The sequence below is a fragment of the Trichocoleus sp. DQ-U1 genome, from assembly GCF_039961925.1.
In the GTDB taxonomy this organism is placed as follows: Bacteria; Cyanobacteriota; Cyanobacteriia; order Cyanobacteriales; family FACHB-T130; genus FACHB-T130.
Genome location: NZ_JAMPKB010000043.1, coordinates 1 through 51,453, shown reverse-complemented (window position 1 = coordinate 51,453; position 51,453 = coordinate 1). Strand labels below are relative to the sequence as shown.

Annotated in this window: 41 protein-coding genes, 2 tRNA genes and 1 pseudogene; 24 read left to right on the top strand and 20 right to left on the bottom strand. The window is 46.8% G+C overall.

What is annotated here, in order from left to right; all coding sequences use genetic code 11:
- Positions 1–126: 126 nt before the first annotated feature.
- Entirely contained in the window at positions 127–1,044 is a 918-nt protein-coding gene (locus NDI34_RS18010; RefSeq protein WP_348233370.1) for a phytanoyl-CoA dioxygenase family protein, read from the bottom strand.
- 212 nt (positions 1,045–1,256) lie between these two features.
- Here NDI34_RS18010 and NDI34_RS18005 point away from each other — a divergent pair, with 212 nt between their 5' ends.
- The 3 genes from NDI34_RS18005 (at position 1,257) to NDI34_RS17995 (ending at position 4,068) form a co-directional block, all read left to right on the top strand.
- Positions 1,257–2,450, top strand: coding sequence for an NAD(P)/FAD-dependent oxidoreductase (locus tag NDI34_RS18005; RefSeq protein ID WP_348233369.1), 1,194 nt, complete (start codon positions 1,257–1,259; stop codon positions 2,448–2,450).
- Positions 2,451–2,715: 265 nt separating this feature from the next.
- Positions 2,716–3,363 carry an HAD family hydrolase gene (locus NDI34_RS18000; RefSeq protein WP_190667499.1) on the top strand — a complete coding sequence of 216 codons (648 nt, stop codon included), beginning with the start codon at positions 2,716–2,718 and terminating at the stop codon, positions 3,361–3,363.
- A gap of 204 nt (positions 3,364–3,567) precedes the next feature.
- Positions 3,568–4,068 carry a hypothetical protein gene (locus tag NDI34_RS17995; protein WP_348233368.1) on the top strand — a complete coding sequence of 167 codons (501 nt, stop codon included), beginning with the start codon at positions 3,568–3,570 and terminating at the stop codon, positions 4,066–4,068.
- 134 nt (positions 4,069–4,202) lie between these two features.
- Here NDI34_RS17995 and NDI34_RS17990 read toward each other — a convergent pair whose 3' ends face one another.
- Both NDI34_RS17990 and NDI34_RS17985 read right to left on the bottom strand, forming a co-directional pair.
- The gene (locus tag NDI34_RS17990) at positions 4,203–4,928 is read right to left on the bottom strand and encodes a DUF4079 domain-containing protein (RefSeq protein ID WP_348233367.1); all 726 of its coding nucleotides are present in this window, start codon (positions 4,926–4,928) and stop codon (positions 4,203–4,205) included.
- 25 nt (positions 4,929–4,953) lie between these two features.
- Complete coding sequence (locus NDI34_RS17985) at positions 4,954–5,385, bottom strand: DM13 domain-containing protein (protein ID WP_190533242.1); 432 nt, start codon at positions 5,383–5,385, stop codon at positions 4,954–4,956.
- A 226-nt stretch (positions 5,386–5,611) separates the two neighbouring features.
- Between NDI34_RS17985 and NDI34_RS17980 the strand changes: the two genes are divergently transcribed.
- The 4 genes from NDI34_RS17980 to uvrA all read left to right on the top strand — a co-directional run bounded on the left by NDI34_RS17980 (position 5,612) and on the right by uvrA (position 12,618).
- On the top strand, positions 5,612–7,885 hold the full coding sequence (locus NDI34_RS17980; RefSeq protein WP_348233366.1) for a glycosyltransferase: 2,274 nt from the start codon (positions 5,612–5,614) through the stop codon (positions 7,883–7,885).
- 392 nt (positions 7,886–8,277) lie between these two features.
- A complete protein-coding gene (locus NDI34_RS17975; protein ID WP_348233365.1) occupies positions 8,278–8,814 on the top strand; it encodes a hypothetical protein in 537 nt (178 codons plus the stop codon).
- A gap of 123 nt (positions 8,815–8,937) precedes the next feature.
- Positions 8,938–9,507 carry a Uma2 family endonuclease gene (locus tag NDI34_RS17970; RefSeq protein WP_348233371.1) on the top strand — a complete coding sequence of 190 codons (570 nt, stop codon included), beginning with the start codon at positions 8,938–8,940 and terminating at the stop codon, positions 9,505–9,507.
- A gap of 108 nt (positions 9,508–9,615) precedes the next feature.
- The gene (gene uvrA, locus NDI34_RS17965; RefSeq protein WP_348233364.1) at positions 9,616–12,618 is read left to right on the top strand and encodes an excinuclease ABC subunit UvrA; all 3,003 of its coding nucleotides are present in this window, start codon (positions 9,616–9,618) and stop codon (positions 12,616–12,618) included.
- A 350-nt stretch (positions 12,619–12,968) separates the two neighbouring features.
- On the opposite strand, the gene NDI34_RS17960 is transcribed toward uvrA, so the two are convergent.
- Positions 12,969–16,976, bottom strand: coding sequence for a PAS domain S-box protein (locus tag NDI34_RS17960; protein WP_348233363.1), 4,008 nt, complete (start codon positions 16,974–16,976; stop codon positions 12,969–12,971).
- 486 nt (positions 16,977–17,462) lie between these two features.
- On the opposite strand from NDI34_RS17960, the gene alr reads away from it, so the two are divergent.
- Positions 17,463–18,701: an alanine racemase gene (alr, locus tag NDI34_RS17955; protein ID WP_348233362.1), complete on the top strand. Its 1,239-nt coding sequence runs from the start codon at positions 17,463–17,465 to the stop codon at positions 18,699–18,701.
- A 111-nt stretch (positions 18,702–18,812) separates the two neighbouring features.
- Here the strand turns inward: alr and NDI34_RS17950 are convergent, their stop codons facing one another.
- Positions 18,813–19,382 carry a GNAT family N-acetyltransferase gene (locus tag NDI34_RS17950; RefSeq protein WP_348233361.1) on the bottom strand — a complete coding sequence of 190 codons (570 nt, stop codon included), beginning with the start codon at positions 19,380–19,382 and terminating at the stop codon, positions 18,813–18,815.
- A gap of 54 nt (positions 19,383–19,436) precedes the next feature.
- Here NDI34_RS17950 and NDI34_RS17945 point away from each other — a divergent pair, with 54 nt between their 5' ends.
- Positions 19,437–20,225 carry a mechanosensitive ion channel family protein gene (locus NDI34_RS17945; protein ID WP_190413201.1) on the top strand — a complete coding sequence of 263 codons (789 nt, stop codon included), beginning with the start codon at positions 19,437–19,439 and terminating at the stop codon, positions 20,223–20,225.
- Positions 20,226–20,254: 29 nt separating this feature from the next.
- On the opposite strand, the gene NDI34_RS17940 is transcribed toward NDI34_RS17945, so the two are convergent.
- Both NDI34_RS17940 and NDI34_RS17935 read right to left on the bottom strand, forming a co-directional pair.
- Entirely contained in the window at positions 20,255–21,904 is a 1,650-nt protein-coding gene (locus tag NDI34_RS17940) for an ATP-binding protein (RefSeq protein ID WP_348233360.1), read from the bottom strand.
- Between the two features lie 589 nt (positions 21,905–22,493).
- Complete coding sequence (locus NDI34_RS17935; RefSeq protein WP_190434593.1) at positions 22,494–23,774, bottom strand: glycosyltransferase family 1 protein; 1,281 nt, start codon at positions 23,772–23,774, stop codon at positions 22,494–22,496.
- Positions 23,775–24,387: 613 nt separating this feature from the next.
- Here NDI34_RS17935 and NDI34_RS17930 point away from each other — a divergent pair.
- Positions 24,388–24,479: transfer RNA gene (locus NDI34_RS17930), tRNA-Ser, on the top strand.
- Between the two features lie 189 nt (positions 24,480–24,668).
- Complete coding sequence (locus NDI34_RS17925; RefSeq protein WP_348233359.1) at positions 24,669–26,042, top strand: ABC transporter substrate-binding protein; 1,374 nt, start codon at positions 24,669–24,671, stop codon at positions 26,040–26,042.
- A 73-nt stretch (positions 26,043–26,115) separates the two neighbouring features.
- Here the strand turns inward: NDI34_RS17925 and NDI34_RS17920 are convergent, their stop codons facing one another.
- Both NDI34_RS17920 and NDI34_RS17915 read right to left on the bottom strand, forming a co-directional pair.
- Positions 26,116–27,084 (bottom strand): hypothetical protein, encoded by a 969-nt coding sequence (locus NDI34_RS17920; RefSeq protein WP_348233358.1) that lies wholly within the window; start codon positions 27,082–27,084, stop codon positions 26,116–26,118.
- A 390-nt stretch (positions 27,085–27,474) separates the two neighbouring features.
- Complete coding sequence (locus tag NDI34_RS17915) at positions 27,475–28,416, bottom strand: serine hydrolase (RefSeq protein ID WP_190434601.1); 942 nt, start codon at positions 28,414–28,416, stop codon at positions 27,475–27,477.
- Between the two features lie 81 nt (positions 28,417–28,497).
- Here NDI34_RS17915 and NDI34_RS17910 point away from each other — a divergent pair, with 81 nt between their 5' ends.
- The 3 genes from NDI34_RS17910 to NDI34_RS17900 are packed head-to-tail and all read left to right on the top strand — an operon-like array spanning position 28,498 to position 31,516.
- Positions 28,498–29,181, top strand: coding sequence for a C40 family peptidase (locus tag NDI34_RS17910; RefSeq protein WP_190533268.1), 684 nt, complete (start codon positions 28,498–28,500; stop codon positions 29,179–29,181).
- A 60-nt stretch (positions 29,182–29,241) separates the two neighbouring features.
- Positions 29,242–30,231: a glycosyltransferase family 2 protein gene (locus tag NDI34_RS17905; protein WP_190426314.1), complete on the top strand. Its 990-nt coding sequence runs from the start codon at positions 29,242–29,244 to the stop codon at positions 30,229–30,231.
- 22 nt (positions 30,232–30,253) lie between these two features.
- The gene (locus NDI34_RS17900; RefSeq protein ID WP_348233357.1) at positions 30,254–31,516 is read left to right on the top strand and encodes an MFS transporter; all 1,263 of its coding nucleotides are present in this window, start codon (positions 30,254–30,256) and stop codon (positions 31,514–31,516) included.
- A 54-nt stretch (positions 31,517–31,570) separates the two neighbouring features.
- Here the strand turns inward: NDI34_RS17900 and NDI34_RS17895 are convergent.
- A tRNA-Arg gene (locus NDI34_RS17895) sits at positions 31,571–31,644 on the bottom strand.
- Positions 31,645–31,678: 34 nt separating this feature from the next.
- On the opposite strand from NDI34_RS17895, the gene moaC reads away from it, so the two are divergent.
- The 3 genes from moaC to NDI34_RS17880 all read left to right on the top strand — a co-directional run bounded on the left by moaC (position 31,679) and on the right by NDI34_RS17880 (position 32,985).
- Positions 31,679–32,188 (top strand): cyclic pyranopterin monophosphate synthase MoaC, encoded by a 510-nt coding sequence (gene moaC, locus NDI34_RS17890; protein WP_348233356.1) that lies wholly within the window; start codon positions 31,679–31,681, stop codon positions 32,186–32,188.
- 68 nt (positions 32,189–32,256) lie between these two features.
- Entirely contained in the window at positions 32,257–32,574 is a 318-nt protein-coding gene (locus NDI34_RS17885; RefSeq protein WP_190525817.1) for a 2TM domain-containing protein, read from the top strand.
- 102 nt (positions 32,575–32,676) lie between these two features.
- Positions 32,677–32,985: a DUF3181 family protein gene (locus NDI34_RS17880; protein ID WP_348233355.1), complete on the top strand. Its 309-nt coding sequence runs from the start codon at positions 32,677–32,679 to the stop codon at positions 32,983–32,985.
- Positions 32,986–33,084: 99 nt separating this feature from the next.
- On the opposite strand, the gene nrtS is transcribed toward NDI34_RS17880, so the two are convergent.
- Together nrtS and murJ are read right to left on the bottom strand one after the other, a co-directional pair.
- Complete coding sequence (nrtS, locus tag NDI34_RS17875; protein ID WP_348233354.1) at positions 33,085–33,345, bottom strand: nitrate/nitrite transporter NrtS; 261 nt, start codon at positions 33,343–33,345, stop codon at positions 33,085–33,087.
- A gap of 132 nt (positions 33,346–33,477) precedes the next feature.
- Positions 33,478–35,094: a murein biosynthesis integral membrane protein MurJ gene (murJ, locus tag NDI34_RS17870; RefSeq protein WP_348233353.1), complete on the bottom strand. Its 1,617-nt coding sequence runs from the start codon at positions 35,092–35,094 to the stop codon at positions 33,478–33,480.
- Between the two features lie 129 nt (positions 35,095–35,223).
- Here murJ and sfsA point away from each other — a divergent pair, with 129 nt between their 5' ends.
- Positions 35,224–35,985 (top strand): DNA/RNA nuclease SfsA, encoded by a 762-nt coding sequence (sfsA, locus tag NDI34_RS17865; protein ID WP_348233352.1) that lies wholly within the window; start codon positions 35,224–35,226, stop codon positions 35,983–35,985.
- A 178-nt stretch (positions 35,986–36,163) separates the two neighbouring features.
- Positions 36,164–37,084, top strand: coding sequence for an NAD(+) kinase (locus tag NDI34_RS17860; RefSeq protein WP_190525918.1), 921 nt, complete (start codon positions 36,164–36,166; stop codon positions 37,082–37,084).
- Between the two features lie 144 nt (positions 37,085–37,228).
- On the opposite strand, the gene NDI34_RS17855 is transcribed toward NDI34_RS17860, so the two are convergent.
- A complete protein-coding gene (locus NDI34_RS17855) occupies positions 37,229–39,397 on the bottom strand; it encodes a tetratricopeptide repeat protein (protein ID WP_348233351.1) in 2,169 nt (722 codons plus the stop codon).
- A 69-nt stretch (positions 39,398–39,466) separates the two neighbouring features.
- Here NDI34_RS17855 and NDI34_RS17850 point away from each other — a divergent pair, with 69 nt between their 5' ends.
- Positions 39,467–39,613: a hypothetical protein gene (locus NDI34_RS17850; RefSeq protein WP_190673422.1), complete on the top strand. Its 147-nt coding sequence runs from the start codon at positions 39,467–39,469 to the stop codon at positions 39,611–39,613.
- A gap of 91 nt (positions 39,614–39,704) precedes the next feature.
- Here the strand turns inward: NDI34_RS17850 and NDI34_RS17845 are convergent, their stop codons facing one another.
- The gene (locus NDI34_RS17845; protein WP_348233350.1) at positions 39,705–40,268 is read right to left on the bottom strand and encodes a hypothetical protein; all 564 of its coding nucleotides are present in this window, start codon (positions 40,266–40,268) and stop codon (positions 39,705–39,707) included.
- Positions 40,269–40,697: 429 nt separating this feature from the next.
- Here NDI34_RS17845 and NDI34_RS17840 point away from each other — a divergent pair, with 429 nt between their 5' ends.
- Together NDI34_RS17840 and smpB are read left to right on the top strand one after the other, a co-directional pair.
- Positions 40,698–42,578, top strand: a complete 1,881-nt coding sequence (locus NDI34_RS17840; protein ID WP_348233349.1) for a serine/threonine-protein kinase — start codon at positions 40,698–40,700, stop codon at positions 42,576–42,578.
- 107 nt (positions 42,579–42,685) lie between these two features.
- Positions 42,686–43,153, top strand: coding sequence for an SsrA-binding protein SmpB (gene smpB / locus NDI34_RS17835; protein ID WP_190413167.1), 468 nt, complete (start codon positions 42,686–42,688; stop codon positions 43,151–43,153).
- A 245-nt stretch (positions 43,154–43,398) separates the two neighbouring features.
- On the opposite strand, the gene NDI34_RS17830 is transcribed toward smpB, so the two are convergent.
- Positions 43,399–44,370 (bottom strand): cation transporter, encoded by a 972-nt coding sequence (locus NDI34_RS17830; protein ID WP_190430534.1) that lies wholly within the window; start codon positions 44,368–44,370, stop codon positions 43,399–43,401.
- A gap of 86 nt (positions 44,371–44,456) precedes the next feature.
- Between NDI34_RS17830 and NDI34_RS17825 the strand changes: the two genes are divergently transcribed.
- Positions 44,457–45,335, top strand: a complete 879-nt coding sequence (locus NDI34_RS17825) for a Cof-type HAD-IIB family hydrolase (RefSeq protein WP_348233348.1) — start codon at positions 44,457–44,459, stop codon at positions 45,333–45,335.
- Between the two features lie 157 nt (positions 45,336–45,492).
- On the opposite strand, the gene NDI34_RS17820 is transcribed toward NDI34_RS17825, so the two are convergent.
- Positions 45,493–46,386, bottom strand: coding sequence for a hypothetical protein (locus NDI34_RS17820; protein ID WP_348233347.1), 894 nt, complete (start codon positions 46,384–46,386; stop codon positions 45,493–45,495).
- 218 nt (positions 46,387–46,604) lie between these two features.
- Between NDI34_RS17820 and NDI34_RS17815 the strand changes: the two genes are divergently transcribed.
- Positions 46,605–47,303 (top strand): Crp/Fnr family transcriptional regulator, encoded by a 699-nt coding sequence (locus tag NDI34_RS17815; RefSeq protein ID WP_190413159.1) that lies wholly within the window; start codon positions 46,605–46,607, stop codon positions 47,301–47,303.
- A gap of 64 nt (positions 47,304–47,367) precedes the next feature.
- Here NDI34_RS17815 and NDI34_RS17810 read toward each other — a convergent pair whose 3' ends face one another.
- The 4 genes and pseudogenes from NDI34_RS17810 to NDI34_RS17795 all read right to left on the bottom strand — a co-directional run.
- Complete coding sequence (locus tag NDI34_RS17810; RefSeq protein ID WP_348233346.1) at positions 47,368–48,783, bottom strand: ABC transporter substrate-binding protein; 1,416 nt, start codon at positions 48,781–48,783, stop codon at positions 47,368–47,370.
- A 100-nt stretch (positions 48,784–48,883) separates the two neighbouring features.
- Positions 48,884–49,957 carry a PstS family phosphate ABC transporter substrate-binding protein gene (locus tag NDI34_RS17805; RefSeq protein WP_348233345.1) on the bottom strand — a complete coding sequence of 358 codons (1,074 nt, stop codon included), beginning with the start codon at positions 49,955–49,957 and terminating at the stop codon, positions 48,884–48,886.
- A 29-nt stretch (positions 49,958–49,986) separates the two neighbouring features.
- Positions 49,987–51,354 carry a serine/threonine-protein kinase gene (locus NDI34_RS17800; protein ID WP_348233344.1) on the bottom strand — a complete coding sequence of 456 codons (1,368 nt, stop codon included), beginning with the start codon at positions 51,352–51,354 and terminating at the stop codon, positions 49,987–49,989.
- Between the two features lie 3 nt (positions 51,355–51,357).
- Positions 51,358–51,453, bottom strand: a pseudogene (locus NDI34_RS17795) (IS5/IS1182 family transposase); the annotation flags it as partial.

Genomic DNA, 51,453 nt, shown 5'->3' with positions numbered 1-51,453 from the left:
TTTCTTGTTCGTATGCTTTGACTACTTTTTCTCGAAAGTCGATGGAGTAAGGTTTCATTCTACCTGTTCATGCACTGACCTCAATGTACTCTATATACCTGCAATCTGCTGTAAAATGTTTTTGTCTTAGCAGATACGACCTCGCTTCCCTGCGGCTGAGTGACCCACAGGGTTGCTCCCCACCCATCTTTCATCCACAGGTTCCGAAGCTAGCTGATAACGGCTATCTGAAGAAAGCCGAATTTGCTGGGAGTGGTTATCTAAGCTGGCATGAATTGTAAACATACCGAAAATCAAAACATCTCCAGCTTTGAAATCGGCGGTTAGCCAACGTCCTCCGTATTTTTTTCGCAGAGAAACTGGGTTTTTTGATAACGCCCCATTCCACCACTTTTCACCCGATGCATACAATTGGGCAGTCTTTCGGTTGGAACAATAATTATCTACATCCTTGCGCCCATAATCGTTTTTAATCCTTTCCAGACGATGCGAGTTTTCTAAAATTATCAACCCTCCCATCTCCAGAGATACGTCGCCCAACGGTGTCCAAGTTGTGTAAAGGTCATGAGTTCCCCGTCCCATGTACACGATATCGCAGTGAGCATAAGTACCATGACCGGGGGCAACTGCCCTTAACCAGGTGTAATCGAAAGGTCGGACATCTCCGCCTAAAAAAACTTGATAAAATTCCATCATTCGACCCGAATAAAGCAGTTTTTTAATCGCCTGACTTTGGGCTGCTAAATCGGGTCTAAAATGCATTTTCAATCCCGGCTTTGCCACGCATTCTAGAATCGGGTGTCCGGGTTTGAGACAATCTTCTGCGGCTAAGAGTTCGGCAATTTCCTGACGGCTTTGCCAAACTTCTTGGGAATTTAGAAGTGCCCGAAGGTATAAATACCCGTCCTGTTGCATCTGCTGGCGCAGTTTCTGGGGCTGATTGAGTAAATTTGAAGAATCGCTTAAATAACCAAAAGCTTCGCTGCTGCAATCGAGTTCGTAACCTAAAGAAGTGAGGACGGTTTTCTCAGGTAAGACGATCATCACTCAGTATTTAAAGTTGCTATTCTCACATCTTATTCTCGTTATCAGGCAGCAGCCCAGAAACGAGAGATGCGAGGCTACTGCCGCCCCAGCGCCAGCGCTCAGACGAACGTTATCAAATCACATAATTGGACAACCCACTTGCTTGAAGGATTGTATTGCTATCCTGTAAGTTAGTTGCCCTGCGCTTGAATCGCCCACTCACTAGAACCATGACCCAGCAACCTAAACGCATATGTATCCTCGGTGGCGGCTTTGGCGGTCTCTACACTGCCCTGCGCTTGAGCCAGTTGCCTTGGGAAAAATCGGAACGTCCGGAAATTGTCCTGGTGGATCGAGATGACCGCTTTTTGTTCACGCCGCTGCTGTATGAACTACTCACCGGGGAACTGCAAACTTGGGAAATTGCTCCACCGTTTCAAGAGATTTTAGCGAACACGGGTGTGCGCTTCTGTCAGGGTGTTGTGGCTGGAATAGATATCCAAGAAAAACTGGTACATTTGCATGATGGCCCTGCCTTCTCCTACGATCGCTTGGTGTTAGCCCTGGGTGGAGAGACGCCGCTAGATATGGTGCCGGGGGCTGCCGAATATGCGTTTCCTTTCCGGACGATTGCTCACGCCTACCGCTTAGAAGAACGGCTGAGAATTTTGGAAGAGTCGGAAACAGATAAAATTCGCATCGCCATTGTGGGGGCGGGTTATTGTGGGGTTGAATTGGCTTGCAAGTTGGCGGATCGCCTTGGCGAACGAGGTCGCATCCGGTTAATTGAACAAGCTGATATGATTCTCCGGACATCGCCAGATTTTAACCGGGAAGCGGCGCGAAAAGCTTTGGAAGAAAGGGGCGTGTGGATCGATTTGGACACGGCAGTGGAGTCGATGTCACCGACTACGATCTCGCTAGTGTACAAAGCACAGCTAGACCCAATCCCAGTGGATTTGGTGCTGTGGACGGTGGGAACCCAAATGGCAGAGGCGGTGCGATCGCTCGAACTCAAACACAATCAACGCGGTCAAATTACCACTACGCCGACTCTACAAGTGGTTGACCATCCAGAAATCTTTGCCCTTGGCGACCTTTCGGACGCTCGCGACGCTGACGGTCAGCAAATACCGGCAACTGCCCAGTCTGCCTTCCAGCAATCAGATTATACTGCCTGGAATATCTGGGCGTCGCTAACCGGGCGTCCTTTGCTTCCCTTCCGCTATCAGAGTTTCGGCGAAATCATGACCTTGGGGACGGATAACGCCACTTTCACCGGCATGGGAGTAAAGCTGGATGGTTCCCTTGCCTATCTCTTCCGGCGTCTGGCGTATCTGTATCGGATGCCAACGCTCAACCATCAGTTGAAAGTCGGATTCAATTGGATTGCCCAACCTTTGTTGGAAATGTTCTCGAAGTAATCCGGAATGCAGGGTTATCAGCTTGGAGTCAAAGGTGGGCAATGCCCACTTATACAGTTTCACTATATTTATCTCTTAGATTCTCATGTAGGGGCGCGAGGCTTTGTCTCGTGCCCTTACGTTTAGGAAGGAATTGACGCTCCCACGGCTTTAAGGAAGTAGAGCTGTGGGAGCATCAATACTGAGATAGGATTTATGACATGATGATGAATCTAATCGCTGGTTTTGTTGGGTTTGCGATCTTGAGATGGAACGCTAAGGTAGCATGAAGCGCCCCAAAGTTATTTTTCTCGATGCCGTGGGCACCATGTTTGGTGTAAGAGGTAGTGTAGGAGAGGCGTATAGCGCGATCGCCAGTCGGTTTGGCGTTCAAGTCTCTGCTGAGGTGGTGAATCCAGCCTTTTACCAAAGCTTTAAAGCCGCACCGCCGCCAGTTTTTCCAAGCGCAGAACCCCAAGAAATCCCGGATCGGGAATTTGAGTGGTGGAAAGCGATCGCGCTTTCTACATTTGGACAAGTTGGCGTCTTGCCCAAATTTTCTAACTTTCCGAGTTTTTTTAACGAACTCTACGCCTACTTTTCCACTGCTGAACCTTGGTTTGTTTATCCCGATGTTCTTACAGCTTTGGAAAAATGGCGGGAAATGGAGATTGAGCTGGGTGTACTGTCAAATTTCGATTCCCGCATCTACTCGGTTTTGCAATCACTGAATTTAATTGAATTTTTTACCTCTGTCACCATTTCCTCGGAAATCGGTGCTGCCAAACCCAATCCCAAAATTTTTGCCGCTGCGTTGGAGAAACATAACTGTTCGCCTGAGGAAGCATGGCACATTGGCGACAGTCATAAAGAGGACTATCAAGGAGCAAAAGCAGCGGGACTCAAGGGCATTTTTTTAAAGCGCACTGAGTAGAGGGTTGGGACATGATGTAACAGTGTAGTTGTGGCAGCGAAAAGCCACGTATAGCGCGATACGGCCAGCGATCGTTTTTCTCAAGTGCTACTGCCTGTAGTTTCACCATCGTGACTCAAGAGCAACTGTGCTAATCGAGCCATGCTACTGCATCATTTCTACTTGCTTGGAGCGATCGCGTAACTCGTCAACAAGGAGTCATAGATGTCTTTTCTACCTTATGAAAATTTCACTATTACAACTAATCTAGATTCAGAAGAAGTCAAGAGAATATTGGCTGATGTCATTGAACCGCCTAAGACGTTTAGAAATTCTTGGTCTTCGGCATCAAGATCGCATAAACCCTATGAAGGTAAACTTTATGATGATAGTTTCCAAATATCTAGAATTATCCATACCCGAAATTCATTTTTACCAATTATTAAAGGCAAAATTTCCCCTCAAGTTATTGGTTGCTCAATCAATATAACGATGAAATTGCATATTTTTGTATTAATATTTATGGGCTACTGGTTGAGTATGACTGGCAGCATCGGAGTAGGATTTCTATTGGCATTGCTATCAGATAGTCGAATGGGCATAGCTGGTTTGATGCCCCTTGGGATGTTTGTATTTGGTTGTCTTTTATGCATAATTCCTTTTAAAATTGAAGCCAAAAAATCTAAGGAGTTTTTATACAAGCTGTTCAGCGCTTATTTTTCATAAAAATCACACGACAAAAGCATCTAAGAAAAATCCTTCGTTCCATTTGACTAGGAAGAAAGAGCATCGACCAACATTAAAGCAGTTTGATGGGAGCGATCGCGCTAATTTTGTAGCAAGATTAAAACTTGAGTCACTTAATTTTTTGCAGGTGTTACTTGGATGATGCAAGGCTGACTGTTGCACTGCTGGATGTAAAGCCGATCCACATAAGGTTTCTGCCACCTTAAAGGAATCTCTAGTAAATCTCGCGTACCAGTCATGCTTTGTCCTACAAACATTAAGAGTGCAATGCAGCTCAAAATGATGTGAATGGTGCGCCAGCGATTTAACCGATCTTTGTAGATATCTTCAATAATTGCTAACGAAAAAATCATCAGCATTGCCGCTGCGATGCCGATGTAGTAGTGAGACACCAACCACTCGTTGTCCCGACGATAGACGCCTTCTTGGAAGCCGAGAATAATTAAACCTGCGCCGGTTAAGGTTGCAAAAACGCCGCGCCAGAGCCGTTGTTTGGCTTTGTAGAGCAATACTAAGGAAGCAATTGTCGCCGCAAACATTAGAACAATAAAAATAACTTGAAAAGGTTTTTGGCTCCAGATTTGCTTGCTCAAAATATGCTCAGAAATTGGGTAAGCAAGCCCGATCAGGCTAACTCCAAGAATGACACCAGAGAGCCATTTGCCTAATTGAACGTGTTCTTGCCCAACTACTGGCGGAATTTTACTTTTGCCTTCTAAATTTTGCAAGCGGCGTTGGCGAGTCTGCCAAGCGCGGTTGACGACGATGCCAATCAGAGGGAAGACGACTGCAATTGCGATCGCAGGATGAATTAAAGCCGCCAAATCTGCAATTTCCATAACAACCTCAGTATGCGTTGATTTTTTAGCTACTGAAAGGGGCAAAGCCAAAGGTAGGGTTGAATAAGCGACACCAAATCACCACCGATCCAAACTCTGCTGGATTGACACTAGCAGGAATAGCATAGCGTTGAGCACCACTTATTTTTTGCAAGCGACCGATACTTACATAATCTTTCTCTTTAATGCCATTTGTTGGAGGTTTTTCAGAACGATACAGAATGACGAATAAATCCAGGCCATTGTCAGTTTTGAAAGCTCGATCTAACTCCAGATAGCGTTTTCCATTTTCTGTCACCAAGCGCACAGTTCCTTGGGTATGATGTTCTGATCCCTGAAAAGTCCCAGATTTTGTAGGCGTCTGTGCTACCGATGTAGCAGATGAGCCAGTTAATGGTGCAGGCTGAACATTTGGCTGATTAAAATTGGCTTCTATTGTATTACCTTTTAGCTTCAATGATTACTAAGATTATTTGGTGTTTAAACAGTCTTATTAACCCCTATTAATTAAGTAAAACTTTAGAGTATAGATAAAAGTTATAATTACTATAAAAAACGATATTACGTATTATCTAATATTTTTTTAATTTGTGTTTAATTGAAAATTAGTATATTACTATTAATTTCAATGAAACCTAAAATTAACTGATTATCAAACAACTTTGAATTAGGAAAGTACAGCGATGACGACTTCATACATTAAAAATAAAATCTCAAAGCGTCAAGTCCTAAAACGAATTTTCCGCCTTCGGATGGCAACGCTGCTCATGGTAGGAATTGTTGTCTTCGCAGCTGCGATCGCTACTGCGTGGTTTGCGGGTGAAGGGAAAATTAGTCAGCTGTTTGCCGAACTCAATACTTTACAAGAGAATCCACCCCTGTGGCTGCAAGCGCCCATGAAAAGTGAATACCTACTAGTTCCTACGGTTGCTTTGCTAGTAATTGTTTTGATAATAAGGAAAATCTCTCCAAAAACCGATGCTTGGTCTCGGTTTTTTGTAGTGGGGATTTTGCTGGGGTTAACGGGTCGATATATTGTATGGCGATCGCTCTCAACCCTGAATGTTGCTGACCCTCTGAATGGTGTCTTCAGCTTAGGGTTATTTTTCATGGAAATGTTGATGTTGAGTAGTAGTACAATTCAGCTTTTTTTGATGCTGAACGTAAAGGAGCGACATCGTGAAGCTGACCAAATGGCTAGAAGAGTGATTGATGGCAGCTTTATGCCAACTGTTGATATTTTTATTCCTACTTACAACGAGCCTATATTTATTCTTGAACGCACAATTATTGGTTGCCAAGCTTTAGATTATCCTAATAAGACAATTTATTTACTGGATGATACAAGACGTCCAGAAATGCAAAACTTGGCTGAAGAATTGGGTTGCGATTATAAAAGCAGACTCGATAATAGCCATGCAAAAGCTGGAAATTTAAATCATGCCTTTCCTCAAACAAGCGGTGAGCTAATTGTTGTATTTGATGCAGATTTTATTCCAACTAAAAACTTTCTCACCCGCACCGTAGGCTTTTTTCAAGATGAAACCGTTGCTTTGGTACAGACGCCCCAAAGCTTTTATAATTCTGACCCAATTGCCCACAATTTAGGATTAGAAAATGTCCTAACACCGGAAGAAGAAGTGTTTTACCGGCAAATTCAACCCATTCGGGATGCAGCAGGCAGCGTTATTTGTTCTGGAACTTCTTTCATTGTCAGGCGCAGTGCTTTAGAAGCAGCAGGTGGATTTGCCACCGATTCCTTGAGTGAAGATTACTTCACTGGAATTTGTTTATCTGCCCAAGGCTATCGATTAATTTACTTAGATGAAAAGTTAAGTGCTGGCTTAGCCGCAGAAAATATTGCCGCTCATGCTACTCAGCGACTACGGTGGGCACAAGGCACCTTACAAGCTTTCTTTATTAAGGCGAATCCATTAACAATTCCGGGGCTTAGTCCTCTGCAAAGACTGGCTCATTTAGAAGGATTATTGCATTGGTTTACCAGTTTGGCGCGGGTTTATTTTCTACTGATACCGTTAACTTATTCGTTTCTCGGCGTCATTCCCATTCGGGCAATGACTGGTGAATTGTTGTATTATTTTTTACCTTACTATGTCGTGCAACTCTCAGTTTTTTCTTGGTTAAATTATCGTTCGCGCTCAGCTTTGCTCTCAGATATTTACACGTTGGTGCTTTGCATTCCTCTAGCGGTGACTGTACTTCAAGTAATGCTGAATCCTTTTTGTAAGGGATTTAACGTAACGCCTAAGGGAATATCGCGCGATCGCTTTGCTTTCAACTGGAATTTAGCATGGCCTTTGATTATTTTATTTATAGCAAGCGCTGTCAGTTTGTGGCGAAATTTAGGAATGTGCATAATGGCGGGTGGCTGGCAAGGGGCGGAAGCTTACGAATCAACTGAAGTGTATAAAGGTATCGGCTTGGGTTGGATTTGGAGCGGCTACAATCTGTTAATGATTGGCATTGCGTTGTTAATTTTATTAGATGTCCCTAAACCAGATATTTATGAATGGTTTGATTTACGAAGGGTAATCCGCCTGAATGTTGCTGGGCAGAAGTTTTGGGGCATTACTACAATAATTTCGGAAGCAGGTGCCCAAATTGCCTTAACCCACGGAGGCCTAGCGAATGATACCAGTGAAATGTTGCCAGTGACATTAGAAATTATGGAAGAAAAATTAGAATTGCAAGGCAAAATTATCCACACAGGATTTAGAGATGAGTATCCAACGGTGCAAGTGGCTTTTGAGAAATTAAACCTCAAACAATATCGGTGTCTGGTAGAAATGCTATTTTGCCGCCCAGGTCAATGGAAACGCCGGGAGGCTCCTGGAGAGTTTGGTTCTTTGTTGCTGATTTTAAAAATTTTACTTCGCCCACGAATTTTGTTTGATAGGGAGCCACAAGTGAGAGCGATCGCGGTTTCCAAAATTTAAATCTTTGCTAATTTCAGAAACGAGAGAGGGTTGTCCTCATAAACTCCCTCGCTCTTGATTGAAGAACCCCATGAAAACACAGTAGAGACGCGATTAATCTTGTCTCTACGATCGTTAACAATTTGGGGGATATTCTTCGACCTATCTTACTTTAAAAGGTGAAGTGAGTTTATGGATCGAAAAGGGCGCTCACTATCGCCTTTCCTTTATCTGATAAGTGGATATGCGAAATAAATTACACATTAAATGTTATTAAAAACTTTATATAACAAGATAAAGTTGTGTAATTGATTCTGCACAGGTACTGACGATTCTGTTACTGGCAAGTCTACTGGACAGATATCTATAAACCAGAAGAAGTTTTCCCTAGAAAATGATAGGAGTAATCAAATATGTCGATGGAACATAAGGCGTTTGTATTTGACTATGATGCTTTTGCAGACGAATTGGGTAATATTCTAGAAAACGCCCTGCTGACTAATAATAATGAAAGGCTAGTGAACTTTATTAAGCAAAATCTAAATTTTCTAAAGGACCCCTATGAGGGTGAAGCTCTAAGCACTTCGTGGGATACTATGGTGGAACCGAAAGATCCTCACCAGTATGGCGACTTCGCACTCACGAAGTTCTATGACCCTCAAGATGACATTGGTCTTGGAGCGATGTGGGAAAATATCCAAAATATTCTCAAAATAGAATGCGGAAAGGATTTTGTCATTTTAGGTACTCCTTTTGGCTTTAAAGATAATTATTTTGATCCCGGAAAAATGGGATCGTACTTTCAGTCAAAAAGCCAAGTTAAAGGCAACTTGCAATTGCTAACAGAGATGCTTAAGCTAAAGCCAGCTCTTTTTGGTGAATTGAATGAGGCGTTAAAAATGATTCGGAAAGCTGCGGAGGTAGAAAAAGGCTTTTACATAACCTTTTGAGCTGACATACTAACCAGTTGTTGGTAAGATAAAAGGAAAAAATTTACTAATTAACTGTGCAGAATTAATTCGACAATCAGAGGCGAACGCTAATATAGAAGCATTCCACAAGAGATATTAAATATAACTGTCAACAAAAGCGATATCTATGTTTCCCCAGAAGACTATTTAGAAGGTGAGAAGATAAGTCCCATCAAGCACGAGTACAGACAAGGCGAAATTTATGCAATGGCAGGAGCAAGCGATGCCCACACAACTATTGCGGGAAATTTATTTGCGCTGCTGAGAAACCACGTTCGTGGTTCTGGCTGCCGTGTATACATAGCAGAAATGAAAGCTCGGATTGAACAAGCCAATATCTTTTATTATCCCGATGTAATGGTGACTTATGATGAACGGGATAAAACTCCTGATGATTTCAAATGCTATCCTTGCTCAATTGTCGAAGTGCTTTCTCCAATGACTGCTGCTTTTGATAGAGGCGAAAAACTTGCTGACTACCGAACATTAGAAACTCTACAAAAATATGTATTAATCAATCAAGAAAGGGTAAGTGTAGAGTATTTTCGCCGCAATGCTGAGGGGCGATGGGTTCCCTATCCCTACGGCGGAGGGGAAGAAGTTCACTTGGCTAGTGTTGATTTTAGGTGCGCGATCGCAACCTTGTATGAAGATGTATTAGCGCTTAGTTGATCGCTGAGTTACCCGCCCGGTTAGCGATAAATTGATTAATTGGCTAACTCATCCAGCGCAGCCTCTTGCCAGCGCTAAGATCGTTAAGCACTGTTTCGCTCTGCCCTCATGTCTGACCGTGTCAATCTTTCGGATGCTTTACCAACTGAGTCCTCAAATGGGCACCATTCCACGGGTGTAAATCAAAACAGCCAGAACGCGATTCGCATTCGCGGCGCTAGGCAGCACAACCTGAAGAATATCGATCTGGAACTACCGCGAGATCGCTTGATTGTCTTTACTGGCGTCTCTGGTTCTGGCAAGTCTTCCCTCGCCTTTGATACCATCTTTGCAGAAGGACAACGGCGCTACGTGGAGTCCCTGAGTGCCTATGCGCGGCAATTCTTGGGGCAGTTGGATAAGCCAGATGTGGATGCGATTGAGGGACTTAGTCCGGCAATTTCAATTGACCAAAAATCAACCTCTCACAATCCCCGCTCAACGGTTGGCACGGTAACTGAGATTTACGACTATTTGCGGCTGCTGTTTGGACGCGCGGGTGAGCCTCACTGCCCTCTGTGCGATCGCTCGATTGCACCTCAGACGATTGATGAAATGTGCGATCGCATCCTGGAACTGCCCGATGGCACTCGCTTCCAAATCTTAGCCCCTGTAGTGCGCGGCAAAAAGGGCACCCATCAAAAATTACTCTCCAGCCTGGTTTCTGAAGGATTTGCTCGCGTCAGAGTTGATGGAGAGGTGTTTCAACTGTCCGATTCTATTGAACTAGATAAAAATTATACACACACGATTGAAATTGTCGTTGACCGACTGATTAAGAAACCCGGTATTCAGGAGCGTCTAACCGACTCTCTCAGCACTTGTCTGCGTCATGCCAGTGGAATTGCGGTCATTGAGGTATTAAATGATACATCGAACCCCAAACAATCCGACCAATTAAATAATTCGTATACGGAAAATACCACAAAAAATGAAAGTGGGCAAGAAAACTCTACAAACGCTGAGAATTCCCATCAGGAAAGCTCCAATGAATTAGTCTTTTCAGAAAACTTTGCTTGCCCGGAACATGGGGCGGTGATGGATGAACTTTCTCCGCGATTGTTCTCCTTTAACTCCCCTTATGGTGCTTGTCCTCAGTGTCACGGATTGGGTAGCTTGCGGACATTTTCACCAGAGTTATTGGTACCTTTTCCGGAGTCGCCCGTGTATGCTGCGATCGCGCCTTGGTCAGAAAAGGATAATTCTTACTATCTCTCCCTTCTATACAATGTCGGACAAGCGTATGGCTTTGAAATTCAGACACCTTGGAATCAGCTAACAGCAGAACAGCAGCACATCATTATGCATGGTGCTGACAAATCAATCTGGAACGAAAGTCGAAATGATTTTAGACGGTATGCAGGCGTTATTGCTATCCTCCAGAAACAATACGATGAAACCAGTTCCGAACTCATTAAACAAAAAATGGAGCAATATCTCGTCGAGCAGCCGTGTGAAGTGTGCGCCGGGAAGCGATTGAAACCGGAAGCCTTGGCTGTGCGATTGGGACAGTATCGGATGCTCGATTTGACAAGCGTTGATATTGGGGAAAGTCGAGAAAGAATCAATAATTTGAAATTGAGCGATCGCCAGTTTCAAATAGGCGATTTGGTACTTAGAGAAATTAAAGCTAGGCTGCAATTTCTCCTTGATGTTGGCTTAGATTATCTGACGCTTGACCGTCCGGCAATGACACTTTCGGGTGGGGAAGCGCAACGAATTCGCCTTGCAACTCAAATCGGTTCGGGTTTAACCGGCGTCCTCTACGTGTTAGATGAACCGAGTATCGGACTGCATCAGAGAGATAATGGGCGCTTGCTGCAAACTTTAATTAAACTCCGCGACTTGGGCAATACATTAATTGTGGTCGAGCATGATGAAGAAACGATTCGTGCCGCTGACCACATTGTTGATATTGGTCCTAGTGCGGGCGTTCATGGTGGAAGAATTGTTTCTCAAGGTGACTTGGAGACATTGTTAGCAGCAGAAGATTCCCTAACAGGTGCTTATTTGTCGGGACGGCAAGTGATTGAAACACCTGCACAGAGGAGAGAGGGAAATGGGCGATCGCTAATTCTCAAAAATGCCTACCGCAACAACTTACAAAATATAGATGTCGAAATTCCACTGGGTAAACTTGTCTGCATCACCGGCGTTTCTGGTTCCGGCAAATCTACTCTAATTAACGAATTACTTTACCCAGCCTTACAACACCACCTCACCCGCAAAGTTCCCTTCCCGAAACATTTGGAAGCCATCAAGGGATTGAACGCAATTGATAAAGCAATTGTCATCGACCAATCTCCAATTGGACGTACCCCTCGTTCTAATCCAGCTACCTATACAGGTATATTTGATGCGATTCGAGATGTATTTTCACAAACGATAGAAGCAAAAGCGAGAGGTTACAAACCGGGGCAATTTTCTTTCAATGTTAAAGGCGGACGCTGCGAAGCTTGTGGCGGACAAGGCGTGAATGTGATTGAGATGAATTTCCTGCCAGATGTCTACGTGCAGTGCGAAGTTTGTAAAGGCGATCGCTACAACCGAGAAACTTTACAAGTGAAGTATAAAAACAAGTCTATTTCTGATGTTCTCAACATGACCGTAGAAGAAGCTTTGGAATTTTTTATAAATATCCCTAAAGCATCAACACGGTTGCAAACTTTAGTAGATGTGGGACTCGGTTATATCCGTTTAGGGCAAACTGCACCCACTCTTTCTGGTGGTGAAGCGCAACGAGTGAAGTTAGCCTCGGAACTCTCTCGTCGTGCTACCGGGAAGACGCTTTATTTAATCGATGAACCGACAACGGGTTTATCTTTTTACGATGTCCACAAGTTGCTAGATGTGTTACAGAGATTGGTAGATAAAGGCAATTCAATTTTAGTCATCGAACACAATTTAGATGTAATTCGTTGCGCCGATTGGGTTATCGATTTGGGACCGGAAGGGGGGAATAAAGGTGGAGAGTTAATTGCGATGGGAACTCCAGAAAAAGTGGCGGACAATCCGAGGTCTTATACCGGGCAATATTTGAAACAAGTGTTGCAGCAGCATCCCCCAAAATGACAACTTTTAATTTGTCAATCTACTAACCGCGATCGCGCAATACCAGTCTAAAAATTGACAGATTTTTAATGCTGGCTTTTCGCCAGATGCCTGTCTGGAAAAAGGTGAATTTTCTTAAGGAAGTAACTAAAGGAATTCAGCAATGGGCTTTGATAGCTGAAAATCTAAAACTTCCGTTGGTTGTTTTTTTTCCTTAACCCAAAACACATAAACAATGGTTGGGTTTCACCGTTGTTTAACCCAACCTACTCGCTAACATTTCGCTAACATTCGGTAGGGGCTTTTGATTGCCATACCCCTACAGATGTACCGCACCCAACCGAGAACTGCAATATTGAAAGCAAAGTAAGTCAAGTTTTTCTGCCAATTAGAAGATAAGTTGTCATCTCACCTTTGCCTTTGACATGGATAAGACCCCGTTCCTCAAAAACATATTCGTCTCGTAATAACTCATAGGTAGTGGCAGTGACTTGAATTCGACCCGCAAGACCGTGAGATTCCATCCGAGAAGCTGTATTTACCGTATCGCCCCACAAATCATAGATAAACTTTTTGATACCAATGACGCCAGCAACGACGGGTCCCGTACTAATGCCGACTCGAATCTGAAAATTTTTCGCATTTTTGAGGTTAAATAGCGCGATCGCATCTTGCATATCCAGCGCCATGTCAGCTATCGCCTGGGCATGATCGTTGCGGGGCATTGGCAAACCGCCGACAACCATATAGGCATCCCCAATTGTCTTTATTTTCTCCAAACCATGCAGTTCGGATAGGCGATCGAACGCAGAAAATATCTTGTTGAGTAATTCGACAAGTTCGGTGGGTGATGTATCGGCAGAAAGTTGGGTAAAGCCAACAATATCAGCAAACAAAACGGTAACTTCGGCAAAGCTATCGGCAATTGTGCTTTCCTGAAGTTTTAATCGCTCAGCAATCGGGGCAGGTAAGATGTTGAGCAGCAGCAGTTCCGATTGTTCCTGTTGATAGCGCAGTGCTTCTTCTGCGACCTTGCGATTGGTAATATCTTGGACAGTGCCTTCGTAGTAAAGAATTCTCCCTTGAGAATTCTTTACCGTGCGGGCGGTTTCCAAAATCCAGATAGTGCTGCCGTCCTGGCGGTAAATTTGAGACTCAAACCGAGATACAGAATCATACTTTTGCATGGCAGCAATAAATTCCGTCCGTCGGTTTGGGTCAACATAAAGTTGCCGCTCAACGCTCGTCACATTGGCGATTAATTCCTCCGGGGACGAGTAGCCATAAAGGCGTGCGAGGGCAGGATTCGCACTGATGAAGCGTCCATCCGGTGTCGTTTGAAAAATGCCTTCAACTGCGTTTTCAAAGATGCTGCGATATCGTTCTTCGGCTTGCCGAAGTGCGCCTTCCACTTGCTTGCGCTCGGTAATGTCGCGGGAATTAACAACGATGCCTGCCACGAAGGGATCGGCTAGCAAATTGCTCCCAGTTGATTCTAGAAAACACCAGGAGCCGTCTTTTCGGGGAAAACGATATTCGATGGAAAAAACACTCTGAGGGTTGTTAAGCGCCTCATGGAAAGCTTCTAAAACGCGGCGACGATCCTCTGGGTGAATCATGCCTAAGGTGTGTACCCCGGTCAATTCCTCTGGTTGGTAGCCCAAAATACTCACAATCGAAGGACTTTGATAGCGGGTAATGCCATCTGCGTCATAAATGGCGATTAGATCCGAACTGTTGAGAATCAGCGAGCGAAATTTCGCTTCACTATTCGCGAGGGCGGTTTCTGCTTGTTTGCGATCGCTCGCTTCCATTGCCAAAGCAGCCATATACGCTAAATAAGTCGCAAAGTTCTGATCCTCCAACGCCCACTGCCTTTGCGTACTCATGTGTTCCAGACAAAGCACCCCCATCGTCCGTCCACCTACCCGAATCGGGACATCCAACATCGAAGCAATGCCTAAAGGAGCTAAATAAGCCGCGGAAAACTCCTTCGTCCGAGGATCGGTATGGGCATCAGAAGCCGCGATCGCGCGTTCCTCTTCTAGTGCTTGGAAATAGCCCGGATAGTCTACTCGGTACAGCTCCATGCCCCAGCTATGCCGCTCCTGAGTGACTTCGTACAAGTCAACGCAGAGCAATTTTGGATTGGGTTGGGATGTTGCAGAAGCCGGTTCATCACCATCAACGATTTCTTGCCTGTAAAGCCATATACTCGCTCGTGCGACGCCCAGCGTATTCGTGGCTGTCTCGGTAATCTCCTGCCAAGCCGCGCTCAAATCGCCCGTGTATAAAGCCTGACACGTAGCCAGTTCCATCAGCGCCCGCTGCTGTCTGCAAAGCCGAGTCTCGCTTTCTTGGAGTGCGGCTTCCGTCTGCTTGCGCTGAATGACGGAACCCAGCTGAGCCGCAACGCCCGATACTAGCTCCACCATCTGCCGGTCTTCTTCCTGGCTGTCGAAGCTGAAGAAAACCAGAACAGCTAGCACTTGTGGCTGCTGTAGAGGCACCCCAGCGCTTTGCCCGTCCTGAATCGGCAGGGGGGACGATTCCCAAAACGTTGCCGCAATAATCGGAATGGCGAAACTTGCTTTCAATCCGCTTTCTCGTGCAATTGCGACACGATCAAAAACGGCTGGTGGCTGAATTGAAACATCATCAATCCACTCTGGCTGCTGCGATGACCAAACTCGTCCCGGCAATCCGTTCCAGGATGCAAAAGTGAGCTTCTGGCTGAAGTGTCTGAATTTCTTCAAGGCGGGGGATACTTTCTCCTTACCGCCATACCAACCCCGACTGCATTCGAGAAAGTCACCCGTTGGGTGGGGAATCCAAGCTTCCCCAAAACTCCAGCCGATTGTCTCGCAAACCTTGCCCAGCGTGACTTGCAAAGCTGAGTGAAAATCTGAGGCATCCGCGATCGCTTGCGTCGTCGTCTGCAACAAACGGATTTCTTCTTGGGCTTGTTTGCGATCGCTAATATCTCGAACCACGCCACACACTACCTCTCTGCCACCATAGGAAATCGAGTTGGCACTCACTTCCACATCCACCAGCGTTCCATCTTTACGCCGGTAGCGTCGTTCGCCTAGGTAGTGCTGTTTATCGGCTAGGATTTGGTTGATATTTAAGTCAGCGCTGTCTTGGGTGTGGGGAATGAGATCGTAAAGGGTCAGATGTAGAATTTCTTCATGGCTGTAACCGAGCAAGCGATTAAAGGCAGTATTGGCTTCCAGAATTTGAGAAGAGCGAGCATCAATCAGAACAATCCCTTCTGAAGCTTGCTCAACCACGGCGCGGTGACGTTCTTCGCTTTCAATGCGATCGCGTCCAGATTTTTCCAACGCTTCTAGCATCCCATTAATCGTCAGTGCCAAGCTGGACAATTCATCCTTTCCGGGAGTCGATACCCGCAGCGAAAGATCGCTACTCGCGCCAATTTTCCGAACTTCCGCACTCAAAGCTGCCAACCGAGATAGCACCAATCGCTCTATCAGCAGCAGCGTCACTCCACCAAATACCAGTCCTACTACCAACAGACACAAGATGAGATAGACTAGGCGAATCTTTCCTTGCCTGTAGATTTCTCTGGGGACATCCACCCGCAACAGCAAAGCCGGTTTGCCATAAATGTCTTTAATCTGGGCGTATCCAGAAATCGTGTCTTCATTGCGCGATCGCACCAGAATTGGGCGTTGTTCTGACAAAGCAGAACGCACGGCTTGAAAGTCCGCAGGCATTTGAGGATCGTTCATCCCGTACATCATCACGGGCAAACGGTTGATTCTTGCCAACTTCTCGATCGTTCGATTGTCTATATAGCGCCCGAAGATCAAAGTTCCTCGGATAGAACCTTTGCCATTTGAAGGCAAAATCGGCTGCGAACTAATCAGCATTGGCCCTTCCGGAAGCAGAATGATTCCTGACAGGATGCGATTAGAATGGGGACGCTCTAAAAGCCGGTCGTTGAGAGCCAGGTGTTGTTTGAGGGCCGGTGGAATCGGTGTTTTTTTCTGATTTTTTAGATCGAACCCAGTCCCAAAGACAATTTCACCCCTGTTATTGATAAACAGCACCAAGTTGATCTGCAAGTTGTAGAGCGATTCTGGATTTAGATTCGACTCCCGATAAGCTTGGTTTGGTTTGTTAATAAAGTTATAGGTGTCATCCCACGATGACCAATCGCGAAATCTAGAACTAAAGTCATCGCCAGTTTGGCTAAAAACATTCAGAACTGCCTTAACCATCTGACGGGTATTTTGATCCTCAGCGTGTTTGAGGCTCCGCAACAAAACGATGGAAGAGGTAGCATATAGCACCCCTACCAGACCGACGAGTGTCGCGCCAATGACCATTAGTGTCTTCGTTCGCAGTCTCATGCTTTAGTGCTGAGTCCGTCCTGTAAAGGCGGGTTGACCCGTCCGAGCTAAGTGTTGAGAGAGGAAGTCAAATTATCTCCTTTATTGTTCCTCGTAAACTCGGCATTCGATACGATTTCTGCCAAAATCTACCTCCAGACGTTTGACGAAAAGCGGGATCGCTAAATACTGCGTCAACAAGCTGTGTTCGAGAAGCACCCTGGATGGCGAAAACCCCGAAACCCAACAGGAGGAAGGTTAGGGGTGAATGCCAACATCCTAGCTACGTTCAGAACGACAGCTACAGTCTCTAATCAATAACAACGAGAAACTACTTGACGATCCGGACGCGATCGCTCACTCTAAGTTGTTAACTGTAGGACTTCTCCTAGAGTTTTCTCTAGACGGAATCGATGAACGCTAAAGCTAGATATACCAATAGTGTAGTAATGGCTTGAAGGCGTAAGTCCTAAACTAACAGGTGTGAGTGAGTGAGGAGTGAGTCTAATGCTAAGTTGGGAGCCGACTCCTGTCGGGATGCCTTCCTCTGGGTACCCCAATCTTTCCCAAATACAGCGAGAAAATTTTACAGCGCTCAAGGAACGAGCTTGGGTGGAAATTGATTTAGCCGCTTTAGCTCATAATGTGCGGCAGCTGAGGCGTTTTCTCTCCCCAAAAACGGCACTGATGGCGGTGGTGAAGGCGGATGCTTATGGTCATGGTGCCATTACGGTTGCCGAGATTGCTTGCCAAGCCGGTGCAAGTTGGCTAGGTGTTGCCACGATTCCAGAGGGAATTCAACTGCGGGAAGCGGGGATTCAGGCACCGATTTTGATTTTAGGTGCCAGTAATACGACCGAGCAAGTGCAAGCGATCGCTCACTGGGATTTGCAGCCGACTCTCTGCACGCCTCAGCAAGCTTTAGTCTTTTCCGAGACACTGGGCACTTTAAATCGTTCTTTGCCGGTTCATGTAAAATTAGATACCGGGATGTCTCGCCTAGGTACTCCCTGGCAGGAAGCAGCGGAGTTTGTCGCCTTGGTGCAGGGATTGCCCCATCTCAAAATTGCCAGTATCTACTCTCATCTAGCAACGGCTGACAGTCCAGATGCGACAGTAATGAGACAGCAGCGAGACAGATTTGAGGAAGCGATCGCTCTTATCAAAACTACAGGAATGACGCCTCCCCGTCTGCACCTCGCCAACTCAGCTGCCGCTTTAAGCGACCCAAGCCTACACTACGACATGGTGCGAGTGGGTTTAGCAACCTACGGTCTTTACCCCGCGCCCCATCTAAAGTCTGTCATCGACCTCAAACCCGTCATGAAAGTAAAAGCACGGGTAACGCAAGTAAAAAATATTTCAGCAGGTACGGGAGTCAGCTACGGACATCAGTTTGTTGCTAGCCGGGATATGCGCCTCGCCGCGATCGCCATTGGCTACGCCGACGGGGTTCCCCGCAATCTCTCCAACAAAATGCAAGTTTTGCTCCGAGGTCAGCAGGTGCCGCAAATCGGCGCGATTACAATGGATCAGCTGATGCTGGATGTCAGCGCAATCCCCGATTTACAAACTGGCGAAGTCGTCACTCTGCTGGGGCAAGAAGGAAACGCCGGAATTTCTGCGGATGACTGGGCGGCGACTTTAGGCACGATTTCCTGGGAAATTCTCTGCGGCTTCAAGCATCGCCTCCCTCGCGTGGCAGTCGGTCAACCCCTGGAATCAGAACAGGCTACACCGTCTTGACGCAACTTGAAATACTCGCAAGTCTTTGCTTCTAGATGCCGGGGTACGACACTGCCGTACCCCCACCGAGAATAAGAATAGCCGAGAATAAGAATAGTGGCAGACAAAAATTCATTTCCTCTGCCAATTTTTATTCGTTAAGCTGGTCAAGATATGGTCTTGCCATTCACCTTGAATAAATAAATATTCTCTAGCATATCCTTCAACAACAAATTCTAATTTTTTCAGTAAATTAGCACTCCGGTGATTGTGGGGTAGATAATTTGCCATCACCCGGTGCATATCTAATTGTGCAAAGACATCATTTATGGCAAAGTGCAATGCTTCCGTCATATACCCTTTACCTTGTTCAAATTCTGCTAAATTATAGCCCAAATAACAAAATTGGGCAGCACCCCGCATAAACCCGTGAAAACTAACATTGCCAATAATTTCTGAGAAATTCCCATTCTTGAAAATAAATAATTTTAAAGAGCGATCGCATTCAAATTCTTTAATGTTTTTCTCAACTTGCTCTTGCCAAAACTCATGGGTTAAAAAATTATCAGGCCAAAAAGGTTGCCAGGGAGATAGATGCCCTTGATTATTCCGGTAAAATTTGACAATCTCAGGCACATCTTCTTGAGTTCCAATCCGTAATAACAATCTAGGCGTATAAATTAGCTTAAATTCCGAATTCATTCCAGTATTCTTATAAAAAAAGATATATTAATTGGAAGTGAAAAACGATTGAAAATGGATATTATTTCTGTTGAAGCTGCATCGCAGTTATGGAACTACCTGATTGGCCAAGCCTATTTTAAGATTCTACAGAACCTTCTCTGGGCAGCGACAATTCTGCTGCTCACCCGATTAGCTGTAGGTTGGGTAGGAGGTCTTACCCGCAAAGCGCTAAGTCGCACAGAGCCAACCTTACGCAAGTTCTTGATTCAGGTAGCCGAGATTTTCACGCTGGTCGTCGGGATGGTCGCCGTTCTCAACAGGTTGGGAATCGAGACGACCAGCGTTGTCGCGGTAGTGGGGGCGGCTGGTTTAGCAATCGGCTTAGCATTGCAGAATACCTTATCTCACTTTGCCGCTGGTGTGATGCTGATTAGTTTGCGCCCGTTTGAGGTAGGCGATTTTATTGAAGGGGCGGGGGCTGCTGGGGTAGTGGATGCCATCGGCATTTTCTCGACTACGCTAGTAACGCGAGACAACGTAGTAATTACAGTGCCGAACGGGCAATTATTCAGCGGGACGCTGAAAAATACCACCGTACTCGGCAAGCGACGAGTCGATTTAGACATTGATATTGGCGATCGCCCGATCGAACCGACTATCACCCTACTTTTGTCTTTAATTCAACCCCATCCCTTAGTTTTGGAAGAACCAAAAACGACCTGTCACGTTGCTTCCATCTCAGCAACCGGAACAATTTTATATCTCCGTCCTTGGTGTGCATCTGAAGCCTACGATCACGTCCGTTCCGAAGTACAACAGCTGGTGAAAGAAGCTCTGCGAGAGCCAGAATTGTCACTGTAGTCTTCTGCCTACTCCTGAAGGACGCGGGATCATTCTTGCTCCTTCATCTTCATTATTTTCCCGTGAATCGGCAGTTCAATCCGAAACTCTGTTCCTTGTCCTGGTTCAGACAGACACTTCAGTACCCCGCCATGCTTCTCAACGATAATCTGGTAGCTAATCGACAATCCGATTCCCGTGCCTTTCCCTAAAGGCTTCGTCGTGAAAAATGGATCGAATATCTTTGCCCTAATCTCTTCCGGTATGCCAGGGCCATTATCCGCAATGCGAATTACTACATGAGATCGGTCAGAAGAAAGGCTGGTGCTAATGCGAATCCAAGCACTGCTAGTAGGTAGAGACACGATTAATCGTGTCTCTAGGTCAGTTGTTGTTTCACGAATGATTGACGGCTGACTATTGACCATTGACAACTCTAGAGCATCCACCGCATTACTCAAGATATTCATAAATACCTGGTTCAAGGGACCTGCGTAGCACTCAACGGGTGGAAGGACTCCGTACTCTTTAATCACTTCAATGCCGAGATTTTGGGCTGTGGGTTTAAGCCGATGCTGAAGGATTAAAAGCGTGCTATTAATCCCTTCGTGGATATCAACTCGTCTCATCTCGGCTTCATCCAATCGGGAGAAGTTTCGCAACGAAAAAACAATTTGATGGATACGGTCAGTACCCACTTTCATAGAAGCCAAAGTTTTTGGTAAATCTTCTACTAGAAAGTTCACATCAATTGTTTCTGCTTTTTTTTGAATCTCGCCCTCGGGATGGGGATATTGCTTTTTATAGAGGTTTAGCAAATCGAGGAGATCCCGAACATAGGCACTAACATAGGGCAGGTTGCCGTGAATAAAGTTGACAGGGTTGTTAATTTCATGGGCGACACCAGCAACCAATTGACCCAAACTCGACATTTTTTCGCTTTGAATCAGTTGGGCTTGAGTATTTCGTAATGTCTTGAGGGTTTGCAACAGTCGTTGATTACTGCGGCGGAGTGCTTGCTCTACTCGCCGACTCTTGCTGACAGTCCGTTCTAATTTATCCAGATTAATCCGTAACTCCATCTGGCTGACCACTTGACGCCCCAACGCCCGCAGTGCCTCCATCTGTTCGGGGGTGAGATGACGTGGAATCCGGTCAATCGCGCAGAGGGTGCCGACAGCATAGCCATCAGATGTTACCAAAGGGGTACCCGCATAAAACCGGATATTGGTGTCTGAGGTCACGAGCGGGTTGTTGGAAAACCGCCGATCTTCTAAGGCATTGGGCACAATCAACAACTCATCTGGTTGCACCAAGGCATGGGCGCAGAATGCCACGTCTCTTGGCGTTTCCGTTGCTTCTAGACCGATTTTTGATTTGAACCACTGCCGATTAGAATCGACGAGGCTGACTAAAGCAATGGGAGTGCCACAAATATAGGCTGCCAGAGCCGTCAAATCGTCAAATGCTTCTTCAGGAGCAGTATCAAGAATCTTGTAGCGATTCAGCGCTTTGAGCCTATCTGCCTCATTGATGGGGATGGGTGGGCTGCTGCTGATTTCCTCTGTCGGTTTCGATGGGGTGAGGTTGATTTGATTCAATTCAGAATCGATTGAGGCGTCTTGTCGGAGGGGCTGACGACGTAACTGGCGACGTTTTTTTCTAAAAAGACGACTGTAAATGGTTTGAATAGCGTTCAAAAGAAGGTTCCATGCTGTTGTAAATAGCCGTTTCACGCTGGTATTCTGCACGCTTAATTAGAGATTATCATAGGTCATTCATACCCTTTCTTTAATTGATTGTAAGTATATGAACGTAAGCACACGACTATGCGCTCTTACTAAAGTCACAAGTACAAAGTGAATTGGTATCAACGTGAATTGGTATCAACGTGAATTACTATCAACGCCACGAGCGGTACTGTGTTACTTGAGGTTAACACCATTTTAGGTTGAGGATTTTGGATGGGAAAAGGGAACTTAGAATCGGATTGTAAAATTTAAATAAAGTATATATATAACAACATCATCCAATTCCAACCCATTATTTTATTTATTCCATCACTAATAAATTGCAGCCAATCTCCTGAAAATCCGGATAATTTGAGAGCGAGCAACACTCAAATGGTTGCTTTAAAAAGGGAATTTTTCTAAATAATCATTCTGTAGATGTAGAATAATTTTTATTTGGAAAAAAGTATACAGTAAAACAAAGACTTCTAGTTGTACTAATCTTACTCGTACAACTAGAAGTCTTTGTAGGGTATTTCCAGGACAAGCTGCTGCGTAATTAGGCGCTGACTTGAGTGACCAATTCTAATTCTGGTGCAGGTTGTTCTTTCAATAACTGGATGTAAAGGTCGCTTAGTTGAGTCGCTACGCCATCCCAACTAAACATCTTCTCTACCCGAACTCTTGCCTTCTCACCTAGCTGCTTGCGCCATTCTGGATTGGCGAGAATGCGGTCAATCGCGGCTGCAAACGCTACGGCATCTTTCGGGGGTGCCAGTAAACCCGTTTCTTCGGGGACGACGGTGAACTGGAGTCCGCCGACATCACTAGCAACGACGGGCGTTCCAGAAGCCATTGCTTCAATTGCTACTAAACCGAAGGGTTCGTAATGACTGGGTACGACACAAACATCAGCGGCGGCGTAGTAAGCGGGCAGAGTGTCGTCACCCAACCGTCCGGGGAAGGAGGTGATGTCTTGCAGCCCCAGTTCGCCGACAATTTTTTCAATGCGATCGCGTTCGATACCGTCACTTTGACCGGGACGAGAACCTCCGCCGATAAATAGTTTCAGGTTGCCCTGCTGGCGCATCTGGGACTTGCCAACGGCGCGAACGAGTGTTTCAATTCCCTTGCGTCGATCAAATCGACCCACATAGAAGACTACGTTGGTGTCGGCGTCGATTCCCAGTTTCTCTCGTGCTGCTTCGCGGGTGACGGAACCAAACTTGCGAATATCGGTGCCGCAGGGGATGATGTCGATGTTGCCTTTTGTAGAAACCAGCGATCGCATATGTTCTTTCTCTTGCGGACTGGTGGCAACAATCCGTTCCGCTGTCTCTAAAACCTTTCTTTCTACCTCTAGCCGCGTGGTAGCAATCAAGGGAATCGTCGAAACTGACTTATATTTGACGGCTCCCAAAGAGTGGTAAGTATGAATTTGTTTGATGGGTTGAACTTTCTTCAGCTCCATTCCCACCCAAGATGAGAGCCAGTAATTTGTGTGTACTATAGAATATTCAATGCCTTCTTGCTGCTGAAACTTGAGCATCTGTTCGACAAACACTGGCAGATACTCAAACAAATTGTCTCTTGGGACAAACTCTTCAGGACCAGCTGTCAAGCGAATTGTTCGACAATTAGCACTATGTTGAACAATCGTGGGTTGATCGCCACTAACTTTGCGGGTAAACATATCTACTTGCCACCCCTGTTGAGCAAGTGCCTCACCCACCTGACGTACATAAACGTTTTGACCGCCAGCCTCTTCTTTACCGATTTCAATTGCTGGATCTCCGTGGACGGAAATTAGAGCAATGTGCTGGTTGTTTGTGGAAAGCATATATTTATATCGATTTTTTCACTCAACGACGTTCAGGGCGAAGCAGGGGTTGACTATTCTACTTAGTTGCCTGTTTAGCCCACGGGAACTTAAGGAATCTTTACTTGTGCTAATAGGATAAGCTTCGCCGTTGATGATGAACATCAACTACGGGAGAGAATCTACTACCTGACTATATTCAACCTTCCGGGGGACGGGTGGGTATCATTGGGTATCATGACCTCCTCCCAAAGAAATAAAATTTTAAGCCAAAGGGCATATAAATCGCCAGAGTAGCGAATGGATTCCCATTTTTCCGTCCTCCAACGGTCAGGGAAGTGAAGATTTATAGATTTAATCGTGAAACGCGAGAATATTTAAATCGCCCAAGCCTTAAGGAAAGCGGGTTGTAAGCATTTATTAGATTTCTTTGTCAGCCATGAAAAATTTAACGATAGGTAATTATACTAAGGGAGCGGGAAAGAAGCAAACAGCCGCAACGACGAGGATGAATCATGGCTTTCTCTGCAACTGCGAAGACTTACTCGGAACGATCGGACATCAAAAAAAAGAAAATTTTTTTGACAGCAGCACCAATTGATTAATATCTGCTATCATCTATATTTGTCACCTAGGAGAGGTGGCTGAGTGGTCGAAAGCGACAGATTGCTAATCTGTTGTACGGTTGGTAACTCCGTACCGAGGGTTCGAATCCCTCCCTCTCCGTTTTAAAAGCGAAAACAGACAAGTAGCGAAGCCCAATCGGGAAAAGCAAACGCCTCACTCTTGACGTCTCACAGCGATCGCTTCTGCTAGCTAAAATGTTGGCAGAAGTTATGGCTGTATTCTTAAACAACTGAGATCAATTAAAATATTTGATTTCAATCGTGGACTGTTGAAGAGTTAAACACCCAAATGAGCAGACCCGCTTCAGCCAAAAATATCAAACCGAGTTGGGCGATCGCCCTAGCAGTTACCACCATTACGACAAGTTTTCTAACCGTTGCTTGCGAAAACCCCTCTCAAACAACGCCAGGTAATAACACGCCAACCAGTACAACCAGTAGCCCCGCCCAGACTACAGGTTCTACCCCAGCCACCAGCGGTTCCGGACTCAAGATTGGCTCACTGCTGCCGACCACTGGCGACCTATCTTCCGTAGGGCAACCCCTGCCAGATGCTATCCGCCTGTTAATAGACACCGTCAACAAGTGTGGCGGCGTCAATAGTCAGCCAGTCACATTTATTCCTGAAGATGACCAAACCGATCCCAACGCTGGCACCGCAGGAATGACCAAATTAACGGAAGTAGATAGAGTTGCTGGCGTCGTCGGTTCCTTTGCCAGCAGCGTTTCTAGTGCCGCCGTGCCTGTCGCTGTACGCAACAAGGTAATGTTTATCTCACCGGGTAGTACCAGCCCCGTTTTTACAGAACGAGCCAAAAAAGGAGAATTTCAAGGTTATTGGGCGCGGACGGCTCCCCCCGATACCTATCAAGCTCAGGCTTTAGCAAAACTAGCTAGTGACAGAGGATTTAAGCGCGTTTCCACCATCGTCATCAACAACGACTATGGAGTTGGTTTTGAACAAGAATTTGTACAAGCCTTTAAAAAATTAGGAGGCACTATTGTCAACAAACCAACTCGCTACGACCCCAAAGCCGCTACTTTTGAAAGCGACATACTAGAAGCGTTCAAGGACAAGCCTGATGCGGTGGCAGCAGTTGTTTATGCTGAAACCGGCAGCTTGCTCTTAAAATCTGCCTACGAACAAGGTCTAAGTAAAGGCGTCCAGGTGATGCTGACAGATGGTGCTTATTCGGAAGACTTTCCCGAACAGGTCGGCAAAACCAGCGATGATCAATTTATATTAACTGGGGCAATTGGCACGGTTCCCGGTGCTAATGGCCCAGCACTGGCTGAGTTCACCAAGATTTGGAAAGAGAAAACCGGAAGGGGATTGAGCGCCTATGTGCCTCATGCCTGGGATGCTGCCGCTTTGATGGTACTAGCCGCCGAAGACGCTAAATTAAATACCGGCGAAGGCATTAAAAGTAAGATTCGTGATGTCGCCAATGCCCCAGGAACAGAAGTGAGCGATGTTTGTCAGGCGCTAGAACTGGTGCGTAAGGGTGAGGAGATTAACTACCAGGGAGCTAGCGGTAACGTCGATATTGATGCAAACGGCGATGTAGTCGGTAGCTACGATGTCTGGGCGGTGGAACCTACAGGTTCCCTAGCCGTGACCGGCAAAGTCAGCCCTCAAGTAGCCGTAACCGAGAAAAAGTAAGAAAGTACAAAGGCAAAAGAAACAGGAGAAACCAAATTTTTCTGCTGTCTTTTGCCTTTGATTTTTACCTTCTCTAGAAACCAGGGAAGGTGTAACCCACTCCCAGAATTAGTCCTACTGGCACTTCATCGCTTTGAAATCCGATATTTAGAGCTGCATTTGCTGTAAATTGCCGTGTCAAAGGTACATCGACGCCACCCGTAACCAGGAAACCAATGTCGCTGTCATCACCCGTGGAAATCGTGACACCGCCACCCACGTAAGGGGCGAATCTGACGGGTTCAAACGGATCTGACTGTCGAATGTTAAAGTCGTAAGTCACTGGAAGCAGAAAGGTCGTATCGTCACCGAGTAGCACGGAAGGGCGTACAGACAACGTATTGGTTAGACCAATTTTGCTGATCACGGCGAAACTACCATCGCCCAAAGCACTATCACCCCCGAAACCAATATTGAAGCCAACCCCGACGTAGCTGCGACCGGCACGGGTGGTTCGACCGAGTTCGATATCGGTTTGAGCAACCTCAGAGTCATTGGGTAAGTTTGGAGTTTCAGCAGTTGGTTGCTGTGGTGCGGCGAGAGCGGCAGCAGAAGTGGTTACGCCGGGAAATGGTTGCGTAGTAGCAGTATCATCAGCCGCTGCCAAGGAGGAAGGTTCTGAAGCCACAGGCTTTGCGCTTTCTTCAACCAGCGTTGCATCTTGGTACTCAGAGAGAATGACCGGCTGTTGGCTCAGATTATATTGTGTTGAGACCGGGGCTTGCGGTGCAGCCGGGACTTGTGGTGCAGCCGGAACAGTTGATTGGGTAATCGGTGTGACATCTGCCGACTTGACAACTGGCTTGACAACTGGCATACCCATTACTGTTGGCTCAGAGATCGCCTCAGATGCGGCAGGTTCTGAAGTCTCAACGACCGCAGGAGTCTTTTGGTCAATGACTGTGGCAGTGGACTGGGCTGTAGCTGACAAGCCACCGCTGAAAACTGTCAGTGCCGTCAGACCTAGTAAGAAAGAAACACGCTTAGAAAAGATTGTATTCACGGTCACTCCTCAAAAACTTCCTCAAAAATCTACGAAAGCCAACCTTAATTGCCTATTCTCTCGGAAATTATATTTCCCTGTCGTCAATTTAGGAAATTTTAAAAGAATTTGCTACCCACCAAGGAAGGATTATGCGCTGAAAGTGGCTAGTATTCGACGAAATTGATGTTGACAGGTGAAATGGAATAAAGAGGGTCAGAGGGTGATAAGAGAGATTTTTATTCCCGATTCCTAGGCTTTATCTCCAAAGCAGCGATCGCAATTTCTCTGATAAAGGCTTGGGATGCGACCAATCGCTCATTTTGATTTTGATGACGAAGAAACCCTTTTTTACAATAAAAAGGGTTTCTTCGTGATTGATGAAGCTCGCCTCTGTAACCGCAGATTGTACTAGGTAAGGCTGTCCATTGCCGCGACAACTTGCTGGGAAACAAAGGGGAGAATCGCTTTGTTTTTACTATTTGCTTTGCCCTCAGTGAACACAATCAACAAATAAGGGTGCCGTGATGGTAGCTCGATATAAGCGGCGTCGTGGCGAACTTGGCTTGTCCAACCGGCTTTAGACCACAATTGGGCATTTGGAGGCAGTCCGCCACCTAAGAAACCCCGCACCTGATTTTCCTCATCGGGGGCTTCATCGTCTTCTGCATGGAGGCTGCGTTTCATCAGTCCCATCATTGCTTGCGATCGCCCGGAGGAAACTGCAACGCCTCCGACAATGCTATGTATGAGCCTCGCCGTGGCATTGGTCGTCACCATATTACGGTTTTCCCGCATCTCCCCTAAGAATGCCCGCTCTCGCCCATAGGGACCGTCACCCCAAGGTTTTTGATTGACATTGATGGTTTCCATCTCTGTCCAACCGAGGGATTGAAAGTAGCGATTCACGATATTGCGCTGCAACTGCCAGGTTTCAAACGGCCCTGGCGGCAACTCTGGACCGCTAGTAGTGCCAGTCAATACATCCAGCACTAAGCTGGTGGCGTCGTTGCTGGAATCAATAATCATGTCGCGGATGGCTCGCTCTAACTCCGAGGAAGTTTGGATCATTCCTTGTTCCAGCCACTCTTGTACAGCAACCAGATAAAACAGTTTAACGATGCTGGCAGGAAAGATTCTCTCGACGCCGCGATAGCTAAAGCCCCGGACTGGATATTTCCAAAATTCCTCTGAGCTAAGGGCACCGCCAGTATTGACGGGCACTGGGGGATCGTAGACTACCCAGGTTAAGGCAATTTGGTTGCGGGCTAATCCCGGAAATTCTGCCCAAGTTGCTTCTAAAATGCGATCGCCTAATTTTTCTAGTTGTGCGTCTTTGTGAAAAAATGTCATTTTTATTAGTTGTTATCAGTTGTCAGTTATCAGTTGTCAATTGTTCAATAGTTTGTACCACTGACCAACAACCACTGACCCATGACCCATGACTCATTCCGCGAGTACCAATGTCGAGTCAATCTAAACCTCTATGATTCCCCCAGTTGTACTCGTTTGGCAACTCAGGCAGCAATCGGGCGTCACTTGCGGATTTTGTCGCCAAATACAGATGTATCGTCTATCCAAGTTTGTCTGCGTGAAGATGACTATTCCGGCTGGGTGGCAATTCACGACCTCAAAGAGATTGAGGAGGCACAAACGCCCTACGAAGCTCATACTATCTCCCCGGCAGAAATTCAAAATCGCATACCCCAAGTCATTGCCTTTATGCAAGCGGCGATGCAACAGCCGAATTATTATCTCTGGGGCGGAACATTAGAGCCAAATTATGACTGTTCCGGGCTGATGCAAGCCGCTTTTGCTGCCTCTGGGATTTGGTTGCCGAGAGATTCCTATCAGCAGGAAGCATTTACACAATCAATTGCGATTCAAGAGCTACAATCAGGTGATTTAATCTTTTTTGGCATCGGAGATAGAACAACCCATGTGGGTTTATACCTGGGAGAAGGACGTTATATCCATAGTTCCGGTCAAGAACAGGGTCGCAACGGAATTGGAATTGATGTCCTTTCGGAACAGGGAGATTCGATTAGTCAGTCGTATTTTCGGCAACTGCGCTCTTGCGGGCGAGTGGTTGCCAGTTATCAACCACAACGACAATAAGACACCAAAAGGTGGGAGGCAATCGTGTTAATTCCTGAAAGACTGGTAACGCAAAGCGAAATGTCTGCTGACGAGATCCCCGATATTTCTGTAGTAGTGCCGGTTTATAACGAGGTGGAAAGTTTACCCCACCTAATTGAAGCGATCGCAACCACTTTAATTGAGACGAATCTGAACTACGAAATTATTTGCGTGGATGATGGTTCCAAGGATGGTTCAGCGGAATTGCTGAAATCTCTAGTGCAAACCCACAAAAACTTAAAAGCAGTGCTTCTGCGTCGAAACTACGGTCAAACTCCAGCAATGTCTGCGGGGTTTAACTATGCGCGAGGCAAGGTGATTATCACAATGGATGGCGATTTGCAGAATGACCCGGCGGATATTCCCCGGCTCCTGGCAAAGTTAGAAGAAGGCTATGACTTGGTAAGTGGCTGGCGTGAGAAACGACAGGACGCCGCCCTGACTCGTCTGCTTCCGTCTAAAATCGCTAACTGGTTAATTGGGCGAGTCACGGGTGTAGAGTTGCATGACTACGGTTGTTCCCTAAAAGCCTACCGCTCAGAATTGGTGGCGGATATGAATCTTTATGGGGAATTGCACCGATTTTTGCCAGCTTTGGCGTTCATTGAGGGGGCAAGAATTACTGAGCTGCCAGTGGGGCACCATGCCCGCCGCTATGGAAGCAGTAAGTATGGGTTGGGGCGGACATTCCGAGTCGTGATGGACTTGTTAACCGTCTACTTTATGAAAAAGTTCCTCACCCGCCCCATGCACGTCTTTGGGCTGTTTGGCATTATTGCAATGGCATTAGGGACGCTGCTTGGTCTGTATTTAACGATTTTAAAAGTGGGTTTCGGTCAGAGCATTGGCGATCGCCCGTTATTGATTCTGGCGGTCGTACTGCTAGTGACGGGTGTGCAATTGTTTTCTTTTGGACTGCTTGCAGAATTGTTAATGAGAACTTATCACGAGTCTCAGGGCAGACCAATCTATCGGGTGAGGGAAGTTGTTGGGGGAAATGTTAACAATAGTAAACAAAGGGAAGGCTAAAAGTGTAAGAAGGAATTAAGCTTTGAAAGTTTTTTGGACGCTAGAGCCGCCCAGTCGCCGCAATCTGTTGGTTTTATTTACGGCTGGGCTATTATTTTGGTCTAGTATGGCTTCGTTGCTCCCGACGCTGCCGCTCTATATCGAGGATGTGGGCGGCACGACGCAGCAGATTGGGATTGTCATGGGGTCATTTGCCCTCGGACTGGTTCTGTGTCGCTCGTGGCTGGGGCGTTTGGCAGATCGACGCGGTCGCAAGGTGGTCTTGCTGATTGGCATGACCGTGGCAGCGATCGCGCCTTTGGGCTATCTAGTTGTTAAATCAATTCCCCTATTAATGCTGCTGCGAGCGTTCCACGGGATTAGCATTGCGGCTTTTACGACGGGTTACAGCGCCTTGGTGGTTGATTTGTCCCCAGTGTCTAAGCGGGGTGAGTTAATTGGCTACATGAGCTTGGTAACGCCAGTTGGGATGGCGATAGGGCCAGCAGTTGGGGGTTATATCCAAGCTGGGGTTGGTTACACGCCGTTGTTTCTGCTCTCTTGCGCGCTAGGAGCGATCGGTTTAGTTTGTGCCAATCAAGTCAAAGAACCCCGAATCGTCCACGAGACAACCGATTCCTCTGCCGGTTCATCCGAAACTCAACAATTTTGGCGACTTCTGGCAAGCCCTCGTCTAAGGATTCCAGCTTTAGTGTTGTTGCTGGTTGGTGTAGCGTTTGGAGCTTTGAGTACCTTCGTCCCTTTATTTATTAAAGATGCCGAAGTTGACTTAAATCCGGGGTTATTTTACACAGCAGCAGCGATCGCTTCTTTTATTTCCCGCATCATCATTGGTCGCGCTTCTGACCGTTACGGACGAGGAGTTTTTATCACTGGCAGTATATTCAGCTATGCATTGGCAATGCTGATGCTGTCTCATGCTTATACTGCCCGTAGCTTTTTAGTGGGCGGTTTTTTGGAAGGCGCAGGAGCAGGAACGTTACTGCCGATGATGATTGCCTTGATTTCCGACCGTTCCTCTCCCCAAGAACGAGGCAGAGTGTTTGCTTTGTGCATCACGGGGTTTGATGTCGGGATAGCGATCGCGGGTCCTGTTTTGGGTTCCATTGCTGAACCCATTGGCTACCGAGGGATGTTTACCATCACGACTATCTTGTCCTTCCTAGCTCTGATTATCTTCGCTACTTTATCGAGCAAAAATTTATCCCATTCCCTCCGCTTCGCCTTTGGCAGAGAAAAGGATGTTTACGCCTTGAATAAGGTTGGGCTACAAAGTGAGGCATAATTCAAAGAAAAAAGGCAAAAGAAAGAATCTTTTGCCTTTTTTTTTACTTAGTAACGGGCTAGGAGGGATTCGAACCCCCGACACCGTGGTCCGTAGCCACGTGCTCTAGTCCACTGAGCTACAAGCCCTTGCCAGAAATTTATAATAGCACACCCCAACCGTATGACGCAAAATTTTTCTCAATCGCAACAATTAACTCATTTGGATGCCCACGGTGAGGCTCAAATGGTGGATGTTTCCGGCAAAGAACAAACTCGACGCCATGCTGTTGCTGCGGCACAAGTGCGGATGTTGCTAGAGACATTTGAGGCGATTCAGGCGGGGAACGCGCCGAAAGGAGATGTATTGGGAACTGCGAGATTGGCTGGGATTATGGCAGCAAAGCAGACTTCTCAGCTAATTCCCCTGTGTCATCCCTTGCCAATTCATAAAGTAGAAGTTCAGATCGTGCCTGACGCCCAGTTGCCGGGATATCAGATTCAAGCGGAAGTCGTCACCAAGGCGGAAACTGGCGTGGAAATGGAAGCGCTAACAGCCGTTTCTGTCGCTGCACTTACCCTCTACGACATGGCGAAAGCGTTGGAAAAAGGGATCGTGATTGAATCGATTCGCTTGGTGAGTAAGACGGGTGGCAAGTCGGGAGATTACCTTCGCCAGGGACAGGGCAGTTAGCGGCTTAGAATGAATTTAGTTGTTAGCGCTAACAACTCATAACTCATAACTTATAATTCATCACTTCCATGCCTCCTCGTTGGCCTCGAAAACCAGACCGTAATGACCCCGCCTATCGTCGCCTCGACGATAGAATGAATTTTGCCATCCATGTGGCGATTTTTGGTGCCTGTAATTCTGGCTTGTGGTTTTTCCACAACTTGCAGAATGCTACATGGCCTTGGGCAACCTGGGTGACAGGCGGATGGGCGTTAGTCTTAGCTACCCACGCTCTGTATATCTTTGCACTCGCAGATTATTCCGACCCAGTAACAGAATCTGCAAATACCAGTGCTGGTTTAGGATTCCAGCCCAAAACCAAAGAAAAATCCAAAAAAACTACCTAAAGATAGATCCCTGTTTCTTGCTTTTCGTGGATTCAAACTCGGACGGGGATCAATTGCAATGAAAGCATTAGATTCCCTATCCGCATAACCAAAGTAAATCCTATGGCTAGAACCAACACTTCCGAAGCAATTGAATCTCTCGCCGCTGAAATTGGCGAAAACGTTTACATCGATGTGGCTAAATGGCACCTTTATTTGCGAGATGCCAAGCTGCATACGGTTGTAGCAGAAAAGTTGTACCCCCTACTGGCTGATAATTCTGTAGATGAAAATCAGGTGTCGAAAGTCCTGCAAAGTATTCCCGTCAAGTTAGGCGGCGGGAAGCGGGAAGTTCCCCTAGTAGATTTATTGCCTACGCAGTGCCAGGTAAACCTGATGGAGCTTCTGGAAGAATTCCAGCGCAATCTATAAACAAGCTGTAGCTTTTCCCTTCCCCTTCTCTGCCAGAGAAGGGGTTTGGGGGTTACACCTGCTCGCTCCTAAAAGGATTAGCAAGAGCGAGTTGCATGACTAAAAATGTTTAGTTTGATACGCAGAAGTTTTGATTAACTTGCGACGATAAGCGTATTGACCGTAAACACTAACTAGATAAGGCATTAGGTAGGTCAGCAATCCAGAAATCCAGCGATCGCGCGTCATTTCGCCTCGGAAAAAGGCAAACCCGTGATTGATCAAAAACAAGAGAGTCCCGACAAATACAGCCGTTTTTAATCCAGTCGGGATAAACTCTTTGTCAAATAAGCTGACAAGATATGCTTTAAGTGTCTTCATTCGGGGTTGCGATCGCTAAGCTAGATGAGCCAAGCCTCAATACTCATCTCGACTTACTGTTAGATATCACACCTTCCTCTTCAAGTTTGGTATTGTTTCATACACCTAATTGAGCTGGTTCAAGTGCGATCGCTACCTCGCAAAGCGTTGGCGAATCCGCGACACAAAAATATCAACTTCTGGCAAATTCAGCTGCTTTGCCAAGAAAGCATAAACGATCAAGCCAACAAAAGCGGCTAAACTTAGCTGCAATAACTGCACCAGCAACCCATTCGCATTCCAGACTTGTTGAAAACCTTTACTGACACCCCAACTCGCTAAACCAGCTACAAAGCTAGCACCTGTCAAACCCAAAATTGGCAAACTCCACTCTTGCCAAGGCAAGCCGTTAAGCTTGCGATTCAACATCCAAATGAGTGCCACGACTGAAATGGTATTCACCATCACCGTAGATAAAATCAAACCGGGTGCCCCAAAACGTTGAACAAGAATAAAATCTAGCAGAGCATTGAAGAAGATATTCACGATACTGATGCGAAAGGGCGTCTCTCCATCGCCCAAGGCATAAAATACCCGCACCAGTACATCTCGCCCCAAGTAGACAAACATCCCAATCCCATAAGCCATCAGCAATGAAGCAACCAACTCAGATGCTCTAGACTTAAAGGCTCCGCGTTGATAGATTACTTGGACGATGGGGACGGCTAGCGTCATCATCAGGGCACTCAAAGGCAACATAGTAATCGCAGTCAGCAGTAATCCTTGGCGAATCCGCTGCTTGAGTTCGGGCCAATCTTCAGGGGCAGCGAGTCGCGAAAAAACCGGCAGCAGGGGGACTAAAATGACATTCGAGATAATTCCTAGAGGTGTTTGAACGAGAAGCCCCGCATAGGTCATGGCAGCCGCTGCTGCGGGGATATACGAGGCGAAAAATAAATCAGTGTAGAGGTTGATTTGCAGCATCCCGGAGGATAGCGTCGCGGGTCCCATCACCTTCAGGACATCCTTGACTCCCGGCTGATGCCAGTCAAACCGCAGGCGTAATGTGCCCAAGCCAGCGCGCCATTGGGCAGCGAGTTGGACTAACCACTGCAACACGGCACCGGCAAGGGTTCCCCCCGCCAAAATCAGTCCTCCTAGTTGGGCGTATTGGGGTAGGTTGATTTGGTTGCCGAGTTGTAGCGCCAAAATTGCCAGCCCACCAATTACGGTAATGCTGGAGAATAAAGGGCTAACCGAGGGTAGCCAGTACATATCCGCCGCGTTCAGCGTTCCAAAGCCAATCCCAATCAGCCCAGCCATCAGCGCCATTGGAGCCATGATCTGTAACTGTTGGATGGCGATCGCTCTCACTTGCAGTCCTTGCGGCGTCTCGCTTAAACCGGGTGCCACCAGGTTAATAAAAACGCCTGCAAACACAATTAGGACGATCGTAACGAGTAGGAGTATTCCGCCTACCATCGTTGTAATCGTCTCTACTAGGGGCGCAGCTTCCGATTTGTCGCGCTGCTTGGCTAAAACGCTGACAATCGCACTGTGAAAAGGGCCATTGATGCCGCCCAATAAGATCAGCAAAAAGCCAGGAATCACATAAGCGTAATTGTAGGCATCGGCAACGACACCTACGCCAAAAGCGGCAGCGATCGCTTGTTGGCGCACTAACCCAAAAATTTTACTAATCAGCGTAGCAATTGCAACAATTCCGGCAATGCTAGCGAGTGTCCGAGCGGTTTTCTGCTTTTCAGTCACGAACGGTTAACAATCCCTCAATTGGCTCATCTTATTTAAACGCAAAGGTTAACCCCAAGGTACGCCAAGTTAAAATCTCCTGTGCGCTCCTTTACGATTTCCCTGGCTTACCTCTGCGTTAAAAATACTATGGATTGGCTCTACCGCTACCCGACTCTCTCATCCGGAATTTTGCTCAAACGCTACAAGCGTTTCTTTGCCGATATTGAACTAGCGTCCGGGGAGGTGATCACCGCCCATTGTCCAAATACCGGCCCGATGACTGGGGTTTCAACGCCCGGTAGTCCCGTGCAGGTGTCGTATAGCGACAATCCCAAGCGGAAATTGCCTTATACCTGGGAAATGATTCAAGTTGACGATACCGAACCCACTTGGGTGGGAGTAAATACCGCTTTGCCTAATCGGGTCGTTAAGTTAGCACTAGAAAAGTTCCTGTTCCCAACATTGGGCAATTACAGCCAAGTTCGTTTTGAGGTGCCCTATGGAGTCGAAAAAAATAGCCGGGTAGACTTTTTACTAACGGGTAATGACTCCGATTTACCCATTTATTTGGAAGTCAAAAGCACGACTTGGGCGCAAGGGAAACTGGTGCTGTTTCCCGATACAGTCACGACAAGAGGACAAAAGCATCTGCGGGAATTGACCGCGTTAATTCCTCAGATGCGGGCGGTGATGCTTTATTTTGTGAATCGCGGTGACTGTACTCATTTTGCGCCTGGAGACAGTACCGATCCCCTGTATGGTAAGTTGTTGCGCGACGCCGTTGCCCAAGGGGTGGAAGTATTACCCTGTCGCTTTGAAGTTACCCCAGAAGGAATTCGCTACTTGGGTTTAGCCGATTTTCTGCCTTCAATGCCCGCGCAGACATCTTGCTTATCTTTGCCAGAATAGCGATGCCTAAACAGTGGAACCTCACCCCTAACTCCTGTCCGTTCACGGAGAGGGGTATATGAAACCCTTCCCTGCGAACGAGGAAGGGCAGGAACCGGGTAAAAAAACGGAAAGGTAGCCCAAATGCAGAGTGATAGGTATCTTGAAAAATAGCTAACTTCGATTGAGTAAAGGCAAATTGGAGCTAAAAAACGTCATCATTGCACACAAGGCGGGAGACCCCCTCAGCCGTAGCTGGGCAGAAAAGTGCGCCAAACAACTGGAAAAACGCAATTGCCATGTACTGATGGGGCCAAGTGGGGCAAAGGATAACCCCTACCCAGTGTTTTTGGCTTCTGCGATGCATCCAATCGACCTGGCGATAGTCTTGGGAGGCGATGGCACGGCTTTGGCAGCAGTACGGCATCTCGCACCCGAAAAAATTCCGATTTTGGCGGTGAATGTGGGAGGACATTTAGGATTTTTAACCCAGCCATTTGAGGAATTTGAAGATACTGAGCGGGTTTGGGACAGGTTAAGCGAGGATCGCTATGCCCTGGAACGGCGGATGATGTTGCAGGCGGCGTTATTTGAGGGGAACCGCACGAATTTGGAACCCGTGAGCGATCGCTACCTCGCACTGAATGAAATGTGCATCAAACCTGCCTCAGCCGACCGCATGATTACTTCCATCTTAGAAATGGAAATTGATGGAGAGGTGGTCGATCAATATCAGGGAGATGGGTTGATTGTTTCTACTCCCACTGGCTCCACTTGCTACACTATCTCTGCCAATGGCCCGATTGTCCACTCTGGCATGGAAGCGATTACCGTTACGCCCATCTGCCCGCTAAGTCTGGCGAGTCGCCCAATTGTCATCCCTTCTGGTTCTGTCGTCAGCGTTTGGCCTTTGGCTGACTACGAGTTAAACACTAAACTATGGATGGATGGTGTCTTGGCAACTGCCATTTGGCCCGGACAGCGCGTAGACATTCGCATGGCAAACTGTCTCGCAAAGTTCATTATTTTGCGGGAAAACTATTCTTATTACCAGACACTCCGCGAAAAGTTGCAATGGGCAGGAGCGAGAATCCGGTACAGTAACAATCACCGCAATTAAGGATGTTGTAGAGTTGAAACTTTTGCCATCTGGCATTGCGTTTTAAAATTACAGCGATCGCAATTAGTAAAGTGGGCAGACAAGCATTTCAATTTATCCACACCAAACCGACGCGATCGCTATCCAATTTAAACGCACAGCAGCTTATTTCTCTTTCTCACGCTTCGGCTTTTCTGGTTTAACGGACTCAGCACCTGATTTTTGAGCTAGCTTTTCTTTTTCCTGCTTCAATTGATCCTGCGATCGCTGTTTGCCTTCTATGGCTTGCTGGTAATCTGGCTTGTATCGAATCGCCTTGTCATAAGACGCGATCGCTTCTTCATACCGCTTCACGTTAAATAATGCATTTCCCCGACTGAACCAGCTTTCGTAGTGATCTGGCTTGATAGCAACGGCTCGATTATAAGACGCGATCGCTTCTTGATATTGTTTCAAGTTATAAAGTAAATTGCCTCGATTGTACCAAATGAGGTAATCGCCTCGATTAAATTTTAACGCTTGGTTATAGGAAGCGATCGCTTCTTCGTATCGTTGTAATTGATGCAGCGACCAACCAATCCCGTACCAGCCTTTAGAGTAATTTGGCTGAATTTTAGTAACTTGGGTATACGAGTCAATTGCATCTTTATATTGCTGCAAATTCACTAACGCATTCCCCCGGCTATACCAAGCTTTGAAGTGATTCGGTTGAAATCTTACCGCCTTGTCATAAGATTCAATCGCGTCTTGATAACGTTGTAAGCTCATTAGCGAGTTACCTCGATTGTACCAAGCTTGGGAGTAGTCGGATTTGGATTCTACAGCTTTGTCATAAGACGCGATCGCTTCCTCATATTTTTGCAAATTATGCAACGTCCAGCCCCTACTGTACCAAGCTTGATAGTAGTCTGGCTTAAATTGCACCGCCTTATCAAAAGATTCAATTGCTTCTTGATATTGCTGTAAATTCGTCATTGCTTCGCCGCGACCATTCCAAACTTCTGGCGAATTGGGATTAATAGTTAAAGCTTTCTCGAAAGAATCAATTGCCTCTTTGTATTGCTCCAATTTATCCAGCACATAGCCGCGACCCGCCCAAGCTTCAAAGGATTCTGGGCTAATCTGAATGGCTTTGTCGTAAGCTTCAATCGCCTCTTTATATTTATTCAGATTGAATAGAATTTGACCGCGACCATTCCACGCTTCTAGGTATTCCGGTCTAATTTTAAGAGCTTTGTCATAAGCATTCAGCGCTTCCTCATTGCGATTTAATTCTGAAAAGGTTTTGCCTCGGTTATACAAGTCAGTTGCATTAGAAGAGTTAATAATATTAACCGTAAAAATAGTTGCGCCCGTTCCCAATCCTAGGACAATCGTTGAGATTAAAATTTTCCAAGGAAGGGACCGCGATTTTTTGCTTTTTTTCTGACTTGTCGGACGAACGGGTGATTTTACAGAGGGTGCAACCATCATTGTGACACCTGTCGGTATCTTCAAAGCTTTGAGAGCTTGCAACGCTTCAGCAGCAGATTGGTAACGCTGCCGAAAATCATAACGCACCATTTTATCTAAAACATTTGCCAGAGTGGTGCTGACTGATGAATGGTTACGCCAAATGATTTCACCCGTATTGGAATCTTCTGGTAATTCGTTAGGAAATAAGCCGGTGAGAGCTTGAATTCCTATCATGCCTACCGCATAGATATCACTGCTTAACTTGGGGTTTCCGTTCGCTTGTTCGCTTGGTAAGTAGCCTGGAGTACCAATGGCAACCGTAAAGCTAGTTTTTTCTCCCTTAATTATTTGAGTGCTAATTCGCTTAACTGCACCAAAATCAATTAAAACTAACTTGTTATCTTCCTTACGTCTGATTAAATTTCGAGGGTTGATATCGCGGTGGATAACATTTTGTTGATGGACAAATTCTAATATTTCCAGAATCTCTTGTAACAGAGAAATTACTTCATCTTCAGAGAGCGGCGGGGTGGCTCCACTGCTACCGCCTGTGGGGAGTTCCTGGCTAAGGTCGCCACCTTCAATGAATTCCTGAACCAGATAAAACTCTTGATTTTCCTCGAAGTAAGCAAAAAGTCGAGGAATCCGATCGTGATTCCCTAACTGGTGCAGAACTTTTGCTTCCGTCTCGAAAAGGCGTCTCGCAGTTTGCAAAGTCTGGGGATCGGTTGCTTGAGGCTTGAGTAGCTTAACAACGCATCGAGGGGTGCCAGGAAGATACATATCTTGGGCAAGATAAGTTTGACCAAACCCTCCTCCTCCCAAGGAGTTAATGATTTGGTAATGTCCTCCCAGTGTTTGTCCGATAACTAAGTTCATGGAGTTTCGTGGCAGATAGCGTTAGGAAAGCGTCTTTGCAGAAAAATCGCGCAATCGTTGAAATCGATTTTGGCACAGAAGAACTTGTCTAACTCCACCTACATAGGTGAAAACAATCCATCAGGTGATTTGATGCGATCGCTTCGCTGGAAACACCGCAGCTTCCAGTCAACCCCCCCAAAGTGCGATCGCTCTCAGCTCAAACGTCTTTCTTAGGGTAGGCGATTGACTCTACCCATAGCAAGGGGATTGCTGGTGATCTGAAACATACTTTTGTCAATATGCAACCAGGCTCTTTTGATAAAACTTAACCATAGGCATCTACCCAAATGATAAGAAAGTTTGTCTTTGCTACTCTTCTAGCCTTTTCAGCGCCCGTCGCTATCTCTACCTCAGGTCTTGCCCAATCTAACGCCCCAGGCACATCGACCACACCAGGCGTCACCACACCGACTACACCAGGCGTCACTACACCGACTACACCAGGCGTCACTACACCGACCACACCAGGCGTCACCACACCGACACCGCCGACCGCACCAGGCGTCACCACACCGACTACACCAGGCGTCACCACACCGACTACACCAGGTGTAACCACACCGACTACACCAGGTGTAACCACACCAGCCACACCAGGCGTCACCACACCGACACCGCCGACCGCACCAGGCGTAACCACGCCGACTATACCAGGTGTAGCCACACCAACCACACCAGGCGTCACCACACCAACCACACCAGGCGTAGCAACACCAACCACACCAGGCATAACACCGCCTGCTCTACCAGGGGTTCCGCCCGTGATACCCGTAATACCGCCGGTCACACCAGGCGTAACACCGGCAATCCCGTCGATTACACCAGTCACACCACCCACGCCACCATTACAGTGAGCGAACGGTAAATCGGTGTCTGGAGATTAGTCTGTCAATGTTTATCTGAAAAGTAGGGGCTTTCCGACCCGAAAGCCTCTACAGACTGTCAAAACATTTTTGACACAGCAATAGACTTGATTTTTTTGACCCACAACAGGGGCGCAAGTTGAGAAATGCGCTCCTTTACTGTAGGCTTCTAAACGGTGTAGCGACGCTCATGCTGAGCGTATAGGCACAACAAAACTGTAAATAGCTCTGTGGTCGAGAAACTGAGTTTCTGGTATCCGGGCGCGATTTTACATTGATTTGCGCTTAGCTGTACAGTACGTGTCACTGGCTTCCGGAAATAGATGTGAGTTGCTGAAAAAATTATCTAGATGTGTTTTTAAAATTCACTAGATAAAAAGCTGGCAATTTACTCCATGATCGGGAAACTACTAAAAGGGCGTTACCAAATTGTCCAACTCCTGGTATCTGGAGTTTTTGGACAGACCTATATTGCCGAAGACATTCACCAAGTAGGCAAGCCAAAATACGTTGTCAAGCACTTTAGTCTTGCAAGTTCAGACCCCAACAGTTTGGAAAGTGCAAGGCGTCGGTTCGTCAACGAAACAGAAATATTGACAAAACTTGGCACCCATAATCGAATTCCTCAGTTGTTAGACTCCTTTGAAGAAAACCAGGAATTCTATTTGGTACAAGAATTTATTCAGGGACATCAGCTGAGTGCGGAACTGCCAATAAGCAAAGGCTGCGTCAAACGCTGGACGGAAACTCAAGTGATTGAAATGCTGCAAGAAGCCCTGCGTATTCTGGCATTTGTTCACAGCCACGGCATTATTCATGGCGACCTGAAACCGAACAATTTAGTCAGACGCGCCGAGGATGGCAAGTTATTTCTAGTAGATTTTGGTGTAGCGCAGCCACAGCATTCAGGTTCCGATTTAGCACAGAGTAAAACGACTTTAGCGGTTGGTAGCTTAGGTTACATTCCCTCAGAGCAACTCATCGGACATCCCCGCCGCAATAGCGACATCTATGCTTTGGGAGTAATTGCCATCCAAGCTTTAACTGGCGTGGAACCGGCACAATTAAAAGAAGATCCTGAGACGGGTGAGCTGATCTGGCAGCACCTTTTTATCAGCAGTCGGTCAATGAGTGTCTTGAGCGATCGCTTAGTTTCTGTCCTGAACAAGATGGTACGCTACCACTTCAAAAGCCGCTACCAGTCAGCTTCGGAGGTACTGCAAGCTCTCCAGTCGTTAGACGGAAGCCAGAAGCCAGCAGTAGAGACAACCAACCAGCCACCCGTACAGAAGGCAGTCCTTAATCGTCAAAAAAAAGAAACTCACAAAGCCACAATTAAAGAAATTCCAAGTCAAAAATTAAGGAAAGGCGAGAGAAATACTCGCTCTTACAAACCTCAACATTCTCCAATACTGACTGGGCTTGGAATCGGGATTGCGGCGAATAGTTTAGTGATAACAGGCGGGCTTTATTCTCTGCTGAATGCTTTTCCGTCAGAGTCTTCATCAAACATTTTAGTTACCGCGAAGGACAAATATCAGACAGGAGATGTTCAAGGCGCGATCGCGCTAGCACAATCTATTCCCTCAGAAAGTTCTATCTATCCAGAAGCTCAAGCCACCGCACGCGAGTGGAGCCAAGAATGGCATACCGCTGCTGCTCAATTTCAATCCGCCGAACAAGCATTTAAAGAAAGCCGGTGGTTAGATGTGCTAGAAGCAGCTCGTAAGATTCCTAAAATTTCCTACTGGCAAGAAAAAATAGCGCCACTTGTTCAGAAAACTCAACCCAAAATTGAAGCAGAATCTCAACAATTATTAAAAAAAGCCTACGAGCGAGCGGCAGAAAAAGACTTTACCAGCGCCCTAAACTATCTCAAACTCATTCCCCAACAAACGCCTGCTGGGGCAAAAGTTCAGACAAAGATTGCTGAATATACCCAAAAGCAACATATCAAAGCTGATTATCTGTTACAACAAGCCTACGAACGAGCATTCAGAACAGACTTTGCGGGTGCGTTAAATTATCTGCAACAGATTCCCCAAGACACCCCTACCTACGCCAGAGCTTTAGCCAAGAGTGCAGAATATACCGAAAAGCAGCACCTCCAAGCTGAAGCCGAAAAAAAGGCGGAAGCTCAAAAAGCAGCAGCTCAATCTGCTTCCCAGATTTCAGCAGAACGCCAAGATGCTAGAAGTCGGAAAGTCGGTGCAACGTATCGAGATATGAACCCTGGTAGCCGCCTCCAAGAAGTTACGCTAAGACTCATTCCCTAATTCAGGCAGTAGGCCATTGATCTTCCCCCCTGCTCCCTCTGGAGTCTATTGCAACAGGTTCTGTTTTAAGGCTACGTTAAGGGAAGGTTTTCCACTGATGGGCTGCAATGAGTCAAAAGAACGAAGGGATAAAAATTCTTAGCGATAACCGGCAAGCCCGTTTCCTCTATGAAATTTTGGAAACCTATGAGGCGGGAATAGAGTTAACTGGCACCGAGGTTAAATCGATTCGTCTGGGTCAGGCCAATCTACGAGATGGCTATGCCCTGATTCGCAATGGTGAGATATGGCTGCTGAACGTCCACATTTCGCCCTACAAGGGCATCGGCGCATTTTTCAACCACGACCCTCGTCGCACTCGCAAATTGCTGCTGCACCGCCAGGAAATCCGCAAGCTGATTGGCAAGGTGGAACAGCAAGGTTTAACGTTAATCCCTCTGAAGATGTATTTGAAGGGGGGTTGGATTAAAATTAGTTTGGGTCTTGGCAAGGGTAAAAAGCTGCACGACAAGCGCGAAGACGTCAAGCGGCGCGATGATAAGCGCGATATGGAACGGGCGATGAAAAATTACTAATGAAATCGGGAAATTGGGAATTAACGTGAGTTCGGTATCAGAAACACATAAAGACAGCTAGGTTGAAAGTGCTGGATTCGCATCTGCTTATCTGATACTTAGGAAAGATACTCAGGCAAGAAAAGTTCTGCGGCGTTAATAGCCCCCCGCTCAATTGGGGGACAAAAGACAAATTGAAAGTGAAGCGTCAACAAGCCGGAATTGGGATGAAGTTCTACTCCGCTCGCCAGAAGCGTCGCTCAAAGTTAATTTTGGCTGTGTGTCTCATCTCGTCGATAACGAATTCCGTTCACTTCTAAAGTTGGATTAGCGGAACTGTAGTTTTCCAGCTCTCGAACATCGTCATCAATATAGAAAATGGCTTGAATGGGACCATAGCGCTCTCGAATCGCCAACTCAATGCGCTCGGCAATCAGAGAAGCAATTCCCATAAACTCTGGATGCAGAATTAGATGCATCTGCACTAACACCAAACGCCCGACAATTCCTCGCGACTCAATCTGGTAACAGTGGGTGACACCGCCAACCTGACGGGCAATTTGCGCCAAAACTTCGGGAGCGATCGCAGTCTGCTGCACCATTAGCGGTAACTGCCAATTCACCACGTACCAACAACTTCTCACGGCTAGAAGAACCAAAAAAACTGCCAGCATTACGTCGAGCCAGAAAATTCCCCACATCACGCCTACCAAGCCTGCTACTACCAAGAGGGTTAGCCCCACATCCTTAAACAACTGAATGGAATTAAACCGCACAGCAGGGCTATTTAAAACTCTGGCTTGGTACACGCCGATGAGGGCGAGGACTAAGGTTGTGGAGACAACCACTCCCAGCAATTGAATTAGGGGTAGACTCACTGCGGTGGGATACGGGAGATCGACAACCTTGGTCGCAGCGACTAGCTGCTGGGCGGACATTCCCAGTAAATTTAAGCAAGCAAAGCCCAAAAAAGCCACGAGCAGAAGCGTTGCCACGCTCTCCAGTTTGCTATGACCATGCACTTCGCGCCCTGCTAGACGGTCGGGTGCGGCAGTGACGAGCAAACTCAACAGGATACTGAAGCTGGTAATCAGGGTGTGCAGCGACTCCGCTAGCAGACTGAGCGATCGCGTTGTCCAACCTGCTGAAACTTTAACGGATAAAACGAACAAGGTGAGCCAAAGCGTCGCAAATAAAACCCGACGACTGGCGCGATAGCGATTCTTTGCCTCGGTCATAGCCTTTTAAGGAGTTATTAGTTTTTGGTTGTTAGTGTTTAGAAGTTTGGTTACTCTAGCAACGAACAACGAACAACGAACAACTCATGTCAAACCCTTCTTTTTCTAACCAGGTAGTTGAGGTCAACTCTCCCGGTTTAGATGCCAAGGCGATTCGATTATTAGTTTTAGACATTGATGGCACGATTGCCGGTGTATCCAACACTATCAGAGAACCTGTACTTCGGGCAATTCGTGCCGTTCAAGCAAAGGGTATTCACGTTGCGATCGCGACAGGTCGGATGTATCGTTCTGCTTTGCGCTTCCATCAACATGTTGGCTCCACATTGCCTGTGATGGCTTATCAAGGTGCTTGGATTCAAGACCCCATCAGCCAGAAAGTTCTGCGTCACTCGCCTGTTTCTGAGCCAATGGTATTGCAACTGTTGGAACACTTTGAGGAACCGGAATTGCGATCGCTACTTTCCGTCCACTTCTACATCAACGACCAGTTGTATGTCAGAGAACTGACATCGGCAACCAAAGCTTACTCAGAACGCTCCGGCATCCAGCCTATCGTTGTTGGCGACCTGCGGAATACCCTCTCGATCGCTGAACCGACGAAAGTTTTGGCGCTCTGTGACGATACAACCGTGATTGAAAATTTGCTCGGAACGTTACGAAAACGTTACACCCTAGCCGAACTTTACCTGACCACCTCTGTCGCGACTTTCTTTGAAGCGACTCACCCTAGTGTGAATAAAGGAACAGCAGTGCGTTACTTAGCCGAAGAGATATTAGGGCTAGACGCCGCTAATGTCATGGCGATTGGCGATAACTTTAATGATTTGGAGATGCTTGAATACGCTGGGATTGGTGTTGCGATGGGGGATGCACCCGCAGAGGTTCAAGCGATCGCTCAGTGGGTGGCTCCTAGTGTAGAGAAAGATGGTGCCGCCGCTGCCATTGAAATGTTTCTACTTTAAAACCCTTTAGATCAGAAAGAGGACCGACGACTGGCCGTGTTTCGTCTCGGTCCCCTCACTGGTTCGCTCCTCACACAAGAGCAATAGTATTGCATATCATTCCATTTGTCTAGTGCTTTTTACAAAATTTTCTAACTAGGGGTAGGCGGTGGTACGACTAAAGTTCGATGGGTGCCAAGATGCCCAGCCTGTCTTGCAACAGGGATTTCAAAATTGCACGAGTTACTCCCACTAACCCCAATCTTGCCTGCGCCAGATGAGGCATCTGAGTCTTGACTTCGCCAAAAATGCGACATTCACGCTCAAAGGTTTCAAAAGCCTGAGTCGCATCAAACGCCCGTTTTCCCCACTTCAGTTGATTCATGCCCCCCAGTTCATCTAGCAACCCGAACAACTGGGCGATCAAGTGGCGTTCTGCTGGATGAATCAACTGGAGTTGCCCGTCCGCAGTCAGCCAAGGAATTGGCTCTGGGTAGACTAGCATCAGTGCAGGCGAGTCATTGAGCTGGATTATCTTCTCCCGGTGCCCTAAGCGCAGCAAAGAGCAGCAACGGGCATGGATGTACTGTACTTTTGAAAGACTTGATAGGGGTTGGGGGTAAGTCATCGGTACCCGGTAATCGGGAATTGGTAATAGGTAATTGGGAACTCCCTGGCTTTGACTCACCCCTACTACCAAAAGCTGCAACCAACGGGCTATTTCCGTATCGGTGAGTTGGAAATCAATGAAACCGGGAGGAATCACTTGAATTGTCAAATTTTGTAAACCCACCTTTCCCTGAGCGTCATCGACGCTAGTACAGAGATAGGCAGCTAGCTCAGTTGCAATTTCCAATGCTGGCAGGTGCCAGAGAGCTGCAAATTTGAGGGCGACACTCGACCTGTATCGGATGCCTTTACCCTCCTGAAATCGCTGGAGAGGGATTTCAGCGCCGCTCATCAACTCAGCCAACGGCGTATTTTCCTCTGGCGGATGTGAAGCGATCGCGTCCTTGTCGAGAAGGTATCTTTCTCTGTACAAACCGATAGCTGCTTGTAGCTGAATAAGCATCTGTTGCTTCAGCGATGGGTAATGAACAGCCGGTAAATTCACCTTCACACTCACTCCCTTTGAAAGGCGTATTTCGCTTATCTAGTCTAGTTTTATGACCTCTACCTAAGGTTAGAACTTTCCCAGAATAATATCTAACTCAAGCAGGCGCGTGAGGAAGTATTTTTTGCTACCTTGTAAGCTTGGTAAAATTTATAAAATATCATCGCTTGCCACTTATGCAATCACCATCCTCCACATCAGAGGTATCACGACCGTTTTTAACCTGGCAACGGATTCTAGACTGGGCGCAGGAACACTACCGTTATCGGACTTTCAGTAAAGATGAGCGAATTCCAGCTAGACCAGGACTTTTGTATTTAGTCCAACGGGGTGCCGTCCGCTTAGTCGGTACGGCTCAAGTTAGCGCTAACACCAGTTCTTCCGCGGCTAAAGTTCTGCGTTTGAGTCCAGAAGAAGCTTTTTTAGGCTTTGTGGGTGCAGGACAACCGTTTGAAATTGTTGCCCAGTCACCGTTTACCCTTCAGGCTTATGCCCACGTCGATCAAACTTCTGTAGTTTGGATGTACTGGCATGACCTGGACAACTGGCCTCACTTCCGTCGCGAAGTATTTGATGCGTTCCGGTATCAGCACCAGCGCAAGCTACTGTGGCTGAGTACCCTAGGACAGCGACGGACAATCGATCGGCTGTTGGGATTTCTGACACTGTTAATCGAAGAATTTGGCGAACCCCAAGATAGCGGTTACTGTCTGCCATTTCCCCTGACTCATGCCCAAATTGGCAGTGCCATCGGTTCTACCCGTGTCACTGTGACTCGCTTAATGGGTAAGTTACGTCAAAAAGGATTAATCAGAACTCAAGGGGATAATTTGCTCTGTTTACCTGCGTCTGCTTTGAGTGTTAACAATAATTAGCTTTTTGAGCCGATTGCCATCAGTTTGTTGTCCTGACGATTGCTCTTTCATGGCTAGCAGCTCATTAAGGACGAAGGGGTACAAAATCGTAGCCGGTACCGGAGATGGTACCCGGTTGAATGCGGACGAGAATGACGGCAGCATTGCGATCGCCTGACGGTAAAAACCGGATGATGCCCGATGCCCCAGTAGACGAAAAATCCGATGCAATCAGGGATTTTTGGACTCCGGTTCGGGTGGGATTGCGCTGCAAGGCTGCAATCAAAGCCTGGGTAGCGTCATAAGACAAAGCGGTACGCCAACTGACATCGCCACCCCATAGTTGTCGGGATTGGCGGGGAAAGTTAGAAGTCGGATCGCCATTGATATGCCAAGGCACTGCCAGCACCATCTCAACTGCTGCCTCACCGCCCACTTCCAAAGTCTTGGGTGTGTAAACATCATCTCCCCCCAAGAGCTTTAATCGTTTGCGATTTAGCTGCACGACTTGCAGGGCTTTGTCTAAAGTATCTGTATTTGCTGCTAACATTAGCACCTGGGCACCTTGAGCGATCGCTAGATCGATACTTCTAGCAGCACTAAAACCCGGTTCGGATAAGTCAAACTCATTCGATACTTGTCCGCCTCCTAAAGATACAGCAGCGACAAATTCCGATTTCAGCGATTGGCTATAAGCACTCCGGGAATTAAAGAAAACAGCTGCATTTTTCCGTTGCAATTTGTTGAGCATATAGTCAGATAATGCCCTGGCTGCTACGTAGTCACTAGGAACTGTCCGAAAAACATAGCGGCTAAAACCGGAAAGTTTAATTGAGGTGCTGGTCGGGGAAATGACGACTAATTTGCCATCGTTATAAGTAGTTCCTGCCGCCAAAGTGACATCGCTCGAATAAGGGCCGATAACACCCAACACTTCTGGATTATTGACCAAGGCGCTAGCAATTTGTTTGGCAATTTCTGGATTATTATCGTCATTCGCGATCGCTACTTTTACCGGAATTCCTTTAATTCCCCCAGCTTGATTAATTTCAGTTTGAGCTTGAGCGACGCCCCGCAACATTTCTAAAGCTCCATTTACATCCGTGCCAATTGGCACGGAGACGGCAATGGTGTAGCTGATTTGCTTGCCGATCCGGGCATTATTGAGATAAATTAAAGTTTCTGGATCGTTGCGATTCGCTTGGAGGGATGATTGAAAGTTAGCGATCGCGCTAGCAAAATCCCCGCTTGCAAATGCTTGCACTCCTGCTTGTTTCTCGGAGTTAGCATTCGCCGTTGCTAAAGATTTTTCCCCTATACTAATTCGAGTGCTGATAGAACCTGGTGCGATAGGAACTGGACTTGATTTCACCGAATCAGGGTTTCCCGGAGCAATTGGGGGACTGGAATTGCTCTTAAACCACCAATAACCAGCCCCCAACAGACCTGCTGTAATCAATAGGGACAGAACAAGAACCGTTGTTTCATTTTTATGGGACATGGATGGTTAAGCAGGAAGAAATAGGGCTTATTGATAAGTCTAATTAAATTCTTTTTCGCGTTGAAATATTTAGTTTAAATCACGTTTTAAACGAGAGTAATTAGCGGAGCCTAACAAATCCAGGCTCAGAAATCAGTTGCTGTCCTTGTTCTATCTGCAACAAATTTGCATAAGCTTCACCCGCTTGCTGTTCTCTCTGACCATTCTGTTTAATAATCACAAATAGCTTCCGAGTCAGGGGATATTGACCCGTTTGAAAAGCCTGAATATTCAGCTGATTGCGTTGACTAGGGCACGTTTGCAGCGGCACAAAAGGCTCTTGGTAAGGCGTTACAAATTCGCCCGCTCTCCGCCCAACTGGCAAAGGCTTGATACTACATTGTGGAACCACTTCAGGCGCAGAAGCAAAGTAAATTCCTCCAGGGCTACCACCAAGTTTTTGCAGTGCTTGAGTCGTGGTAGAGACAAATTCAACATTGGCACTAAAAGGTTGACCGTTCAAAACTTCTTCCACAAATAGTTCCACCGTTCCTCCAGCATTTGGGGAACGAGAATAGGGTTTAATTGGGATATCCGGGCCGCCTAATTCTTGCCAATTAGTAATCTTGCCCGTGTAGATAGATTTCAACTGATCTAAGGTCAAACCTGGGATATTCAGGTTTGGGTTAACCGCGACTGCCAATCCATCAATTGCGATCGCAATCTCTTTAAGCCCGAACCCTCGCTGCTGTGCCTGGTTATACTCGCTCGTCAGAATCGGTCGGGAGGATTGGGCGAAGTCTATTTTCCCGTCTAGTAACATTCTGATGCCAGCGCCAGAGCTAGCAGGGCCGGTATTTGGCTCAACATAGCGCAGCCGAAACTCAGGTCGCGCCGCTTGCATCCGCGAGTCTACTGCGAGTCGAATCGGTGCCCAAGAGGTGCTGCCACCGTAGCTAAATAGCCCAGTAGGAACGTTCTGCACTTGGGGAAAGCTTTCACCCGTGGAGGGTGTTGAGCGATTGGGCTGATTTTCTCGATCGTTGGCAGCAGAATCGCTAGGATTGGTGGTTTGGTTTAAACGACCGAGGTCAACACCAGAGCGCTTGGTAAACCACCAAAAGCCAGCGCCTAATAAAGCAGCAGTGAGCAGGAGGGCTAAGACGAGAACCGTGGTTTCGTTTTTTTGGGACATGATGGTTACTCAGGAAGCTCACGATTAGCTTAGAGAAAATTAGCAAGTAATTTATAAATTAGGCGAAATAGAGCAGTCACTGCGATCGCGCCTGCTCCAGCCAACATAGCCACAAAAACGACTATCTCCAGGAGAAACCCGTTTCGCAAAACAGGAAAAAACAGCATAATCGCCAGGGTTATTCCTGCAATAATGAATAAATCCAATTTTTCAATGAAGCGTCGGTATTGAGCAAACAACAGACCCCCAATCATCATCCCCAACAATCCAACGCTCAGCCCTGGGGATGGCAGCAAACTGCCCAAAGCAATAAATAATAATCCGCCTTCAAACCCTGTAAAAGCTGCCCCTCCTAAAACCTCCAGTAGAGAAAATCTCGGTCGAGAGGCGGGTTGAGAAATGGGGGCGGGTGGCTGAGGGGTCGGGGCTGGAGTTGGAGGCGCGGCAGGGGCGGCTGGAGCGGCGACGCGGGTAGGCATCTGAGTCGGTGGTGCCGGAGGCGCAGGGGACGGTGATGAAGTCAGGGCGTGCAGCACTTCATCCGCAGACTGAAACCGTTGATTCGGCGCACTCAAGAGCATCTGGTCTAAAATATCGGCGAAGCGATTCCACTCACTGGCTACCGAAGCGCTCGCGATCGCACCCGCATGAGGTCTCCAATTCCACTGGTTTGTATAGACATCAAATAACTCGGTTGGCTGCTTGCCCGTGAGTAGGATAATGCAAGTCACCGCCAAGGCATACAAATCTGTTGAAGGATACACTTGACCCCCAGCCATTTGCTCTGGTGGTGCAAATCCCATTGAATAAATTCCGGTTGACGATCCACCAGGCGTTGCCTTCGTCACCTGCTTAACAGCACCAAAATCTAAGAGATAAAGCCGACCGTTGCGATGGCGCATAATGTTGGAAAGCTTGATATCTCGATGGATGGAGCTGCTATCGTGAACAAACTTTAGCACCGGCAGGATTTCCCGCAGCACGAATAACACCTCGTCTGGGGAGAACTGCCCCTTCTGCGCCAGTTCCTCTTCCAAATTATGCCCATCGATGAATTCCTGCACCAGATAGAAAAACTTGTCCTGTTTTCCCGGTTGAATGCTGGGGACTGTGATATCAAAGAAAGCAAACAAGTCGGGAATTTGAGGATGGCTGCCGAGTTCTTCTAAAACTTCTCCTTCCCGTGCAAATAGATTTTGGGCAATTTGTAGCTGATCCGGCGTTAAATCTCCCACTGGCTGAAACTGTTTGACGACGCATCGGCGCATTCCAGGCGTGCGGCGATCGCGTGCCAAAAACGCTGCACCAAATCCCCCTCGTCCTAACAGCTTTGCCGATAGATACCGACCATCTAAAATCAGCTGCATTCCACAGGCGGTGCAATAGACCTCCTGCATGAATCAGTGAGTATGTGCCAGTTCGTAGTTCAACAGTCCCGCAATCAAGTTGAAGCGTAAGCCAAACCGCTTTCTACGATTGCGATAGCGTCCCGAAAA

Excerpts from the sequence above, each read along its gene's own strand:
- NDI34_RS17950 (WP_348233361.1), bottom strand. The coding sequence starts at position 19,382 with ATGAATTCGGAATTTAAGCTAATTTATACGCCTAGATTGTTATTACGG.
- NDI34_RS18005 (WP_348233369.1), top strand. The coding sequence starts at position 1,257 with ATGACCCAGCAACCTAAACGCATATGTATCCTCGGTGGCGGCTTTGGC.
- NDI34_RS17960 (WP_348233363.1), bottom strand. The coding sequence starts at position 16,976 with ATGAGACTGCGAACGAAGACACTAATGGTCATTGGCGCGACACTCGTC.
- NDI34_RS17975 (WP_348233365.1), top strand. The coding sequence starts at position 8,278 with ATGTCGATGGAACATAAGGCGTTTGTATTTGACTATGATGCTTTTGCA.
- NDI34_RS17830 (WP_190430534.1), bottom strand. The coding sequence starts at position 44,370 with ATGACCGAGGCAAAGAATCGCTATCGCGCCAGTCGTCGGGTTTTATTT.
- NDI34_RS17855 (WP_348233351.1), bottom strand. The coding sequence starts at position 39,397 with ATGAACTTAGTTATCGGACAAACACTGGGAGGACATTACCAAATCATT.
- NDI34_RS18000 (WP_190667499.1), top strand. The coding sequence starts at position 2,716 with ATGAAGCGCCCCAAAGTTATTTTTCTCGATGCCGTGGGCACCATGTTT.
- NDI34_RS17915 (WP_190434601.1), bottom strand. The coding sequence starts at position 28,416 with ATGACATTTTTTCACAAAGACGCACAACTAGAAAAATTAGGCGATCGC.
- NDI34_RS17945 (WP_190413201.1), top strand. The coding sequence starts at position 19,437 with ATGGATATTATTTCTGTTGAAGCTGCATCGCAGTTATGGAACTACCTG.
- NDI34_RS17995 (WP_348233368.1), top strand. The coding sequence starts at position 3,568 with ATGTCTTTTCTACCTTATGAAAATTTCACTATTACAACTAATCTAGAT.
- NDI34_RS17910 (WP_190533268.1), top strand. The coding sequence starts at position 28,498 with ATGACCCATGACTCATTCCGCGAGTACCAATGTCGAGTCAATCTAAAC.
- moaC (WP_348233356.1), top strand. The coding sequence starts at position 31,679 with ATGACGCAAAATTTTTCTCAATCGCAACAATTAACTCATTTGGATGCC.
- NDI34_RS18010 (WP_348233370.1), bottom strand. The coding sequence starts at position 1,044 with ATGATCGTCTTACCTGAGAAAACCGTCCTCACTTCTTTAGGTTACGAA.
- NDI34_RS17885 (WP_190525817.1), top strand. The coding sequence starts at position 32,257 with ATGCCTCCTCGTTGGCCTCGAAAACCAGACCGTAATGACCCCGCCTAT.
- nrtS (WP_348233354.1), bottom strand. The coding sequence starts at position 33,345 with ATGAAGACACTTAAAGCATATCTTGTCAGCTTATTTGACAAAGAGTTT.
- NDI34_RS17935 (WP_190434593.1), bottom strand. The coding sequence starts at position 23,774 with ATGCTTTCCACAAACAACCAGCACATTGCTCTAATTTCCGTCCACGGA.
- NDI34_RS17800 (WP_348233344.1), bottom strand. The coding sequence starts at position 51,354 with ATGCAGGAGGTCTATTGCACCGCCTGTGGAATGCAGCTGATTTTAGAT.
- NDI34_RS17840 (WP_348233349.1), top strand. The coding sequence starts at position 40,698 with ATGATCGGGAAACTACTAAAAGGGCGTTACCAAATTGTCCAACTCCTG.
- NDI34_RS17810 (WP_348233346.1), bottom strand. The coding sequence starts at position 48,783 with ATGTCCCATAAAAATGAAACAACGGTTCTTGTTCTGTCCCTATTGATT.
- NDI34_RS17990 (WP_348233367.1), bottom strand. The coding sequence starts at position 4,928 with ATGGAAATTGCAGATTTGGCGGCTTTAATTCATCCTGCGATCGCAATT.
- smpB (WP_190413167.1), top strand. The coding sequence starts at position 42,686 with ATGAGTCAAAAGAACGAAGGGATAAAAATTCTTAGCGATAACCGGCAA.
- NDI34_RS17980 (WP_348233366.1), top strand. The coding sequence starts at position 5,612 with ATGACGACTTCATACATTAAAAATAAAATCTCAAAGCGTCAAGTCCTA.
- NDI34_RS17820 (WP_348233347.1), bottom strand. The coding sequence starts at position 46,386 with ATGCTTATTCAGCTACAAGCAGCTATCGGTTTGTACAGAGAAAGATAC.
- NDI34_RS17825 (WP_348233348.1), top strand. The coding sequence starts at position 44,457 with ATGTCAAACCCTTCTTTTTCTAACCAGGTAGTTGAGGTCAACTCTCCC.
- NDI34_RS17880 (WP_348233355.1), top strand. The coding sequence starts at position 32,677 with ATGGCTAGAACCAACACTTCCGAAGCAATTGAATCTCTCGCCGCTGAA.
- NDI34_RS17805 (WP_348233345.1), bottom strand. The coding sequence starts at position 49,957 with ATGTCCCAAAAAAACGAAACCACGGTTCTCGTCTTAGCCCTCCTGCTC.
- NDI34_RS17815 (WP_190413159.1), top strand. The coding sequence starts at position 46,605 with ATGCAATCACCATCCTCCACATCAGAGGTATCACGACCGTTTTTAACC.
- NDI34_RS17925 (WP_348233359.1), top strand. The coding sequence starts at position 24,669 with ATGAGCAGACCCGCTTCAGCCAAAAATATCAAACCGAGTTGGGCGATC.
- uvrA (WP_348233364.1), top strand. The coding sequence starts at position 9,616 with ATGTCTGACCGTGTCAATCTTTCGGATGCTTTACCAACTGAGTCCTCA.
- alr (WP_348233362.1), top strand. The coding sequence starts at position 17,463 with ATGCTAAGTTGGGAGCCGACTCCTGTCGGGATGCCTTCCTCTGGGTAC.
- NDI34_RS17905 (WP_190426314.1), top strand. The coding sequence starts at position 29,242 with ATGTCTGCTGACGAGATCCCCGATATTTCTGTAGTAGTGCCGGTTTAT.
- sfsA (WP_348233352.1), top strand. The coding sequence starts at position 35,224 with ATGGATTGGCTCTACCGCTACCCGACTCTCTCATCCGGAATTTTGCTC.